The sequence below is a fragment of the Breoghania sp. genome (genome assembly GCF_030066895.1).
Classification (GTDB): domain Bacteria; phylum Pseudomonadota; class Alphaproteobacteria; order Rhizobiales; family Stappiaceae; genus Breoghania.
In genome coordinates, this window is record NZ_JASJAV010000007.1 from 114,156 (window position 1) to 169,921 (window position 55,766).

Consider the following 55,766-nt stretch of genomic DNA (forward strand, 5'->3'; position numbering starts at 1 on the left):
GCCGCCATCTCCGAAGTCGCGCACAGTGGGCGAATAGTAGCTGCCGTCGTTTTGCACAACGAGGTTCTTCAGGCGGTTGAAATCGCCGCCGAAAGTATCGTCGTTCACGCCCAGCGAACGATCGCCGCCACGTCCGTGGATGAAGATCACCGAGAAGGCGTTGCCGCGTTTAAGGCCGACCCGCGTGAAGGCGACACGGTGATCGCCGAGGCTCAGGGTTTCATCGGCCTGCTGGCTCGTTACACGCAGGGAAACGTAGTTCCGCCGCACTCGCTTTCCGGGACAAGATCGCGCCCGTAGAGATCGCGTTGCTTGTTGTAATCGATGACGATCAGCGCACCGTCATCTGACACATCGAGGATCGGTTGATCGGAAAAAAGATTGTTCTTGAAGATCTTGAGCGGAAAATCAAGCGCCTGGGCGGGAACGAGGAAAAGGCACAGGAGCGCAGACAGGGCCGCAAACGCGACCGTCGGCGCAACCCGCGGCAACGCTCCGAATGGAAGGGATGTGTAACGCATCATGCTCACTGGTTCTGGGGGTGCCACAGGCGACTCCGCGCCGCTCTGGCGCACCAACGATGCGATTGCAACAACGCCCAGTCTCTTCCGTTGCGCTGTCCCCCGGCGGGTTTCCGGCGGAGGACACGACTACGAGAGAAGCGATATCAGGAGGTTACCGATGTTCAGTGGCGGTGCCCGGCATGGCTGTATTCGCGGGCATCGTGTACCATGACCTCCACCTCGATTTCGAGGGTCTCGGCCTTCTCGAAGGTGAGCGTCAATGTCATACTCCGCACCCTCGGCCAACAGGTGGTTCAGACCGTCTAGACGCAGCGCCACCCTGGCGGGGTCGAGCTTGAATTCGTGCTCGGCGGGGATCTCTATCGCACCGACCTTCACGTCCTTCAACGTCCCCTCGCCCGTCATCTTCATGCCGACGATGTGAACGGAAGCCGCGATTTCCGTGCTGGCGGAAAGAAGACGATCCGTGCCGCCGGAATTCTCGATATCCATGAAGACGAAGGTATGCCCGGCCTCGAAGGCATGTGCGTGATGATGGTCGTGGTCATGGTCCTCGCCGTGGTGTTCGGCGGCATGGGCCGGCAGGGCGGCGGCGAGAACAAGCGCGGTGGCCAGCGCAAGGCGGCGGACGGGGGGAAAATCGGGGCATAGCTCGGCTCACGGAAACGCACTCCACAGGACAGAACTGAAGCGCGCTGAGATAAGCACGGCCATGCAACAGGATTGTTACGTCAGCGCATCAAATGCCGATTTGCCTCAGGCAAATGTCGATGGGCCCCGTATCGACAGGGAATTCGACGCGGCCTGTGGGAATGCGCCCGGCATGGAGAGCGCATTTCCCGCAAGCCGAAGCCGTTATTTCGTTTCTACCGACAGGCCGTCATTCCCGACCTCGACTTCGATGCAAGAGGTTTTCTGACGTTCCTGATAGTAGAAATATCCGAAACTTCCCGCGACGACGGCAAATATGGCGACGAGTGCGGCAAGTGCGTTACGGGTCATCGAGTTTGTTCCCTCGATCTGTTGCGCAGCTCCAAGTGGAACTTCGAACCTTTGTCCATGCAATAAACGCCGCAACCGCGTCTGCGTTCCGTTCTCCTTGCGTGTGACTTCAAGCAAGCATGTTTGAACGCCGTCTTTTGCCGCAAATGAAAAGCGCGCCCGGGCCTTTGCCCGGACGCGCCGCATCGATCTGCCTTGAACAGATTCCGATCAGATATGGATCGGCTTATCGTAGGTGGCCATGGCCGCTTCGCGCACGGCTTCCGACTGTGTCGGATGCGCGTGGCAGGTGCGTGCGAGGTCTTCCGAGGAGCCGCCGAATTCCATCAGGACGGCAAGCTCGTGGATCATCTCGCCGGCACCGGCGCCGATGATGTGGGCGCCGAGCACTCGGTCAGTCTCCGCATCGGCCAGCACCTTCACGAAGCCGTCCGTGTGGCCCATGGCGCGGGCACGGCCGTTGGCGGTGAAGGGGAACTTGCCAGCCTTGTACTTGATGCCGGCGTCCTTCAGTTCCTCTTCCGTCTTACCGACGGAGGCGACCTCCGGCATGGTGTAGACTACGCCCGGAATGACGTCGTAATTCATGTGGCCCGCCTGACCGGCGAGGATTTCGGCAAGTGCGGCGCCCTCGTCCTCGCCCTTGTGGGCGAGCATCGGGCCGGCGATCACGTCGCCGATAGCGTAGATGCCGTCGACATTGGTCTTGAAGTGACCGTCGGTCTTGACGCGCTTGCGCTCGTCGAGCTCCACACCGACCGTCTCCAGGCCGAGGCTTTCGGTGTAGGGGCAGCGACCGATGGCAACCAGCACCACGTCGGCCTCGAGCGTCTCGGCTTCAGCTTCGCCAGAGGAGGGCTCCACCGTGACCTTCAGGCCCTTGCCCTTCTTCTCCACGCCCGTAACCTTGGAGCCGAGCTTGAAGGAGAAGCCCTGCTTCTTGAGGATGCGCTGGAAGTTCTTGGCGACATACCCGTCCATGCCCGGCAGGATGCGGTCGAGGAATTCGACCACGGTCACCTCTGCGCCCAGACGACGCCAGACGGAGCCTAGTTCGAGCCCGATCACGCCCGCGCCGACGACGATCATCTTGCCCGGCACCTTGTCGAGCGACAGCGCACCGGTGGAGGAGACGATCTGCTTCTCGTCGATCTCGATGCCGGGAAGCGGGTCAACGTCGGAGCCGGTAGCGATGACGATGTTCTTCGCCTCGACCGTCTGGCTCTTGCCGTCTTCGCCCGTCACCTCGACCTTGCCCGGCGCCGCAATCTTGCCGGTGCCCTGGAAGGCGTCGATCTTGTTCTGCTTGAAGAGGAACGAGACGCCACCCGTATTGGCCTCGATGACCTGATCCTTGTGCTTCATCATCGCGGCCAGATCGAGCTTGGGCTTGCCGACCTTGATGCCGAAGCCCTCGAAGCTGTGGCCCGCTTCCTCGTACAGTTCGGAGGTATGAAGGAGCGCCTTGGACGGGATGCACCCGACATTGAGGCAGGTACCGCCATAAGTTGCGCGCTTTTCGACGACGGCGACCTTGAAGCCAAGCTGGGCTGCCTTGACAGCGCAGACATAACCGCCGGGGCCGGAGCCGATAATGCAGAGATCGTAGGACATCAGAGCCTCTTTACACGTTGATTCCTTGCCCACTGCGCGACATGCGGCCGGGCCGTTTGAATTTCTAGATCGCCCGCCCGCCGGACACGTCCACCACCGAACCGGTGGTGTAGGAGGTCGCGTCGGAGGCAAGCCAGAGCAGAGGATTGCGCGGGCAACTTTTCTTCAGCCGTCCCCGCGCGGGCCATTGGCAGACTTGCGCTGATCCGCGCCACCCTGTCGGGATCGCCGCCGCTGGCGTGAATTTCCGTATCGATGATGCCGGGCCTGACGGCGTTGACGCGGATCCGCTCCCCGGCAACCTCCTTGGCCAGCGCCATCGTGAAAGTGTCGATCGCCCCCTTGGCGGCGGCATAGTCGATATATTGCCGCGGGCGATCCTATCCACGCGGAGGCGGATGAAACGCTGACGATCGTGCCGCAGCGCCTCGTCGACCACGCCCGCATTGTTGACGAGCACGTCGAGCTGCCCGAAGCGAAGGTCCAACTCCTCGTACATGGCGAGAATGGGGTTCTCGTCTGAGATGTCGGCACGCACCGCATAGGCCTGGCCGCCATCGGCGACGATATCGCTCACGACCATTTCCGCGGCCCCGGCATCGAAGATGTAATTCACCGCGACACGGTAACCGCATTCACCCGCCAGACGCGCGGTGGCGGCGCCGATCCCGCGCGAGCCGCCAGTCACCAGCATGACGGGCGCGCTCAACGGATGGCTCCGTCTGCTGTCGAGATCCGGTCGTTGGACGCCGTGGCGTTCATGGATATCCGTTTCCTGCTTTGCCCGTTCGCGCTCAGCGATGCGGAACGAGGCGTTCCGATGCGCGGCCGCGGTCCCATGTGCCGCTCAGCGTGCCGTCATCGTTGACGATATAGATCACCGGATCGGCCAGTCCCCAATCGACGGTGAGCACGTTGCCGTTCAACCGGCCCGTGCCGCGATAGATTTGCCCGGCGATATCCCAGCGAAAGTGCGCGATATCGCCCGCCACCTCGATGCGTACACGCCCCGTATAGCGCGAGTCGTCTGAATTGCGTCCCTCCGCCCTGTAGGGGCCGGCAAGACGCGCCAGTCCGATGGAAGATTCGGGGCTCTGGCGGAGAGACCGAAGGCCCGCCCATCAGCGCCCCGGCATCCTGAGCGAACGCTACAGGCGCGCCCGGCGCAAGGAACATCACCGCGCAAACCGCGACACAGGCAGCCCGCCCTTGCGGACTTGAAAAGTTTCCGACCATCGCATCTTCCCGTCTCTCTCTAACGACTGCTCAGAGCGAGCTTCACGCCGAAACCGGCGAAGGTGAGCACAACCGTGCGGCGCATCCAGGTCACCACGGACTCGCGCTTCAGCACCGTCTCACCGGACAGGGCGGCAAAGGCCCCGTAGACGGCGAAGACGACGAAGGTCATCGCCATGAAGACCCCGCCCATCGCCAGCATCTGCACCGTTGCCGACTGCGATCCGTGCGAAACGAATTGCGGCAGAAAGGCAAGGAAAAAGACGGAGAGCTTGGGATTGAGGACGTTGATCAGGCAGGCGGTGCGCGCGATCGCGAAAAGCGACCGGCGCTCAGGATGCTGCCGGCCAGCGGCGAGCGAACCGGAGTCCTTCAACGTCTGCCATGCGAGATAGAGGAGGTAGGCCGCGCCCGCGTATTTCAGCACCTGAAAAGTGAGCGCTCCGGCATGCATCAGCGCCGACAGGCCGAGGACAGCCGCCAGGATCGACGGCACGATGCCGAAGGTGCAGCCAAGGGCGGCGGCAAGCGCGGCTGCGCGTCCGCGCGAAAGGCCGGTCGTGACCGTGTAAACGACGCCGGGGCCCGGAGCGAGCACGACGACGAGCGCTGTGATCAGGAATTCCGGACCCATGGCCCCAGTCCCCCTGCCCCTTGCCCGACGGCCGCCCCGATGACAGGGCGGCCCGGCAAAGGGTTGCTAGAGGTCCAGCACGAGACGCTGGACGTCTTCGAGGCTTTCCTTAACGCGCACCAGGAAGGTCACAGCCTCCTTGCCGTCGACCACGCGGTGATCATAGGAAAGCGCCAGATACATCATCGGACGGGCGACGATCTGCCCGTTCACGACCATCGACCGCTCCTGGATCTTGTGCATGCCGAGAATGCCCGACTGCGGCGCATTCAGGATCGGCGAGGACATCAGAGATCCGTAGACGCCGCCATTGGAGATCGTGAAGGTGCCGCCCTGCATCTCGTCGATGCCGAGCTTGCCGTCACGCGCCTTGCGGCCGAATTCGCCGATCTTCTTCTCGATCTCGGCGATCGACATCTGATCCGCGTCGCGCACCACCGGGACCACGAGGCCCTTGTCGGTGCCGACCGCCACGCCGATGTGGCAGAAGTTCTTGTAGATGAGGTCGGTGTCGTCGATCTCGGCGTTGACCGCCGGGACGTCCTTCAGAGCGTGGCAGACAGCCTTGGTGAAGAAGCCCATGAAGCCGAGTTTGACGCCGTGCTTCTTCTCGAAGAGCTCCTTGTAGGTTTTGCGCAGCTCCATGATCGGGCCCATGTCCACCTCGTTGTAGGTGGTGAGCATGGCGGCCGTGTTCTGCGCATCCTTCAGGCGGCGGGCGATGATCTGGCGCAGCTTGGTCATGCGCACGCGCTCTTCGCGCACCTCGTCCTCGGCCGCGACGGGGCCGCGCGCGGCGACAGGTGCGGCAGCAGACGGCGCGGTGTTCGCCATGGCGGCGAGCACGTCGCCCTTCAGGACCTGACCGCGCTTGCCGCTGCCTGCGACCTGATCGGCGGACATGCCTTTCTCGGCCATCATCTTCTGAGCGGACGGGGCCGGCGGCATGTCGGAGCCGGCGCTTGCGGCCGGCGCTGCTGCTGGGGCGGCGGGAGCCGGAGCCGGGGAGGACTTTTCTTCCTTGGCCTCGGCGGGCTTGGCGGCCGCGCCCGATGCGCCTTCGGCGAGCGATCCGAGCAGGGCGCTGACCTCCACGGTCTCACCCTCCTGCACGAGGATGCTCTCCAGTGCACCGGCGGCCGGTGCGGGGACCTCGATCGTCACCTTGTCGGTTTCCAGCTCGACGAGCGGCTCGTCGACGGCGACGGCGTCCCCCGGCTTCTTGAACCACTGTGCGATGGTGGCTTCGGTCACGGATTCGCCCAAGGTGGGCACGCGGATTTCCGTTGCCATTGTGTTTCGTCTCTTCGATTGGCAGGCCAGCTGCGGTTACAACATCTCTATGCGGATATCGGCGGACGCACGCGGCGCCCGCCGGAAAATCAGGATTCGGCGTAGGCCTCGTCCAGGAAGGTGCGAAGCTGCGCCTGATGCTTGGACATGAGGCCCGTGGCGGTCGCGGCAGTGGCCGGACGGCCGACGTAACGCGGACGGGCGCACTGCGCACCGATCTGGGTCAAGGCCCATTCGATATAGGGCTGAACGTGTGTCCAGGCCCCCATATTCTTGGGCTCTTCCTGACACCAGATCATGTCGGCGTTCTTGAAGCGGGTCAGCTCGTGCACCAGCGCCTTGGTCGGGAACGGATAGAGCTGTTCGACGCGCAGCAGGTAGACGTCGTTGATGCCGCGCTTCTCGCGCTCTTCCAGGAGGTCGTAGTAGACCTTGCCCGAACACATCACGACGCAGCGGATCTTCTCGTCCGCCGCCAGCTCGGTCGAGCTGCCCGCCGGAGATTCCGCATCGTCCCACAGGATCCGGTGGAAGGAGGAATCGTCCGCCATCTCCGACAGCTTGGAGACGCAGCGCTTGTGGCGCAGCAGCGATTTCGGCGTCATCAGGATGAGTGGCTTGCGGAAGTCGCGCTTCATCTGCCGACGCAGGATGTGAAAGTAATTGGCAGGCGTCGAGCAGTAGGAGACCTGCATGTTGTCTTCCGCGCAAAGCTGGAGATAGCGCTCCAGACGGGCGGAGGAGTGCTCCGGCCCCTGGCCCTCATAGCCGTGCGGCAGCAGGCAAACGAGGCCCGACATGCGCAGCCACTTGCGCTCGCACGACGACAGGAACTGATCGAAGATCACCTGCGCGCCGTTGGCGAAGTCGCCGAACTGGGCCTCCCAGAGCGTCAGCGCGTTGGGCTCGGCCAGCGTGTAGCCGTATTCGAACCCCAGCACCGCCTCTTCCGACAGCATGGAGTTGATGACCTCGTAGCGCTCCTGGTTCTCGCCCACATTGGCGAGCGGGATGTAGCGGTCCTCGTTCTCCTGATCGTAGAGCACCGAATGGCGCTGCGAGAACGTTCCGCGCTCCACGTCCTGACCGGAGAGGCGCACCTTGTGGCCTTCACACAAAAGCGACCCGAAGGCCAGCGCTTCCGCCGTCGCCCAGTCGATGTTCTCGCCCGTCTCGATCATCTTGGCGCGGTTCGACAGGAACCGGCGGATGGTGCGGTGGGCATTGAAATCCTTCGGGATCGTGGAAAGCCGGTTGCCGATCTTGCGCAGACCGTCGAGCGCAACGCCGGTCTGACCGCGACGCGGATCGTCGCTGTCGGCAGCCTGCTTGAGACCGGACCACTTGCCGTCCAGCCAATCGGCCTTGTTCGGCTTGTAGGCCTGTCCCGCCTCGAACTCTTCCTCGTTGCGGTGACGCCATTCGGCCCTGAGTGCCTCGACCTCGTCCTTGGTGACGGTGCCCTCGGCGATCAGCTTGTCGGCATAGATCTGCAGCGTGGTCGGATGCTGGCGGATCTCGCGATACATGATCGGCTGCGTAAAGGCAGGCTCGTCGCCCTCGTTGTGCCCGAACCGACGGTAGCAGAACATGTCGATAACGACGGGCTTGCCGAAGGCTTGTCGGAACTCGGTCGCGATCTTGGCGGCATAGACCACCGCTTCCGGATCATCGCCGTTCACATGGAAGATCGGCGCTTCGATCATCTTGGCGACGTCAGAGGGGTACGGCGAAGAGCGCGAGAAGCGCGGGTTCGTCGTGAAGCCGATCTGGTTGTTGATGATGAAGTGAATCGAGCCGCCGGTGCGGTGACCGCGCAGCGCCGACAGACCGAAGCATTCCGCCACAACGCCCTGACCGGCAAAGGCCGCATCGCCGTGCAGCAGCAGCGGCAGAACCTTGGAGCGGTCGACGTCGACCGTCTCCACCCAGTGCCCGCCCTTCATGGAATGCTGGTCCTGCTTGGCGCGGGCCTTGCCCAGCACCACCGGATTGACGATTTCCAGATGCGAGGGGTTGGCGGTCAGCGACAGGTGGACGTTGTTGCCGTCGAATTCGCGGTCGAACGAGGCGCCGAGGTGATACTTCACGTCGCCGGAGCCTTCCACGTCGTCGGGAGCGTAGGAGCCGCCCTTGAACTCGTGGAAGATGGCGCGAAGCGGCTTGCCCATGACTTGCGAGAGCACGTTCAGACGGCCACGGTGGGCCATGCCAAAGACGATTTCCTGCAGGCCAAGCTGACCGCCGCGCTTGATGATTTGCTCAAGGGCAGGCAGCAGCGCCTCGCCGCCGTCCAGACCGAAGCGTTTGGTGCCGGTGTATTTCACATCGAGGAACTTCTCGAAGCCCTCGGCCTCCACCAGCTTGTTGAGGATGGCCTTCTTGCCTTCCTGGGTGAAGCTAATCTGCTTGTCCGGGCCTTCGATGCGCTCCTGGATCCAGGCCTTCTCGGCCGGATCGGAAATGTGCATGAACTCCACCGCCAGCGTGGAGCAGTAGGTGCGCTTGAGGATCTCCAACATCTCGCGGATGGTGGCGAATTCCAGCCCCAGCACGTGATCGATGAAGATCGGATGATCCCAGTCGGCATCCGTGAAGCCGTAGGTAGCCGGATGCAGCTCGACGTGATCCTTCGGCGGCTCCAGTTTCAGCGGATCGAGATCGGCGTGCAGATGGCCGCGCATGCGGTAGGCGCGGATCATCATCAGCGCGCGGACTGAATCCCGTGTGGCCTGCTGGACCTGCGCCTCGGACATCGGCGCGCCCTTGGCTTCCGCCTTGCCCTTGATCTTTTCCGCGATCTTCGGCTCCAGCGCGCCCCAATTGCCGTCAAGTGCGGCAACCAGCTCGCCGTTTGCCGTTATCGGCCAGTCGGGCCGTTTCCAGCTCGCTCCGCGCGCTTCCTTGACGACGTCCGAAGGCGCATCCTTCAGATTGGCGAAGAAATCCCGCCATACCTCGTCCAGGAAGCCCGGATCTTCCTGATAACGCGCGTAAAGATCTTCGATGTAGGCTGCGTTGGCGCCATATAGGAACGACGTCAGTGCGAAAGCTTCGTTCGCGTCCTGCCGTGCCATAATGTCTGTCAGCGAAGGGTCTTGACCTTCGCCCCACTCGTGACGGCACGACCACCGGGCCGTGCCTTGTGCCCATTTTGAGGACGCCAGGGGCGCCCCCGATGATCGATGAAGACGGCCGCTGTCGGCCGCCCCGGTCTCGTCAAATTGCGTCACCATGCCGCAAGGGCATAAGAACCGAAAGACCTTGCTAAACCTGTAACGCGCTTAGGTGCAAGATCTTAAGCATTCATGCGGGGCGGCGGCGGGACTGCCGCCGACACCTTTTCAGGTTCAGCTCTTCAGGACCTGGACCAGCGTCTCGCCCAGCTTGGCGGGGGAGGGAGAGATCTTGATCCCGGCGGCTTCCATCGCCGCGATCTTGTCCTCGGCTCCGCCCTTGCCGCCGGAGATGACGGCGCCGGCATGGCCCATGGTCCGGCCCGGAGGAGCGGTGCGACCGGCGATGAAACCGGCCATCGGCTTGGAACGGCCCTTCTTCGCCTCGTCGGCAATGAACTGGGCGGCGTCCTCCTCGGCCGAGCCGCCGATCTCGCCGATCATGATGATCGACTCGGTCGCGTCGCCTGCCAGGAACATTTCCAGCATGTCGATAAACTCGGTGCCCTTGACCGGGTCACCGCCGATGCCGACGGCCGTCGTCTGGCCAAGCCCGGCATTCGTGGTCTGGAACACCGCTTCGTAGGTCAGCGTGCCGGATCGAGAGACGATACCGACCGAACCCTTCTTGAAGATGGAGCCCGGCATAATGCCGATCGTGCATTCTTCCGGCGTCAGCACGCCCGGGCAGTTAGGACCGATCAGGCGCGAGTTGGACTTGTCGAGCTTGGCCTTGACCTTGACCATATCCATCACCGGAATACCTTCGGTGATGCAGACGATGAGCGGCACTTCCGCCTCAATCGCCTCGATGATCGCGACACCGGCCCCAACGGACGGGACGTAGATGACGGAGGCGTCGGCCCCGGTCGCGTCCTTGGCGTCGGCAACGGAGGCGTAGATCGGCAGCTCGGCCGCGCCGTCGAGACCGGACGTCCAGGTCTCACCGCCCTTCTTGGGGTGCACGCCGGCGACCATCTTCGTGCCGTAGTAGGCAAGCGCCTGCTCGGTGTGGAAGGTACCGGTCTTGCCGGTCAGGCCCTGAACGATGACCTTGGTGTCTTTGTTGACGAGAATGGACATGAAATTCTAGTCCTCTTTGGGAGGCTTATGGTGAAGAGTTACCGGTAACCAATGTGGTTTTTGTAATGTCTATCCTTGGTCGCGATTGGGAAGTTAATTGCGCTGCCATCAGCCAGATAAGTGAGTTGAGAGGTGGGATACAAGTAGAGCTTTCTATCTTGTAGAAATTGAGTTACCGCAATAGCTAGATACCCAGATATACCCGACCATAAGATCACAGTATCGTATACTGGATAAATTAAGCTGCACTCTCCTCTTTCGTCCTCAAATAGACTTCCAATTTCCACAAATGACAGATGCCCGCGACTAACGACCGTTCTCTCAATCGTTTCTTTAATCGCGGACACAGTCATCATTTACCCCTTCACGGCCTTTACGATCTTCTGCGCGGCGTCATCGAGATCATCGGCGGCGATCACGTTGAAACCGCTCTCGTTGATGATCTTCTTGCCCAAATCGACGTTCGTGCCCTCAAGGCGCACAACGAGGGGAACCTGCAGGCCGACTTCCTTGACGGCCGCGACCACGCCTTCCGCGATCACGTCGCAGCGCATGATGCCGCCGAAGATGTTAACCAGGATGCCCTTCACGTTCGAGTCGGTGGTGATGATCTTGAAGGCCGCCATGACCTTCTCCTTGGAAGCGCCGCCGCCGACATCGAGGAAGTTCGCCGGCTCGGCGCCGTAGAGTTTGATGATGTCCATGGTGGCCATGGCGAGGCCCGCGCCGTTCACCATGCAGCCGATGTCGCCGTCGAGCGCGACGTAGGCGAGATCGAACTTGGAAGCTTCGATCTCCTTCTCGTCCTCTTCCGACTTGTCGCGCAGCGCCATCACGTCGTCGTGGCGGAAGAACGCGTTGCCGTCGAAGGAGACCTTGGCGTCGAGAACGCGCAGGTGACCGTCGGTCATGACGATCAGCGGGTTGATCTCCAGAAGGCTCATGTCCTTCTCGGTGAAGGCCTTGTAGAGGATCGGGAACAGCTTCATGCCGTCCTCACGCGCCGGGCTCTTCAGTTCGAGCGCGTCGCAGAGCTTGGCAGCGGCTTCCTCGGTGACGCCCGCGTCCGGATCGATCGGCAGGGGCAGGATCTTCTCAGGCGTGGAGGCCGCAACCTCTTCGATGTCCATGCCGCCTTCGTTGGAGGCGACGAATGCCACCCGGCCGACCGTGCGGTCCACGAGAATGGAAAGGTAAAGCTCGCTGTCAATGTCGGCGCCGTCCTCGATGTAGAGGCGGTTGACGACCTTGCCCGCGGGGCCGGTCTGCTTGGTCACCAGCGTGGAGCCGAGCATTTCCCCGGCATTGGCGACAACGTCTTCGACAGACTTGGCCAGGCGAACGCCGCCCTTGGCGTCGGCATCCAGTTCCTTGAACTTGCCCTTGCCGCGTCCGCCGGCGTGGATCTGCGATTTGACCACATAGAGCGGGCCCGGCAGCTGCTTGGCAGCGGCTTCGGCCTCGTCAGCAGAGAAAATCGGGACACCAGAGGCTACGGGGGCGCCGTATTCTTTCAGCAGCGCCTTGGCCTGGTACTCGTGGATGTTCATGGTGACTCCCTCGAGAAACATCTCGTTTCAAAATAGGCGAGCAGGTCAACGGCATTGCTCCTGGAGACCGGCACACCTTCGACAAGGAGCAGCAATCCGGACATATTTCCTCCCGATTCCCCCCTTCAAACAACAAAGGGGGAGCCCAATGGGCTCCCTTTTTTCAATCACGCAAGCGCAGGTTGAATCTTCTTGCACGCTTGAACGAGACCGTCGACGGCGGCGACCGACTTGTCGAAGTTCGCCTTCTCGTCGGAGTTGAGGTCGATCTCGATGATGCGCTCGATACCGCCCGCGCCGATCACGGTCGGGACACCGACATAGGTGTCGCTCAGGCCGTATTGGCCGTCCAGGTGCGCCGCGCAGGACAGAACGCGCTTCTTGTCCTTCAGGTAGCTCTCGGCCATGGAGATGGCGGAAGCGGCCGGGGCATAGAAGGCGGAACCGGTCTTGAGCAGGGAGACGATCTCCGCGCCACCGTCACGGGTGCGCTGAACGATCTTGTTCAGACGCTCCTTGGTGCACCAGCCCATCTTGACCAAACCCGGCAGCGGGATGCCGGCGACAGTTGAATAGCGGGTCAGCGGCACCATGGTGTCGCCGTGGCCGCCCAGCACGAAGGCCGTGACGTCTTCAACGGAGACGTCGAACTCGTCGGCGAGGAAATAACGGAAGCGGGAGCTGTCGAGCACGCCGGCCATGCCGACGACCTTGTTGGCGGGCAGGCCGGAGAACTTCTGCAGTGCCCAAACCATCGCGTCGAGCGGATTGGTGATGCAGATGACGAAAGCGTCAGGGCAGTACTTCTTGAGGCCCGCGCCCACCTGCTCCATGACCTTCAGGTTGATTTCCAGCAGATCGTCGCGGCTCATGCCCGGCTTGCGGGGAACGCCGGCGGTGACGATCACCACGTCGGAGCCTTCCAGCGCTTCATAGGTGTTGGTGCCAACCAGCTTTGCATTGAAGCCGTCGACAGGAGAGGATTCCGCCAGATCCAGGGCCTTGCCCTGCGGAACGCCTTTGGCAATGTCGAACAGGACGACGTCACCAAGTTCCTTGAGGCCTGCGAGATGAGCGAGCGTGCCACCGATCTGGCCCGACCCTACGAGTGCGATCTTGTTCCGCGCCATGCTGTTAGTTTACCTTTACGTAAACGTCAGAAAAGGTCATAGGTCATATGGTCGCGGGTTCGATACTCCCTTTGCCAGCTGGGCGCAACCGTCCGAACCCGTCTTCTGCGACTGTTAAGTGATAAAAAGTGCGTAGGGGAGGCGTGGAACCGCCGCAGAGGATCCCACGCATCTCCCTCTATTCCGCTACGTCCGCCAGATAGGCTTCGGAGCGCATCTCCGTCAGTCGGAAAATTGTACGATCAAATTCGAACTTCTTCGTACCACTGGTCGCTTGGTACAGATTGTCTAGCTCCGCTTCGGCCGAAACGATGAGTTTTATGCGCTGGTCGTACAATTCATCGATCAGATTGATGAAGCGCTTGGCTTCATTGCGCTTGTGCGCCTGAAGTACCGGCACGTACTCCAACACAATCGTGTGATAGGCATGCGCGATGCGCAGATAATCGGCCGCAGATAGGGCCGTTCGCACAGATCGGCGAAGGTGAAGCGGGCAACGCCGCATGCCGTTAACGGAACCTCGATCCAACGCCCCTTGACCTCGAGCCGGTCGACCCGGCCCTTGGTGCCCTGGGTAAGCGCATGCCAGATGCGCTCGATTTCCTTGTCCGCCACCTCGCCCAGCGGCGTGATGTAGACCGGGGCGCCGGCCAGTTTCTCCAGCCGGTAGTCGGTCGAAGAATCGAGGTTGAATACCTCCACCCGCTGCTTGAGCATCTTGATGAAGGGCATGAAATGCCCGCGGTTCAGGCCTTCCTTGTAGAGGTCGTCCGGATCGACGTTGGAGGTGGCGACCACCACAACACCGGCGTCGAAGAGCTTTTCGAACAGGCGGCCCAGCAGCACCGCATCGGCGATGTCGGTCACGGAGAACTCGTCGAAGCACAGAAGCCGCGTCTCTTCGGCAATCTCCGCGGCGACCGGAGCGACGGGGTCGCTGCCCTTCATCGTGCCCGCCTTGATCTTCTGGCACACGGCATGAATGCGCTCATGCGCATCGCTCATGAATTCGTGGAAATGGGCGCGACGCTTGCGCTTGACCACGGCGCGCTCGAAGAACAGATCCATCAGCATGGTCTTGCCGCAACCGACGGAACCCCAGACATAGAGCCCCTTCAGCGGCTCCTTGGGCTGCTTCTTGCCGAACAGCCAGCCGAGCGGGGAATGTTTGCTGGCGAGCCTACGCTCCGCCAGCGCCTCGTTCAGCGCATCCAGGCGGTCGATAATAGCACGTTGTGCCGGGTCGGAGGCCAGTTCCCCGGCGGCGACCATCGCCTCGTAACGTTCGCGTACGTTCGGCGTCAGCGATTGGGAAGCAGACATGGGCAGATTTCCATGCTCTCAGAGATCGGGACAGAAGGGTGTTTGCGCGCGCGGATCCGCACAGCCGAAGGAAGGACGAAAGGTCGCACGGCAGGCCCCTGCGATACAGTCTGTGTCCAGGCTTGACAAGCGCGCGAAAGCCCGAACCAGTTCCCGGATTACGCGGAGTAGGCCTAATCGTCTGACGACGCTGCGGCAGCTTTCGCGCTCATGAAGGCATCATCGATCGGAACCTGCAAGCCGATGGCCAACCGGTTTGTTTCGCTCGCCATGGCAACGACGGACTGCAGCTCCATCAGTTGCGCTTCGCTCATGCCCTTGGAGCGCGCTGCGGCCGTGTGCGAGCGGATGCAGTATTTACAATTGTTGGCGATGGAAACGGCGACATAGATCAGCTCCTTGGTGAGCGGATCGAGGCTGCCGGGCCCCATCACCTCCCGCAGACTCTCCCAGGTGCGTTTCAGCGCAGCCGGATTTGTTCGCCAGAACCCGCCGGAAATTGTTGATGAAATCCGTTTGCCGCACGTCACGGATCTCATTGATCACGGCGCGGGCTTCGGGCTTGATGTCGTCGTCGCCAAGAACAGGCACGAGGCACATCCCGCATCGAGGCGCGCGAATCAATCAATTCGCAAACGTCGGATTACGGCTCGGCGCGGCCATTTTCCCGGAACCATCAGTTTTCGGAAGAAAACGAAACGACAGGTTGCAATCCGCGCAACCCACGGATGCCGCGACGAGAGGCTCGTGCAACCTATGCGGCAATTTTGCAACAAATGCTTGAAATTAGTTTTTATTCGAAAAACAACCTTGCAGGCGGTGCGAAGGAGCGCAAACAAGAGCTTGAAGGATTTGAATTGGGCGTAAATTTGACGGCAAGGCCCGTTTTTTTGCGCCGCGATCTACAACTAAAAAGTGCAGACTTTCCGGGGCTGTTTTCGATGCATTCAATGCGTGTTCCTGCGTTTTCTCCCGCGCGTGCCAAAAGCACGTCACTCTGCCGCCTCCTTGTGGCCGGCGCATCCGCGGTCGTCTTGTCCCTCGGCCTGAGCAGCGCCGCACTCGCGGACGATCTCGACACGACGGACACATGGGATGGGTCGTCATCGATATCGTCCTGGGGAGACGCCGGCAGCGCGACTTACAGCCAGACCATCACCGTGGACAGCGACACCACGATCTATGGTTTCAGCTTTGAACTGGCGCTGATCGGCGGCAGCACGGTTCAATATCAGGCCTACGTGTACGAATGGGATTCGTCGACCAACACTGTCGTCGGCAACGTGCTCTACGTGTCCGACGTCCAGACCGCGCCCGATAGCAGCAGCTTTACGACCGTCACGGTCAATACCGGCTCCACCACGCTTTCTGCCGGCAAGACATATGTCATTTTTCTCACCACATCAATCGTCAGCGATCAGTCGGGCGGTTATTACATCTGGGGGATGTCCGATGACAGCTATACGGATGGCGTTTTCGTCTACCTCAACAACGGCGTTTCCGGATCACCGGCGCTGGCCGGGACCGACGGCATGCCGTTGCTGCCATGCGGCTGATGACCGGCTTCCTGTCCCCATGCTGACGCCATCGCTGCCCTCGCGCAAGATGCCCAAGGTCAAGCCGCTCGGCGACGGCGAAGCGGCACTCGCAACGCATGACGAGAGCACCGGCGCAACCGGCGAAAAGACGGCGCAGACCTGAAACCCGTCGTGGTCTGGGGAGTTGCCTACAGCGCCTACAACAAGACCGACTATCGCTCTTCAAACCTCCGATACGCAGGCGCGCGCCTACGGCGTCATCACCGGTGTCGACAAGTGGCTCTCACCCGAGACATCGATCGGCCTGTCGCTCGGGCTCGGCCGCATGTCCTGGAACGTCGAGGATGGCAACGGCACCGGCGAGGGCCGGGTCTTCCAGCTCGGCGCCTACGGTCACCATCGCTCCGGCCCCCTCTATCTTTATCTTTCCGCAGGCGTTGCCGGAGCCTACCAGGACCTGTCGACCGACCGGACCTATAGCACGGCATCACTGAAGGGCCATCTCAATGGCTACAATGTCGGCGCGCGCATTGAGGCGGACCTGCTGCTCCCCGCGGACAGGACGATCTTCATGCCTTATGGCGCGGTTCAGACGCAGTGGCTGCACACGCCCGCCTATACCGAAGGTGGACCGGCCCTGCTGGCGATGTCCTTTGACGAAGGCGACACCATAGCCTCGCGCACCGAGCTGGGGCTTTGGGTCAACCAAATCTTCACGCTGGATTCAGGCAAGCCTTTCGCCCTTTTCGGTCGTGTCGGCTGGGCTCACAACTTCAATGACAGCCTGAACATCGACGCCGCCATGATCTCCGCCGGCACGGCATTCGAACTGAACGACGGCTGGTCGGTGGCCGGCAAGCTCGAAGGGGAACTGGGCGGCAGCTCGCAGACCTATCAGGCATCGGGCCGCATCGCCTATCGCTGGTAGGAAAGGTCCACGCGCTGCAAGGCTCGGGCAAACACCCGCGCGCCTTCAGCTTGCGAGCAGAACGGATTCCAGTCCCGCCTGACGGTTGCCGACATCCGCGGCCCAGGCAACAAGCCAGCGCTCACCGTCATCGCCGAGATCCGCCTTGTGGCCGCGCCCGTCCACCAGAATCCAGGCCTGGCCCGGCGTCGCCGCATCGACCACCACATGCTCGGCAAGCGTCAGGGCATCGGCCACATCGCGGGCGCGACAGGTGTCGCCCGCCTCGCTCCCGCCCGCTTCAACCGCCCGCAGGAAACTGTCGAGATCGCGGGTAATTACAACCAGTACGCGATGCTCCTCGCCGGAGAAAATGTGAAACCGGCACAGAGCCGGAACCCGGCCTGCTTCGGGCAGGTGCCAGCCGTTGCCGTTGCGCCGTCCCGTTCCGACCTCGCTCCAGTCGATCCGTGCGGAGAGATTGAGCGGCTTGCGGCTGCTCTCGAGCGCCTTGCGCAAGGGAGCCGGCAGTCCGCCGACCATAGCTGCGGCGGACACCATTCCGGTCTTTGCCTGTGCGGCCGCGCGCGAGACGGCAGATCCCAGCCGAACGCGCTGAAAAGTGACATAGCGCCGGGAGATATCGACCTGACGCACGCGCCAGCCCGCGGTCAGCCACGCCTCCTGATGCACCAGCAACCCGCCGGAATTCGCCCACCAGGTCCGATGGGTCGTCGCGCTCGCAGGAAGGGGCGAACCGAGGACGCCCTCGATTTCATCGAAACTCGCCGTCCACTCGAAATCTGCCAATCCGGCAAGGTGCTGCTTCAATGGATCATATTTCGCCATAGCAATATTCTCGCCCCAAATGTCGCTATGGTTACATTTCCTTACACGCTGGTCCAGCCAGATTTAAACTACGGGTAGCAGGAAATTATGTTGCGATATCAATAAATTACCGCAGCGTAAAATATGACTTTTTCTTTCAAATATTCGCATGAAACAAAAAATCCGCGCGCAGGGATGCGACGCGAATCGAGGAAAACCGGAAGGTTCGGGCCGTTTTCAGCTCTCACCCGGTTCCTGCACGGGGATGGAAAGCCCCGCGCGGATCGACAAGAACAGGGCCGTTCCGCGATCGATCAGCGGGAGACGGAAATGGGCTGCCCCGTGCTAGTGCGCCCGTCGTAGCGCTCGGGCGCGCTCTTGTAGAGGGTCGCGATCTGCGTGCCGTTGGCATCCTTGAGAAGGATCTGCGCACCGTTCAGATCCCAGACGGCAATGGCGCCCAGAGGAGCTCCGCCGCAGCCCTGGGTATTGGCACGGTAGCCACCGCTCCAAGTCGTGAGCGTCATGAACAGCTTGCAGGAATTGCCGGCCGAAGCGATCGTCCAACCGCCGAGAAGCTCGGTCCGGCCGATTTCCGGAGCGGCGGGCGGCGGCGCGGACCGGGCACCGTCGGCGGGATTGCCGGCCGCCATATCGGTATTGGCGGGCGGCTGGGCATTCGGATTGTTCGGATCGTAATAGGGGCGTCCGTCCTCGCCAATCGGACGACCATCCGGACCGAGCGTTCCGCCGGGCGTGTAGGGACCGGAACCGTAACGTCCCGCAGGATCCTGATTCGGAGCGATTACGAGCGGCTGGAGATCGCCGCCCTGCGCCACGGGCTGGCGCGGCGCACTGATGTCCGGACCACGCGATCCGCCATAGTCGAAACGAGTACAGGCGGCGATCAAGGTTCCGAGACACAGCACTGCAGCGATGGATGCCGCTTTATTCATTCCGATTCGTTCCTTGATCTGTTTCGGCCAATCTAGTCGCCCGACGTCTCCGCGTGAACCGGGAAAGCACGTCCGACCGATACGCGCACGAAAGCCCACGATCGACAGCATGCGCCAAAGTGCAGCACGATTTGTGCTCGTCGTCGCACTTCAATACGGACGAAATATGATTTCCCCGAACCGCTACATCTCTTGCGGCGGCCTTTTACTGCAGGAACGACACCGTGGGTATTATCGATCACGTCGGATTTCCGCTTTCCGACTACCAAGCCTCCCGCGCTTTCTACGGAACCATCCTTGAACCGCTCGACATTCGGCCGATCATGGAAGTCACGCCGGAGGAGACGGGCAAGGACGCCCATTGCGGCTTCGGGATCGAGAAGCCGGAATTCTGGATCGGTACCGGCACGCCGTTGAGCGGCGTTCTCCATGTCGCCTTTACCGCGCCTGACCGAAAAACGGTGGATGAAGTCCATGCCCGTGCGATGGCGGCGGGAGCGCGGGACAACGGAGCGCCGGGCCTGCGGCCGCACTATCACAGCGCCTATTACGCGGCCTTCATGCTGGATCCAGACGGGCACAATATCGATGTCGTGTCACAAGCCTGCCGCATAGTCGGCACGCATGGGGCATAACCGTCACACGCTTGTCGGAAAAGATCTCTATCCGGCTGTCCGGGAACGGAGGACGATTCGTCTAACGGCGTGAGGTAAGGCCCGTGTGCAACGTGCTTTCCGTGTGTTCTGACAATGCGATTCTCGGTCCGATGGCCGAGGCCTGCCTGAAAAGATCTGCGCACGACGGGAGTTTGCGCGCATTTTCAGCCGCCGTGCATCCAGCTTCCCGGCTCAACCCTGCCTTGGAGCAGCTGTTGCGCGGGCGCGGTCACGCAAACGATGCCCTGCAACCGAAATCCTGGGAGGTCTTCGCGCTTCCCCATGCCCCGGCTCCCGATCTGCTGATCGGATTGGGCGTGTGTCTGCCGAGCGCGGAGCCCGACTGGACCGCACAGCCGGAGCGGTGGCACTGGCATCTCGATATCGGCAGCCCTCGCGCCGCCTCCCCCGATATTCCCGCCCTCTACCAGGCCATCGAAACGGCGGTGGGCGATTTTCTGCTCGGGCGCGACGACGTCCATCTGCCGCGCGCAGGTTGAGTGCGGCACGGCTGATCGCACTTCATCTGTGGCCATTCGGCCACCTCACCGTCGAAAAACGCTATTTCGCGTTCCTTCCGTGCGTTTCACGAAACGAAAACCTGCAAATCAGATTTTCGTTCACCTGACGACTGGCATACTGTCCGCACTGTTCAGGCGAAGGTTCGAGGAACAATGCGGAAGACGTTCAAGAGTACACTTCTCGGGTTTGGCGTGGCCCCGGCGTTTGCTGCCCCGGTTCTGGCACAGGGAACGACTTCCGGCCCGGCACCGGGAACCGATATCGTCCTCGAACTGGGTGCGGACGGACGCGTCTCACCGGAATATCCAGGCGCCGACAGCTACATTCTTTCGCCCATGCCCATCGTCAAGCTGCACTTTCTGGTGCTGCCGATCTTCGGCACGGTAACCGATTCCTCCCAGAAATCGGCGGGAATCAGTTTCTATCCGGCCTTCAACTACGTGGGCGGCCGCAATGCCGACGACCATGCCGAGCTGAGCGGCCTCAGGGACGTGAACTGGGCGGCGGCGTGCGCTACACGACCCAGTGGCTGGAAGCCCATGCGGAAATCCGCCACGGCTTCAACGGTCATCACGGGATCGTCGACGAGGTCGGTGTCGATGCGATCGCCCATCCGAGCGACCGGCTGACGGTGAAGTTCGGCCCGCATCTCGCCTTTGTCGATTCCGACTAAATGTCGACCTATTTCGGCGTCTCCAGCAGCGAGGCGGCGGCCTCGGGTGGCGTGCTCACCACCCATGATGCGGGCGGCGGCATTCGCGATGTCGAGCTTGCGCTCGGCGCCGACTACATGATGAGCGACAAGGTCACGCTCTACGCGGATGCGGAATATCGCCGGTTTTGCTGGGCGATGCGGCCGACAGCCCGATCGTCAAGCGCACCGGCAGCGCCAACCAGTTCACCGCAAGCCTCGGCCTGACCTACCGCTTCTCCTGGAACGTCGACGGCAAGTAAGACCGTCGACGCCTGTCACGATCTCCTAAGCATGGGGCCCGTTCAGCCGATTTCGTCTGAACGCGAGACTGCACTTTAGTGACCGGCGATGCCCTTGTAGGCGCTATCGCCCCAAACAGATGGCACCCGCGCATCCCGGCCGCAGCCCTTGCGGTAGCCCTTGTAGGCGTCGGCGCGGGTGACATAGCCGAAACGACTCAAGGTGCGCTCCTGGCTCTTGTAGTAGTTCTGGTGATAATTCTCGGTCGGCCAGAAGGTCGCCGAACCTTCGATCGGCGTCACCATTGTTTCGCCCAGTTCGCCCTCATCCTTCGCCTTCACCTTCTTCGCGGCCGCCTGCTGCGCATCATCGAGCACATAGATCGCGGTGTAATAGGCGTGGCCGCGATCGCAGAACTGGCCGCCCGCATCCGTCACATCGACCGAATGCAGGAAGATGTCGACGAGCTTCTCGTAGCTCACCACGGCCGGGTCGAAGGTGACCTTCACCACCTCGCGGTGACCGCCGGAAGTGTAGTCGTCATAGGTGGGGTTCTTCGTCGTACCGCCCGCATAGCCGGAGACGGTATCGGAGACACCGGCCACATGGTCCATGTCTGATTCCACGCACCAGAAGCAGCCGCCGGCAAACAGCGCGGTTTCGGCATGGACGGACGGGGCGGACAAGACGGGAGCGGGCAAGGCCGAGAGACAGAGCCGCGATCAAGGCGAGGAAGCACATGGGTTTCCTCCGTGTCGAACGTTGTTCCCCGACATAGAGCGCACCGAGCGAGGCGTCACGTCACGTCCACGTGCATCGCGCGAAGGTGATGGGCGTGTGAGGGGAGAATGCGGGGCGCGGAACATGTGGCCCATCCTTCGAGACGCACTCTGACGAGCGTTCCTCAGGATGACCTTATCGTGTTGTTATTTGGTGAGAAACCGTCAACACACACACAACGTCATCCTGAGGAGGGCCTAAAGGCCCATCTCGAAGGATGGGCCACACATTCCGGCACCCCCTAAACGAAAGAGGCCGCCCCGAGGGACGGCCTTCCCGATCCTGATGATGCTCGGTGTGCCTATGATCGGGCTTCTTGCGTCGAGGTCGTCAGGCCCGACCAGTCGATGTTGCGGGTTGCGAACATTACGGTTGCCAGCACCAGGAAGGCGACAATGGAACCAGCCAGCAGGGCGTAATCCTGATCGTTGAGGATCAGGTAGATCACCCCATAGATGATCGTCAGCGCGGCGCCGGTGATCGCTCCCGCCTTTGTACTGTGGGCGAGCGTTGCGATGTAGCTCGACACAAGTACGGCAGTTGCGGCGAAGACGGAGAAATAGGCGAGCGCGAAGCCCACCTGTTCGGTAAAGGCCAGCAGCAGGACGAAGAAGATCACCAACGCGAAACCGACCAGCAGATATTGCATCCAGTGCAGCCCCCAGCCCGAACGGAGCTCCAGCACGAACACCGCCATGAAGGTGAGACCGAAAAAGGCGATGGAGTATTTCAGCGAGCGCGCCACGGTCTGATAGATGTCGAGCGGATCGACGAAGGCGGTTTCCAGCGAAGGCGACAGCGAGAGCACGGCCCCCAGTTCCGCCCTGCCGACGCCGCGCGCCAGGAACGGGATCGACCAGTCGGCGGTGAAGCCATCCTCGCGGATCTCGTGCCGGTCGGGCAGGAAATTGCCCGAAAAGCTGGGGTGTGGCCAGTTCGACGTCATGGCGAGGGTCGTCGACTGACCGACCGGGGCGAAGGCGATCCGGCGCGATCCGTTGAGCGCGATGTGCGAGCTAAATTCGAAACCGTTGCGCCAATCCTCCCGGCTGAGCGGCAGATGGATGCCGCTCCGACCTGAACGGCTCCCCTCGGTGATAAACGCCGCACCGTTGAGACCGGGCTCGAAATTACGAGCATCACCGCCGACGGAGATGGAGACATCTTTCTTGATCGCGCGCACGTCCGCAATACCGAAGAAGAGAAAGGCCTCGTCCGGTTTCAGGACCATCTCGTCACCACCCGCAAGATTTGCTATATCGATCTCGACTGGAGCGAAGCGGCCGGTCAGGTCGATGGACGACCGATAGACCGGCAGAGTGAAGATCGAGCGATGGCACTCCTCCACGGCCGTATCTGCTTTGACGGCCAGCTTTTCCGGGAACAGGTAGATGAACTTGCGCCGGATGCCGGGAAGAAGTTTGGCCTCCCCGCGGCTCGACGTATCGCCGATCTTTTCCAGGACAGGCACGGCGATGATCGGACCGACGACGGACTGATCACGCCCCCAGGCGGTGGCGATCTCACTTGCGACGACGCGCGCGCTGCGCACGATCCTCCACCAGCATCCAGACCAACATGGCGAGCACCAGCAGGGCAAATACCATAACGCCGATGACGACGGCCTTGGTCGCAGGAAGCCGCATGACGGAAGAAGAGCCGGGCGCCCGCGGCCACGGTAGGTTCGTTTCGCTCATTCCCATACTCCGCAAATGACTTAACCGCATGGATGCCGCTGAGGTAACCGGCTCTGCCCGGCGAAAATACGGAGGGATTTTGATCGATTCAGGCGCAGATGGGGTGGGAAAACGGCAAAAGCCGCTGCGTCAAACAAAAGGCCGCCTCAAGGGACGGCCTTTCGAAATTCCAATGAGATCGGGGCGCCTACATCCGGCGCTCAACCATCATCTTCTTGATTTCGGCGATCGCCTTGGCCGGGTTCAGCCCCTTGGGGCAGGCCTGCGAGCAGTTCATGATGGTGTGGCAGCGATAGAGCCGGAACGGATCTTCCAGCGCATCCAGACGCTCGCCGGTTGCCTCGTCGCGGCTGTCGGTCAGCCAGCGGTAGGCCTGCAGCAGGACCGCGGGCCCAAGGTAACGGTCGCCGTTCCACCAGTAGCTCGGGCACGACGTCGAGCAGCAGGCGCACAGGATACATTCGTACAGGCCGTCGAGCTTGGCGCGATCCTCGTGGGACTGCAGCCATTCAGCCTCCGGCGTCGGCGAGGTCGTCTTCAGCCAGGGCTCGATGAAACGGTGCTGGGCGTAGAAGCGGTTCATGTCCGGCACGAGATCTTTCACCACCGGCATGTGCGGCAGCGGGTAGATCTTGATGGCCCCCTTCACCTCGTCCATGCCCTTGGTGCAGGCCAGGGTGTTGGTGCCGTCGATGTTCATCGCGCAGGAACCGCAAACGCCCTCGCGGCAGGAACGGCGGAAGGTCAGCGTCGAATCGATCTTGTTCTTGATGTAGATCAGTCCGTCGAGGACCATAGGCCCGCAATCATCCGTATCGACGTAATAGGTGTCGAGAGCCGGGTTTTCCTCGTCATCCGGGCTCCAGCGGTAGATCTTGTACTCGCGTACGTTGGTCGCACCGGCGGGCTTGTCCCAGACCTTACCCTTCTTGACCGTCGAATTGCGGGGAAGCGTCAACTGAACCATTTCTTTGCTCCGCTTGAACCGGGGGTCATCATCTCGGCGATATCAGGTTGCATCGCCATTGAGGTCGACCAGCAGGACATTCTCATCCGTCTCGCCTTCGACCACAAAGCCATGTGCCGTCAGGGTCTCGCGCGGGTCCCACTTTCAGGCCGCGCTGCAGTTCGTTTCCATCAACACCGCGCGCGGCCATTGCGCCCGCGGCGTCGCCTCCAGATAGGGCCATCAGGACACGGTCCTCGAAGCCCTCCACATCAATCTTCATCACGTCCGGCCGGACGATGCCCGCCTCGTGCAACACATCGGCAAGCGGGCGGACCGGAACCTCCGTCGCGGTCCAGATGCCGGCCTGGCCGTCGGCGAATTCGCCCGCGAACGTCACAAACCCGCAATCGGTCCCCGAGAACCACAAGGTCAATTGACCCGGCTCCTCGCCTACCGCGGTGTGCGCCACGTCGATGGCGCCGAGGCCGTTACCGGTACTGGCACCATCACCCGCGCCGTTCGCCGCGATGTTGAATGTCAGCTTCTCCGCCGTGGCGAGTGCCACCTCTATCGCCAGAACGCGTGCGCCGCGGCGCGCGGCAAACAACGCATAGGTGCCGACATTGGCCCCGATATCGACAAACACCGTGCCGGGCCGCAAAAGCCCGCCGAACAGCACGTGCTCGCTTTGCTCGGGCAAGCGCGCATGCGCCAGGATCTTGCGATCGTCGTAGTTCTCGCCCGGATAAAGGCGGAACTTCAGTCCGTCGACCTCCGCATCGAACGGACCGGGAAACATCCGAGAGATGAACCCGCCCGCCGTACGGCGCAGTTTCGCGCGAAAGCCGCCGCCGTCGATCAGCCGCCAGGCCAGCCGCTCCACGCCGCCTGCGGGATAGGTCCCGAAAGGGTGAGAGCGTGTCGATCTGAGCGGCCACGCGCGCCCCCTGGGGCGTCACCTTTCACCGACCCTCAGTAGACGCGCACCTTGGGCGCGATCTTCTTCGGGTCGATACCGCCGTCCTCGAACTTGGTCAGCGGCTCGGTCACGACCGGACGATAGCCGATCTTGACATCGCCCGCCTCGTTCACCCAGGCGATCGAGTGCTTGCGCCAGTGCTCGTCGTCGCGACCGTCGAAGGGGCCGTCCTTGTAGTCCTCGCGGGCATGCGCGCCACGCGATTCTTTGCGGACCTCGGCGGAGTAGACGGTCGTGATGGCGTTGGCCATCAGGTTGTCGAGCTCCAGCGTTTCCACCAGATCGGAATTCCAGATCATCGAGCGGTCGGAGACCTTGACGTCCGGCAGTTCCTTCCACAGCGCGGAGATGCGCTGGCACCCCTGCTCCAGGCTCTCCTGGGTGCGGAACACCGAGGCGTCCTCCTGCATGGCGCGCTGCATCTTCTCGCGAAGCTCCGCCGTCGGCTGGCTGCCGTTGGCGTGGCGCACCCGGTCGAAGCGATCCATGATCTTTTCGATCTGGGCCTCGCTTGCGGTCGGCACAGGCGCGTTCCGGTCGATCGTCTGACCGGCGCGGATTGCGGCCGCACGGCCGAAGACCACCAGGTCGGTCAGCGAGTTGGACCCCAGACGGTTCGCGCCGTGCACGGAGGCACAGGCCGCCTCGCCCACGGCCATCAGGCCGGGAACGACGTTGTCGGAACCGGAACCCTTGCCGCGCTGCACTTCGCCCCAGTAGTTCGTGGGGACGCCGCCCATGTTGTAGTGGACAGTCGGCAGCACCGGGATCGGCTCCTTGGTGAGATCGACGCCCGCGAAGATGCGCGCCGATTCGGAGATGCCGGGAAGCCGCTCATGCAGCAGATCGGAATCGAGATGATCAAGGTGGAGGTAGATGTGGTCCTTCTTCGGACCGACACCGCGCCCCTCGCGGATCTCGATGGTCATGCAGCGCGAGACGACGTCACGCGAGGCCAGATCCTTGGCGGACGGCGCATAGCGCTCCATGAAGCGCTCGCCCTCGGAGTTGGTCAGATATCCGCTTTCGCCGCGCGCGCCCTCGGTGACCAGGCAGCCTGCGCCGTAGATGCCGGTCGGGTGGAACTGAACGAACTCCATGTCCTGAAGCGGCAGCCCCGCACGGGCCACCATGCCACCACCGTCGCCGGTACAGGTATGGGCGGAGGTGCAGGAGAAGTAGCTGCGGCCGTAACCGCCGGTCGCCAGAACCATCGTCTTAGCGTTGAAGCGGTGGATGGTGCCGGTATCGAGGTCCCAGGCCACGACGCCCTGGCAGACGCCGTCATCGGACATGATCAGGTCGATCGCGAAATACTCGATGTAGAATTCCGCGTTGCTCTTCAGCGATTGACCGTAGAGCGTGTGCAGGATGGCGTGACCGGTACGGTCGGCCACCGCACAGGTGCGCTGCACCGGGGGACCGTCACCGAAGTTCTGCATGTGGCCGCCGAAGGGCCGCTGGTAGATCTTGCCTTCCTCGTTGCGCGAGAAGGGCACGCCGTAGTGCTCAAGCTCATAGATGGCGGCGGGCGCCTCGCGGGCGAGATACTCTATGGCGTCGGTGTCGCCGAGCCAGTCGGAGCCCTTCACCGTGTCGTACATGTGCCACTGCCAGCTGTCCGGCGTCATGTTGACGAGAGAGGCGGCGATGCCGCCCTGGGCGGCAACCGTGTGCGATCGGGTCGGGAAGACCTTGGAGATGCAAGCCGTCTTCAGACCCTGCTCGGCCATGCCGAGAGTTGCGCGAAGCCCTGCGCCACCGGCACCGACGATGACCACGTCGTGATGGTGATCGACATAGGTATAGGCACGGCCACCCGTTGCAGGTGTGCTCGATTGAGTAGCGGACATGGGCTCAGACCCCGAAGCTGATCTTGAGAATCGCAAAGACCGAGGCAAGAGCGACGATCGTGCAGAAGAAAATGTTGGCCATCAGGCAGATGGTCTTGACCAGTTCGCCCGAGACGTAGTCCTCGAGGATGATCTGCATGCCGAGCTTCATGTGATAGACCACCGAAAGGATGGCCAGGATCAGGAAGATGGCAACGACCGGCGAACCGATCACAGCAACGGCGGTGGCATGATCGGCGCCCTGCATCGCAATCAGCAGAACGACGAAAAAGATCGTGAGCGGGACATTGGCGATCCCGGTCAGGCGCTGGTGCCAGAAATGTCCGGTGCCTTCGCGGGCGGAACCGAGCCCGCGGACCTGGCTGAGGGGCGTGCGCATGCTCATAAGCTGGATCCTTGTCTATCAAGCGATGGCGAGGGCGATGATCCACACCACGACGGTGAGAGCGATCGAGCCGGCTGCGTTGACGAAAGCGATCTTGTCTAGGGTTCCCTTTTCCATGCCGCGACCGGTATCCCATAGGAAATGGCACAGGCCACCAAGGAGATGGAACATCAGGGCCCAGGTGAAACCGGACAGGACCAGATAGCCGAGAATCGAGCCGAACAGGCCGGCGACGAAATCGTAATAAGCGGGGCCGGTGACGATCGAAACGAGCCACCAAGCGACCAAAAGCATGCCGATATAAAGTCCGACACCCGTGATCCGCTGAAGGATCGACGTGACCATCGTCAGAATCGGCTTATAAATCTGGAGATGAGGCGATAGCGGCCGAGCGGCCTTGACGTCGGATTGCGACATACAGAGATCCTTTCCTTTTACGTAAGCGTAAGAAAATACAGAATTATTTCGCTGGTCGTTCGAGCCCTATCGTACGCGCACGTCAAAGGCTGCATTCATCTTGAGGATAACATAAAGCGAAATTGCGTTCATCAAAAGCGAAGTCCGACCTTACCCAGGGGCCGTGCGAACAGATGCTCAGGCACACGGAACCCCAGCAATTCCACGAAGAAGAGCAGGTAACCGTTCGTCGCCCATCCGCCCCGTCTTGGCGCGTAGCAGCTTACCTCAGCGGAATGCCGGACGCTTTGCATGCGCGATGCAGACGCTTTGCATGCGCGATGCACTTGTGCAGATGAACCATCAGAACCGTACCGAAAATCGGCGCCAGAAGGTTGACGATGGGAATCACCAGAACCGCGGCGATGATCAGACCTGCGACGAAAACCTCCTCCCCATGCGCCTTGCCCAGGCGTTTGGCGTCGGCGGGCGCCAGAAAGCGCATGGCGGCGAATTCGAAGAACTCGCGGCCGATCAGGTAGCCGTTGACTAGGAAGAAGGCGACGACGTTGACGCCGGGAATCAGCAGCAGGAAGAGCGCCACGATGTTGCCGAGGATGACGACACCCAGAAAATTCACCGACAGGATGATGGAGGGAATGAGCGGCATGGTGCGCCCCGTCGGATCCGTGGGGTAGTCGGCCGCCTCCACCTTTTCCGCGATCTCGTCCTGATAGAGCGCGACGAACACCGTGGCGACGGAGGCGATCAGAAAACCCAGCCCGATGAAGGCGCCGATGCCGGTGACAACGCTGAGCGCGGTATCGGCCCAGGCATAGGCGGAAAGGTCGATTAGATAGGTCACGCACCATTCGATCGCGATCCAGAGGACGGCGAGAAGCGCGAGCGTGATGCCGAGGGACTTCCACAGGATCGTGCGAAAGGGCCGCGAGAGGACTTGCGCAACACTGCGCACGGCAAGGGAGAGCATGCGAAACCTGTCATCCGTGATCGATGGGAGATGACATAGCCGCCGGAAGGCGCGCGTACAAGCGCGGCTGCAGAACCCGGCCCTTCAGGAACAAAGAGCTATCGCGTCAACCAAGGACGCCGGACGAAACGAAACCGTGCCCGACGTCTTTTCCGGGCACGGTGCGAAAAAGGGCTCAGTTCTGCGCGTATTCGCGATAGTTCGATTGCAGGATTAACTCGTAAGGCACCCAGTCGAACTACTGCGCATATTGGCCGGTTGCCATGAGATAGGCATCCTCCACGGCGCGTTCGGCCTGCTTGTTGGCATCTGAAACAGAGAAACCTCCAGAGTTCCCGCCTCGATTTCCGCCAGAGCCGCGGGCGTGCCGTCGGTTCCGCCGATCACCACGTCGTCGAGCGACACGCGGGCCTTCTTGTAGGCGTTGATGGCACCGATCGCCATTTCATCGTTGTTGCAGGCAATGATGTCCGGCCGCGCGCCCTTGGCCAGAAGACCGGACATGATCGCTTCCGCCTCTGCCCGGTCCCGGTTGGCCATCGGTTCGTGGATGACCTCGATCCCCGGCTTTTCTGCCAAGATCTCCTTCACGCCCTCGGTACGCGCCTTGGCTGCGGGATGGTCCGCACCACCGTGCAACAGCACCATCTTGCCCTGGCCGTTGACCAGAGACGCGAGCATGCGCATCTGGACGCAACCGGCCACGAGTTCGTTGGAGGTCACGATCGCCACCTTGCCGGGAAATTTGAGCTGGGGCGGCGTCCGGTTGACATAGACGAGCGGCACTCCCGCGTCGGCGGCAAGCTGATTGACTTCTTCCGTCATGTCGGAATCGGCCGGATGGAAGATGATGGTGTTCACACCCGACTTGATGAATTCCTTGATCTTCTCGATCTGCTTGGCCGGATCTCCGTCGGCCATGGTCAACTTGTAGCTCATGTCGGACTTCGAATTGGCGTGCTCGACCAGGGCGTCGTGCAACAGCGTCAGGAACCCCTGGTTCAGCTTCGCCATCGCAATGCCGATTTTCACTTCCGCGCTCGCGGCCGCGGGTACCATCATCCCTAGGACGACGAACAGGGCGAGGAAACGTCTCATCATGCCTTGTCTCCGGCTTTCGATGCGCACCATCATCAGGCCGCGCATACCGTATTCAGGAACTTGTGCATCTCCGAACGGAGCGTTTCCGCCTGCTCGGCCAGTTCGTTCGCCGCGTAGTTGACCTGCGAGGCGGCGGAAGCGGATTCCTGGACCGCCTCGCCCGCATGCGCGGCCTCGATCGTGGCGTTGAGGGCCAGAAGGTTAGTCTGCGTGGCGATCTCGTCGATCAGGCCGATGATCGCCCCGATCTTTTCCGCATCCGTGCGCAGGCCCGTCATGCGGATATTGGTATGACGCGCTTCATCCACCGCGCGCGAGGCGACGCTCGTGGAGTGCTGCACCTGCTGACCGATCTCTCCGGCGGAGCCGGACAGGATCTCGATCGCGCTCGCCACGGTCTCCACGTTGTGCGCCGCCTTTTCCGCCGCCGTCGCCACGACGGAGCATTGCGAATTGGTCTCTTCAGAAGCTGCGGTCAGCGTGCCGACCGTCGCCTGCAACTCGATCGCGGCGGAGGCAACCATTTCGACGACCTCGCCAACGGCCGACTCGAATTGATCGGCGAGGGCGTGCATCTCGCGGCTCCTCTTTTCGTCGTTCTTCTTCTGCAGCTCTTCCTGTTCGGAGCGCAGTTTCTCCGCTTCGATCAGGCCGTCCTTGAAGACCAGAATGACGGCAGCCATGGAACCGATCTCGTCACAGCGTTCCGTACCCGGCACGTCCGTATCCATCTTGTTGTCGGCCAGGTCCCGCATCGCACGGGTGATCCGCATGATCAGCTGCGACACGCTGCAAATGTTCAGGATGGCGACGAGCAGGCCGAGCAGCACGATGACGCCCAACGCGATCACCATGCTGGTGCGCGAGGTCACGCTGATATTCGTCGCGGCTTCAGAGGTGCTGGCGGCGCGCGCTTCCCGGTAATCCAGAACCGACTTGGTCGCGTCGTAGAACACCTTCGCGTCCCGGCGCAGATCCTTTTGAAGAACCTCTTCCGCCAGAGATCGCTGACCGACCTTGTCCAAGGCGGTCACCTCTTCCGCCACCGCCAGGAAGTGCTGCCAGGCATGGTTGAGTTCCGTGGCCATCCGCTGCTCTTCTTCGCCTTTGATATCTTGGGCGAATCCGGTCCAGGCCTGCGAGAAAGCGACACGCACCGTGTCCGGTTCCGAGGCAATGGTGGGATCGTTGGCGCCTGCATAGTGGTGCAGGATTTCGAATGCATTCAGCTGCTGGCTGAGGCGCGCCATGTTGCCAAGCATGGAAACACCCTTGAATTCCTCGGCCAGATTGGAGGTCATCTGGCTGACTCCGGCCAGTCGCTGCAGCGCAAAGACCCCCCAAACCCCACGACAAAAACAATTATAAGCCCATATATGATAAACAAAATCAACAGTATTGAAATATTATTCATCCGATTTTACAATTAACGAACTGACAGAATTCCACCTATATTATATATTTTTATATACAATAGTATTTTTAATACATGATAAGATGTATCTATACATATTTTTATTATAAAAATTGTTGAATTAAGAATTAAATATCAGAAAAAACGTAGTTTTAATTGATTTTCGCGCATCCCTTACAACGCGAACGACTTCATGCGAAGGTTGAAACTCCCCTTCAGCGCGCGGTTAGGCGAGAAGCGAAAAATCGCCACAATAAATCGCTGGAAATCTGCGCGCTTGTCGGTCATATTCCGCGCGCGTCCAGGACCGGAACGGTTCCGACGACAAAGCTGTGGCGAGCCGGAACGCGCCTTGGCCCTCTTTCGAGAAGTCCGGCGCCAATTCCCTGGCCAGAAACATACTGCCAGACCGTGCTGGACGACATCCCGGCACTGGCCAGAGGCTTCGCCAAAGAACAAAGCTGCCGAGAGACGCAGAGACGGGCGGACCGAACAGGTCGCGCCGGGCTCGCGTCCGGGACGACAAATGGAAGCGCGCATGGCGATGATCGCCCGGCCGCCTCCCGACAGACAAAGAAGGACCTTGTCGATGTCGATCACGCCTGAGCGCAAGCAGGAACTGATCAAGGAATACGCGACGAAGGAAGGTGATACCGGATCCGCCGAGGTCCAGGTCGCCGTTCTGACCGAGCGGATCACCAACTTGACCGAGCACTTCAAGACCCACGGCAAGGACAACCATTCCCGCCGCGGCCTTCTGGAGATGGTCAGCCAGCGCCGTCACCTGCTCGGCTACGTGAAGGGCAAGGACGAGGCACGCTACCAGAGCCTGATCAAACGGCTCGGTCTGCGCCGCTAGTTGCGCAATAAGACGAGGCAGCGGGCCCGGGGCCCGCTGCGTTCGTATCGGGCCCTTGAATTTTCGGGCGAGAGACCTTGAGAGGGATCGTCGCCTGGCCCAGAGGCCCGCAGGACCATGGGGCGAGATCGCCGGATGCTTTTCACTCACGTTTCATGCGTGCGAAAAGCTTCTTGCCGTCTTGCCCGTGGCTCGTCTGAAGAAACGGAGTGGGACGCCCGTCAACGGCTCAAGCCCCGCACCGGACTTAAAAACCCGGCCGGTAACTGCGATCCGCGATGTTTTCGCGGCGCACCGGTCGCATTCAGGGACGCTCCCCAACCGGACGCCTCCTGGGAAGGACAAACCATATGTTTGATATCCGACGTGAAGAAATAGAGTGGGGCGGACGACCGCTGATCCTGGAAACGGGCAAGGTCGCCCGCCAGGCCGACAACGCCGTGATGGCCACCTATGGCGAGAGCAAGGTGCTGGCCACCATCGTCTCCGCCAAGCAGCCCAAGCCCGGCTTCGATTTCTTCCCGCTGACCGTGAACTACCAGGAAAAGGCGTTCGCGGCCGGCAAGATCCCCGGCGGCTTCTTCAAGCGCGAGGGTCGTCCTTCGGAAAACGAGACGCTGGTTTCGCGCCTGATCGACCGCCCGATCCGCCCGCTCTTCGCTGAGGGCTACAAGAACGACACGCAGGTCATCATCACCGTTCTCTCCCATGACCTGGAGAACAACCCTGACATCCTCGCGATGGTCGCGGCGTCGGCAGCGCTGACGCTATCGGGCGTTCCCTTCATGGGCCCGATCGGCGGCACGCGCGTCGGCTACAAGGACGGCAAGTACATCCTGAACCCGCTGGTCGACGACATGGCCGACAGCGAGCTCGACCTGGTCGTCGCCGGTACGGGCGATGCGGTGCTTATGGTGGAATCGGAAGCCAAGGAGCTTCCCGAGGACGTCATGCTCGGCGCCATCATGTTCGGCCACAAGTCCTTCCAGCCGGTGATCGACGCGATCATCCGTCTGGCGGAAAAGGCCGCCAAGGAGCCGCGCGAACACGTCGTGCCCTCCCATGACGAGCTGTTCGCCAAGGTCAAGGGCATCGCCGAGGTCGACCTCGCCGCCTCTTTCCTGATCGCCGACAAGATCGAGCGTCAGGACAAGGTCGGTGAGGCCAAGGACAAGGTCATGGCCGCGCTGATCGTCGAGGGTGACGAGAACGCGCCGTACAAGAACGTCGTCGCGGACCTGTTCAAGAAGCTCGAGGCGCAGATCGTGCGCGACCGCATCCTCAACGAGGGTGCCCGCATCGACGGTCGCGACCTGAAGACGGTGCGTCCGATCACCTCGGAAGTCGGCATCCTGCCGCGCGCCCACGGTTCCGCGCTGTTCACCCGCGGTGAGACGCAGGGCCTCGTGGTTACCACGCTCGGCACGGGCGACGACGAGCAGTTCGTCGACGCGCTGACCGGCACCTACAAAGAACGCTTCATGCTGCACTACAACTTCCCGCCCTACTCCGTGGGCGAGACGGGCCGCATGGGCTCCCCGGGACGCCGCGAGATCGGCCACGGCAAGCTGGCATGGCGCGCCATTCATCCGATGCTTCCCGCGCACTACGACTTCCCCTACACGCTGCGCGTGGTCTCCGAGATCACCGAGTCCAACGGTTCGTCCTCCATGGCGACCGTGTGCGGCACCTCGCTGTCGCTGATGGACGCGGGCGTTCCGCTGACCCGTCCGGTGGCGGGTATCGCCATGGGCCTGGTGCTGGAAGGCGACAAGTTCGCGGTTCTCTCCGACATCCTCGGTGACGAGGATCACCTCGGCGACATGGACTTCAAGGTGGCCGGCACGTCGGAAGGCGTCACCGCGCTGCAGATGGACATCAAGATCGCCGGCATCACCGAGGAGATCATGAAGATCGCCCTCAGTCAGGCCAAGGAAGGCCGGATGCACATTCTGGGCGAGATGGGCAAGGCGCTGGGCGAAGCCCGCTCCGAGCTCGGCGAGTTCGCTCCGCGCATTGAGGTGATCAACATCCCGGTCGACAAGATCCGTGAAGTGATCGGCTCCGGCGGCAAGGTCATCCGCGAGATCGTGGAAAAGACCGGCGCCAAGATCGATATCTCCGACGACGGCACTATAAAGGTCGCCTCTTCCGACGGCAAGGCGATCACGGCGGCGGTCAACTGGATCAACTCCATCGCGGCCGAGCCGGAAGTGGGCATGCTCTACGATGGCACCGTGGTGAAGACGGTCGATTTCGGCGCCTTTGTCAACTTCTTTGGCGCCAAGGACGGTCTGGTCCACATCTCCCAGCTCGCCCCGCACAAGGTTGCCAAGACGACCGACGTCGTCAAGGAAGGCGATAAGGTCAAAGTCAAGCTGATGGGCTTCGACGACCGCGGCAAGGTCCGCCTGTCGATGAAGGTCGTCGACCAGGAGACCGGCGAGGAGATCAAGCAGGGCGAGTAATTGTCCCGCTGATTTCACGAGGCTTTCGAAAGGCCGGAGCGGCAACGCTCCGGCCTTTTTCGTGTTCGGGAAGGGCAGGAAAGAAGAGGACCGGAGGCGCTTCAGCGCCCCTGATGTCTGGATTCCGGATCAGCGCTCGGCTCCGCCTCACTTGTCCAGAATGAGGGTGGCTGGGCTGAGTTGTAAATACAGGCCAGCACCGATGCTGGCCTTAACGCCGCGGCGGGACCATTGCCGGGGCTTTCTGAGGGGCCAGGAGCGGCATGCACATCACCCGCGCGTGCTTACAACTCGCCCCTTGCACGTCATTCCGAGCGGTCTGCGCCGCAGGCGCATAGCAGACCCAGAATCCAGCGCAACACGTTGCGGCGATACCGCGCCGTTCCCCTTCGCAGATCCCCGCACCGACCTTAGTTGAGCGGTACGGACAGTTTCATCTGACCGGATACGGCGTTGTAGTCCTGAGCCCCGATACCGTCATAGCTGCCGTTGGCCTCCACACGGACGCCGGAGGGCATGCACACGTTGACGCCGAGTTCCGCCTTAGCCGCGCAGTTCCACCCCGGCCGAGGACGTGGCGGTCGTCATCCCGTAAGTGTCGCGCTTGAAATTCCAGATCCCGGTAACCTTGGCCGAGCGAGATCGTCAGGCCGGATGCGCTGAGATAGGTGTAGGTAATCTCCGGACCGAAATCGAGCTGGCCGACCCCGACCGTCTGCTCGGGGATGAAGACGTGGAGCGAGTCCGTGTAGCTCTACTGCGTCTCTTCCATGTAGGCGACGTTGGCGGAGGGGCGGAAGTTCCAGCTCCGGTAGCGCCAGTCCCCGATCACCCCGGCCCTGACCAGCCAGCGCGTCGTGGTGAAATCGTCCGTGTAGGTGTTGAACGGGCTGATTTCGTTGGCCGACATGCCTCAGGCGGCGCGGGTATCGAAATAGAGATTGTTGGTCAGCCGCACCGTGGCGTAGGGCCCCGCCATCCAGCCGACGCCGTTGGCATTGGCGTTCAGGGTCGTGAAATCCTGATCCAGATAATCGAGCTGCACCAGGGCACCGACGAGGATTCGATCGCTCAGCAGATAATCCGCACCCGCGTGGAAGATGGCGAAGACGCCATCGCTGTCAGTGCCGCCGGCATTGTCCTCAAACCACGTGAACGAACCGCGAAACCAGACGTCCCACAGCGTCTCTTCCGACGGCAATCCGCTCGGGTTTGTTGGCGAACACGCCGGAGGTCGCCAGAAGCGCCTGCTTGGCCCTGTCCTGCGCGGCATAGGCGGAGCGAATTTGCGATACGGAGCTTTCGAAAACCATCGCCACGGTACTCACGCCCGCCTGTGTGGCCGTGACGTCGAAGGGGGTGCCCGTGCCGCTGTCCCCCCGCCGCCGAAGCGGTTGCGAAGCCGATCGATGCGCCGGTTCTGCCCCGGTTCGTTCGACAGCATCATGTCGACGCGCTTTCGCAGGAAGCGGTTGATCACCTCCGTCGTGCGCTCGCGTGAATTGACCGCCCCGAAGGTACAGGCGATGGACTCACTTCCTTCCAGGGTGATGCTCGCGGAGCCGGAGGAGACGCTGACCGTGGAGTTGGTCGTGCCGCCCATCTTTACGCAGGCGATGCTCATCAGGCCGAAACCGTCCCGGACGTCCGGCTTCGGGCAGTGAGAGCGTATAGCTGCCGGAAGTCAGCGAAATGGCGCCGGAGGTGCCGACGCCGCCGCTGGTTACAACGACCAGCCCGTCAAGCAACGGGGCGGTCGAGGAGAAGGTAAAGGTGCCGTCTCCGCTGAACTCACCGCCACCGTGACGGAACCTGCTGCTGGACTTGCAACATGTCGCTTGCCGCGGCAACCGTGGTCGCGACCGAGTTGACCGTCACGTCGAGCGCCGCGGTGGTGAACACCACCTTGCTCGTCGACGCCCCGCTTGGAATGCTGATATTCACGGCGAAGGAGCAAGTGTCGCCCGGCCCCAGCGACCCGCCCGACATGGTCAGGCTCGTACCGTCGGAAACGGTCGCGCCGCAGGAAATGAACCCGTCGACCGGCATGGTGAAGCCCAGGCCCGAGGCAGTTGCCACGGAATCCGGGTTTTCGATGGTGAACGCGGCCGTTGCCGTGCCGCCGGGTGCTACGGGGTTGTTGGTGAACTGCATCGTGAAGTTCAGGTTGGCGCCGGGATTGGTGATCTCCAGCGTGTCGGAAGCGGCCGGCGCAATCTGCGTGGTCGTCTCAAACAGGGCGCCGGACGTGCTGTTGTACGAGCCCGGAGGCGCCATGGAGGGAACCAGCAGATCGACGTGAACTGACAGGTTTCGGACGCACTGAGGCTGCCGCCTGTGAGCTGCAGCGCACTTGTGCCGCTGAGTGCAGACCCTCCTCCGCACGGATTGCTGGGCAGAGAGCCGGTTATCGCAAAACCGGAAAGCGCGGCATCGTATCGTCCGTAAAGCGGATGTCAGTAAGTGCACTGGCGCCGGCTGGGTTGAGGATCGTGTAGGTGACCGAAACAGTACCGCCGGGAGCCACCGGATCGCCGGAAAAGCTCTTCTGCAAGGGTGACGTTGGTGGGCGAGACCGTCAGTTCGTCGCTGGCTGCGGCAACGGTGTCGATATTGCCGCCGATATCCACGGACACACCGTGCTGGTGGTATTGGTGTGAATACCCGCCGGGGCGTCGGAGGGAATGGAAACGAAGACTGAGAAGGTACAGGTCACCCTGCCGGGCAGGTTCGACACGGTGCCGGTAATGTTGGTCGTGCCCGTCACCGACCAGGTGGCGCCTCCGGTACAGCTTCCCGAATCGGCTGTCGCGCTGGCGGAAAAGCCCATCGCGGTGAGATCGTCGGTAAACGTCGCATTGTCGATCGCCACCGAATTGATCGAGTTGTCGAGCGTGAACTCCAGGGTCACCGTCCCGCCGGTCTCCACCGGATCGTCGGTGAAGCTCGTGGAGAAGATGATGTTTTCGTAAGGCGACAAGACCGTCAGCGTGTCGTTAATTCCGGCTGCCGTCGTCAGCGTGTTTCCATCCACCGAGGACTAGATCGCGGAAGAGGTGCTGCCGTAGACATAGGCATCGGCGCTTGAGGGAACGGTGAACACGGCGGAGAAGGTGCACGACCCGCCCGCAAGGATGTTGCCACCGCTCAGGGTCAGCGTTCCGGTACTGCCACTGCTCAGCGTCAGGGTGGAGCCGGAACCGCACGGATCGCTCCTACGAGCGTGGCATCGATCCTACGAGCGTCAAGCCCGGTGAAGGCAGGCCCATCCCGTTCAGATTGTCGGTGAAAGCGATGGAGGTGGCATCATCGCCCGTATTCGGGTTGGTCAGCGTGTATTCGAGCGTCACATCGGCCCCGGCCGTCACCGGATCGTCGGTGAAGCTCTTCGTGCCGGTCACCACCACCACGTCATTTACCTCGAGCGTATCGCTCGCCGCGCTGGAAGTCGCGGTAACCGTGCCGCCTCCCGTATCGCCGCTGACATAGGACGTTGTGTTCGGATAGGAGCCGGTCGCGGCCCCTCCGGGAACCTGCACGGAGACCGTGAAGGTGCACGAGTCGCCTGCCGCAAGCGTGCCGCCGGCAGGCGAGATCGTGCTCGTGCCGGAAAGCGTCAATCTGGTTCCGAAGACATTGGTGGTAGGCAGGCCCGTCGCCACCGCACCGCTCAGCATGCTGTCGAGATCGTCAGTGAAGGCAAGGGAGCTGATGGCCGTCGCTTCGTCGTCATTGCGAAGGGTGAATTCCAGCGTCACCGTGCCGCCGGGAAGAACCGGATCATCGGTGAAGATCTTGACGAGATTCACGTCGAGCGCCGGGGCGGACACCACGAGCGTATTGGTGGCGGGAGCGCCGGTGCCGCTGTCGCTCGTCACATCGCTCGACGTGGAGACGAAGCTCCCGGCAGGTTGATTACCGGGCATCGTAAGCGTCAACGTGATCGTGCACAAGCCGCTGGCCACGAGATTGCCTACGCTCAACAGCAACGACGGCGTTCCGCTGACCTCCTGCGTAAAGACGAACGGCCCCGAACCGCAGAGGTTCGAACCTGTACCCGAGGTCACCGACGCTTCGGCCATGTCGGCCAGGTTGTCGGAGAACACGATGCTGCTCAGCACGGTCGTGCTGCTCGGATTGATGATCACGTATTCCAGGGTGACGCTATCCCCGGCCGAGATCGAATCGTCGGTGAAGGACTTCGTCATCACCGGCGGCGTCGAGACAACGTTGAAGGAGGTGCTTGCCGGATCGCCGGTGACCGGGGAGCCGCCGACATCGCCGCTCAGCGAGCTTGAGGTACTGGTGACGGTTCCACCCTAAGCAGACGAAGGAACGTCGAGCGTCACCGTGAAGGTACAGGAGCTGCGCGCATCGAGCGAGGCGCCGGAAAGCGTTAGCACCGTGGACCCCGTCAGTTATGCGCCGGATCCGCAGAACCCGTCGGCGGGCAGGGAAGATACCGTCAGGCCGCTCAGGGCGCCGTCGAGATTATCGGTGAAGGTGATCGACGTCGCGCCGGTGCCCGTATCCGTGTTGGTCAGATCGATCGAGCTGCCCGGCGCCGCCAAGGTCCTGTTGAACTGCTTGACGAGCGTCAGGTCGCCGGTCGGCCCGGTCACGGTCAGGGTGTCCGTCGCCGTGCCCGACGTGCCTTGCGAGGAGGTCAGGTTGGCGGAGTTCACATAGGTGCCGGCACTGGTATTGGTGATGTCAACCGTAACCGTGCACGACCCGGCCGCGGTGGAGAAACCGCCGGCAAGTTGGACCGTCTGCGACCCGGACGTCGCGGTTGCCGTTGCCCCGGTACAGTCTGTTGTCAAGCTGCTCGGAGACGCGACCTCGAGGCCGGAGGGCAGCGTGTTCGTGAAGGCCACGCTCGTGACGATCGTAGCCGTGGGATTGGTAATCGTATAGGTGAGCGTCGAGGCGGCACCTATACCGACGGAACTCGGCGAAAACGCCATGTCGAATTCCAGTCGGGTGGAATCTCCACGGTCAAGCTCGCGGAGGCGGTTCCGGCGCTGCCCGCGCTGGTGCTGAGAGCGCCCGACAAATTGTTGTACGAGCCGGCCAAGGCCGCGGTCACGCTGACGGAAACCGTACAGCTGTCATTCCCGCCCACACTCGCGCCATTTGCCGAACCGTCGCCTTTGAAGGTGAACGAGTCGGTGGAATTCACCGTGACGACAGCGGTCGAACAGGTGGTTTCGGTCTGGGGGAACATCCGCAACCGTCATGCCGGCCAGCAGCGTGTTGGAGAAGGTCATCCAAGTGACCGACGTGCTCGTTCCGTTGGTAATCGTGAAGGTGAGAACGGATTCGAATCCGGCAGCGATCGTGCTAGGTGAGAACGCGGCGGAGAACGTCGGCTGGGCACACACCGTCTGAGCTGTCGTCAGCATCGCTCCGAGCAGCAATGCGATGACGGCAAAAAACTTCCTGGCCCCGGTCATTCGAAGTCCTTCCGATAATTTCCGCAAGTCGGATGGTCGGACGTGATCCTGCGTTCCGAATTCTCACACCGCAGTTCTACGGAACCTCTTCCAATGCGCATTCGAGGCAAGTTCGCGTCGTAACTTGGTTGTTCTCTTATTATATTCAGTATTCTGAACATATCCACAGACACTTCTGATCAAGTGAGAGTCTGGCGGGAAGGACGTTACGTCAAGTATAGATATGAAAGAGGGTGAGACTATTCAGGACTGGGGTGCGTTTCTGCCACAATCCCGCCGTGTTTCGCGCCGGACCGACAACCGGCCGACGGACGGGGGCATGCGGTCACGCTGACGTGGATGCGCGAAGGCGCGCCGGGCGGAACAGGGTTCCGCCGCACTGCGAGACACAGGCCGAAACAAAGAAAAGCCCCGCCGGAGAACCGACGGGGCTTTGATACTTGGTGCGTCCTGGATCCGATCGTGGGATCGGGCAGGCCTCGGATTTGCGACCTAGAGGGACGCGAGAGCGGCCTGGATGTTCTTCAGATCGTCGAGCTTGGTGGAGGCGGCGATGCGCTGATCGTCGTCCTTTGCGTCGGCAAAGTCTTCTTTCGCGTGGTGGATCTGTTCGGCGATGTCCTCGGCCTTGATATCGGCGACGTCAGTCGCCTTTTCGGCGAGGATCGTCAGGCCCTTGGAATTCACGTCGGCGAAACCGCCGATGATGTAGAGCTTCCTCTCGTGACCGTCTGCATGCTCAACCGTGACGACACCCGGACGGATGGTCGACATGGCGGCGGCGTGGCTCTTGTAGACGCCGAAATCGCCGTCCGTGCCCGGCACGACCACTCCACTCACCGCTTCGGAAAGCAACAGACGTTCCGGCGAAACGAGCTCGAACTGAAACAGTTCCGCCATGACAGGCCTCGTTCGTTCCTGAAAACCCGCCGGAGCAGTCATCCGCTCCGGCGCTCAAATCGATTGCCGATCTGTGGATCAGGCAGCCTCGACGGCGAGCTTCTGCGCCTTCTCGACCGCTTCCTCGATCAAGCCGATCATGTAGAAGGCGGCCTCGGGAAGGTGGTCGTACTCGCCGGAGCAAAGGCCCTTGAAGCCCTTGATCGTGTCGTTGAGGTCGACGAGCTTGCCGGGCGAACCGGTGAAGACCTCGGCCACGAAGAAGGGCTGCGACAGAAAGCGTTCGATCTTGCGGGCGCGGGCCACCGTCAGCTTGTCCTCTTCCGACAGCTCGTCCATGCCCAGGATGGCTATAATGTCCTGAAGCGCCTTGTAGCGCTGGAGGATCTCCTGCACCTGACGGGCAACAGCGTAGTGCTCCTCGCCGATGATGCGCGGGTCGAGCATGCGCGAGGTGGAGTCCAGCGGATCCACGGCCGGGTAGATGCCCTTTTCCGCGATAGAGCGCGACAGAACCGTCGTGGCGTCCAGGTGGGCGAAGGTCGAGGCCGGGGCCGGGTCGGTCAGGTCATCGGCGGGCACGTAGACGGCCTGCACTGACGTGATCGAGCCCTTCTTGGTGGTGGTGATGCGCTCCTGCATGGCGCCCATGTCGGTCGCCAGTGTCGGCTGATAGCCCACCGCCGAAGGAATACGGCCCAGAAGCGCCGACACCTCAGAACCGGCCTGGGTGAAGCGGAAGATGTTGTCCACGAAGAACAGCACGTCCTGGCCCTGGTCGCGGAAGTGTTCGGCCACCGTCAGACCCGACAAGGCGACGCGGGCGCGCGCTCCCGGGGGCTCGTTCATCTGACCGTAGACGAGTGCGGCCTTGGATCCTTCCCCGCCGCCTTCCTTGTTCACGCCGGATTCGATCATTTCCCAGTAAAGGTCGTTGCCTTCACGGGTACGCTCGCCGACGCCGGCGAACACGGAGTAACCGCCGTGCGCCTTCGCGACGTTGTTGATCAGCTCCATGATCAGAACGGTCTTGCCCACGCCGGCGCCGCCGAACAGGCCGATCTTGCCGCCCTTGGCGTAAGGCGCCAGCAGGTCGACGACCTTGATGCCGGTGACCAGGATTTCCGCTTCCGTCGACTGATCGACATAAGCGGGGGCCGGCTGGTGAATGCCGCGCCGGGTCTCCGCCTTGATCTCGCCGGCTTCGTCCACGGGCTCGCCGATCACGTTCATGATACGGCCGAGCGTGCCTTCGCCCACGGGAATCGAAATCGAATCTCCGGTGTCCCTCACCTCCTGGCCGCGCACCAGACCTTCGGTGCCGTCCATGGCGATGGTGCGAACCGTGTTCTCACCAAGGTGCTGAGCAACCTCGAGCACCAGGCGATTGCCCTGGCTATCCGTCTCCAGAGCGTTCAAGATTTCCGGCAGGTGGTCTTCGAAGCGGACGTCGACGACGGCGCCGATGACCTGGGTGACTTTTCCGACCTTTTTGTCAGCCATCACGAGTTCCTCGTCTCAAATCCGGTCAGAGCAACCCGCCCCCGAAAGGCATCCCCGAAAGGCGGGCAATTGCTCGTTTCCACTGTGCTAGAGCATCGGTGCCACGTTCACATGAACACGCGATACCCTAAAGCGCTTCCGCGCCCGCAATAATTTCGATCAGCTCGGTGGTGATCTGAGCCTGACGCTGGCGGTTGTAGCTCATCGTCAGCTTGTCGATCACCTCGCCGGCATTACGCGTCGCGTTGTCCATCGCGGACATGCGCGCGCCCTGTTCGGAAGCCACGTTCTCAAGCAGCGCATGGAAGATCTGAACCGAGACGTTGCGCGGCAGAAGATCGCGCAGGATCTCCGGCTCGCCCGGCTCGTATTCATAGATCTCGTTGGCGTGAACGCCCGCTTCGTCCGCTTCCGGCACCGAAGCCGGAATGATTTTCTGTTCGGTCGGGATCTGCGAGATCACCGACTTAAACTGCGCATAGAAGAGGGTGCAGACGTCGAACTCGCCCTTGTCGAACAGGGAGAGCAAGCGCTTGCCGATGTCATCGGCATTGCTGAAGTCGATGGACTTGACGTCCCGCAGCTCGATCGTGTCGATCACCAGTTTGCCATAGTCGCGGTGAAGGATGTCGTAGCCCTTCTTGCCGACGCAGAGGATCTTGACATCCTTACCCTCGGCCTGAAGGCGACGCACCCGCTCCTTGGCGAGCTTCACGATGGAGTTGTTGAAGCCGCCGCAAAGGCCGCGATCCGCCGTGGCCACCACGAGCAGATGGACATCGTCCTTGCCCGTGCCGGTCATCAGCGTCGGCGCGTCCTGGCGCCCTTCGAAGGCGCTCGCCAGATCGGCCAGAACGGCACCCATGCGCTCCGCGTAGGGCTGTGCGGCTTCCGCCGCCTCCTGAGCACGACGCAGCTTCGCCGCGGCCACCATCTGCATGGCCTTGGTGATCTTTTGCGTCGCCTTGACGGAGGCGATGCGGTTTCTAAGATCCTTGAGTGACGCCATAAGCACTCCCGCTCCCGATCCGTGCGGTTATTACGCTGCGAAAGTCTTGGCGAAGTGCTCGACGGCCGACTTCAGCTTGCCGGTCAGTTCGTCGTTCAACGCCTTCTTTTCCCAGATCTCGTCAAGCAGGCTGGCCTGCTCGCCACGCATGTAGGTGAGAAGGCCCTGCTCGAAGGCGCCGACCTTGTCCACCGGCAGCTTGTCGAGATAGCCGTTCACGCCGGCATAGATCACGGCAACCTGTTCCTGCGTCTTCAGCGGCGAGAACTGCGGCTGCTTCAGAAGCTCGGTCAGACGGGCACCACGGTTCAGCAGGCACTGGGTAGTGGCGTCCAGATCGGAGCCGAACTGCGCAAACGCCGCCATTTCGCGGTACTGCGCCAGCTCGCCCTTAATCGGACCGGCCACCTGCTTCATCTCTTTGACCTGGGCCGAAGAGCCCACGCGCGACACCGACAGACCGACGTTCACCGCCGGGCGGATGCCCTGGAAGAACAGATCCGTCTCGAGGAAGATCTGGCCGTCGGTGATGGAGATGACGTTGGTCGGGATGTAGGCCGACACGTCGTTCGCCTGGGTCTCGATGACGGGAAGCGCGGTCAGCGAACCGGAGCCGTGTTTCTCGTTGAGCTTCGCCGAACGCTCCAGCAGACGGGAGTGCAGGTAGAAGACGTCGCCCGGGAACGCTTCACGTCCCGGCGGACGACGGAGCAGCAGGGCCATCTGACGGTAGGCCACGGCCTGCTTGGTCAGATCGTCATAGCCGATCACCGCGTGCATGCCGTTGTCGCGGAAGAACTCGCCCATCGCGCAACCGGCGAACGGTGCCAGATACTGCATCGGGGCAGGATCGGACGCCGTGGCGGCGACGACGATGGAATATTCCAGAGCGCCGTGATCTTCCAGCGTCTTCACGAACTGGGCGAACGTGGAACGCTTCTGACCGACCGCGACGTAGATGCAGTAGAGCTTCTGGTGCTCATCGTCGGACTGGTTCAGCGGCTTCTGGTTGAGGAAGGTGTCGAGGATGATCGCGGTCTTGCCGGTCTGGCGGTCACCGATGATCAGCTCGCGCTGACCGCGACCGACCGGGATGAGCGCATCGACGGCCTTCAGACCGGTCGACATCGGCTCATGCACCGACTTGCGCGGCAGAATGCCCGGCGCCTTCACGTCCACGCGGCGGCGCTCGTCCGATTCGATCGGGCCCTTGCCGTCGATCGGGCTGCCGAGACCGTCGACAACGCGGCCGAGAAGGCCCTTGCCGACCGGAACGTCCACGATGGCGCCCGTGCGCTTGACCGTGTCACCTTCCTTAATCGTCCGGTCGTTACCGAAGATAACGACACCGACATTATCCGCCTCAAGGTTCAGCGCCATGCCCCGGATACCGCCCGGGAACTCGACCATCTCGCCGGCCTGCACATTGTCCAGACCGTAGACGCGGGCAATGCCGTCACCGACGGACAGCACCTGGCCAACCTCGGAAACTTCGGCTTCTTGACCGAAATTCTTGATCTGCTCCTTGAGGATGGCGGAGATTTCCGCGGCCCGAATATCCATCAGCCGACCTCTTTCATCGCAATTTTGAGAGAATTCAAGCGGGTCCGCAGGGATGTATCAATCATCCGGCTGCCGACCTTAACGATAAGACCGCCGATCAGAGAAGGATCGACGGTTGCATTGATCTTCACGTTCTTGCCCACCGCCTTCTTCAAGACGGCCTTGAGGGCATCGACATTCGCATCGCTAAGCTCGGCGGCGGAAACGACACTGGCCGTCACCTCGCCGCGAGAGGCGGCTGCGAGCTCATGGAAACCGCGAAACATGTCGGGAAGCGTGAACAGGCGGCCATTCGATGCCACCAGTTTGACGAAATTGGCGGTCAAACCACCAATACCGGCCTTCTCCAGAACCGCGCCCATGGCGCCGATCTGCTCTTCGGCGGAAAATGACGGGCTCTCGACGAGCCGCATCAAATCTTCGCTTTCGCCGAGAAGCTTCTCTACAGCGGCGATGTCGGCCTCCGTCGCTTTCACCGCCTTCTGCTCTTCGGCAAGGTCGAAAAGAGCGGAGGCGTACCGCTTCGCAACACCTGAGACGAGGGAGTGGTTGTCTGTCACCGTGTCCGTGCTCTGCTGACGCACGTCAAATGCCCACCCAGACGCATTCCCTGGGTAGGGATCTGAATTTAAAGGAATATTTCTGGCACCACGCCCCCTGTCCGAGCCCGCACCGCCAAAGTCGGGCTTCGCATAACATAGTGATGACGGGTGCGCAACATTACCGGTGCCATGGAATAGGGAGAATCACGCCATTCCTCGACCAAAGACGTAGATATCCCCGCAAGACTTCTCCCTGGGGCAGAGCGACGACAAGCTGCTCCCCTTGCGTTGCCGGGGTCCCTCCGCCTGCCTGAAATTTCCCATCACATGAAACTTTGGGGGTCGACATCGACCTGCACACGAATCTGGCCGCGCGGCTTCGGGGCCGCCTCAAGCCAGGCGCGCAGCCAGGCCTGCATGTCGAAACCGCGCACCGTCTGGACGAGAAAACGCTGGCGATGACGGCCGCGCACCAGCGCCAGCGGGGCATCCGCGGGGCCCAGAACCATGACGTGCCGATCGACCAATGTGGCGGCCACGCGCGCGAGCACGCGAGCATATCCTTCCGCCTCGCCGCGTTCGGGCGCAGACACGATAATCGCTGCCAAACGGCCGAAAGGCGGCAGTCCGGCGGAGCGGCGCGCGGCGATTTCCTCCTGATAGAACTGATTGTGATCGCCGGATAAAAGCGCCTGCAGCACTGGGTTTTCCGGTGCATACGTCTGCAGGAAAGCGAGGCCGCCGCCGCCGATACGGCCCGCACGGCCGGTCACCTGCGCCAGAAGCTGGAAAGTCTTTTCCGCCGCCCTCGGGTCGCCGTTGGCCAGCCCTAGATCCGCATCGACCACGCCGACGAGCCGCATCAGCGGGAAATTGTGGCCCTTGGCGACGAGCTGGGTGCCGATGACGATATCGACCTCGCCGTCCTCCACCATCTTCAGTTCCTGGCGCATGCGTTCGGGCGTGGTGAAACTGTCGGAGGAGAGAACCAAACTTCGCGCTTCGGGAAAAAGTTCGTTCACCTCCTCCGCGATCCGCTCCACGCCCGGCCCGCACGCCACCAGCGAATCGGCTGCACCGCAGGACAGGCAGACGTCCGGGCGTCGTTCCTCGTGGCTGCAATGGTGGCAGACGAGCTTGCCTCGAAAACGGTGTTCGACCAGCCAGGCGGAGCAATTGGGACACTGGAACCGGTGGCCGCAATGGCGGCACAACGTCAGCGGGGCATAGCCGCGCCGGTTCAGGAACAGCAGGCTCTGGGCCTTGTCTTCCAGCGCTTCGTTCATGGCGGTGATGAGTTTCGGCGCCAGCCAGTGTCCGTGCTCGGGCCCCTCGTTGCGCATGTCGACGGCGGTCAGCGTCGGCATTTCCGCGCCCGACGCGCGCTCTTCCAGCACGATGCGCTGATAGCGTCCGGCCTCTGCATTCACCCGGCTTTCGACGGACGGCGTAGCGGAGGACAGGATGACCGGAAAATGCGAGAGATGGCCGCGCACCACCGCCATGTCGCGGGCCGAATAGGGCACGCGATCATCCTGCTTGAAGGCTGAATCGTGCTCTTCGTCGACCACGATCAGGCCGAGATCGCGATAGGGCAGAAACAGGGCGGAGCGCGCGCCGACGACCACCTTGGCCTCGCCGAAGGCGATGTCACGCCAGGTCCGCGCGCGTTTTTTGGCCGAAAGTTCGGAATGCCATTCGACCGGCCGCCCGCCGAATCGGGCCTCGAATCGGTCGAGAAACTGGTTGGTGAGCGCGATTTCCGGCAAGAGCACCACAGCCTGACGACCCTTGCGCAACACTTTCGCCACCACCTCGAAATAGACCTCGGTCTTGCCTGAGCCGGTGACGCCGTCGATCAGGGTGACGGAAAATCCGTCCTTGGCGGAGGCTCGGATTTCCTCCACCGCGCGGGCCTGGGCCGGGGTGAAGGTCGGGCCCGACTTTTCCGGATCGAGCTGCGGCAGGCGGGGCCTTGGAAGGGTGACGCTTGCCAGCGTTCCGTGTTCGATCAACCCGTCGACGACGCCGGGACTGACACCGACCTCTCCCGCAAGCGCCGACTTGGTCCAGCCGGTCGGAGTCTCCTGCAAAATATCCAGCACGTGGGCCCGAGCGGGTGTCATGCGCGCGGGCGGATCTCCGGCAAGCGCCACGCCCTTGACCGGCGGTTCCGGCTCCAGCGCATCGCGCACGCGCAGAACCATGCGCAGCACCATGCCGGGCGCCGCCAACGTCCAATTGGCCACCCATTCCACGAATCGGCGCAAATCCTCGGAAATCGGCGGCACGTCGAAGACGCGCTCGATATTGCGCAGGCGCTTGGAATCGATGGAGGTATCGGCCTCGCCGTCCCAGACGGCGCCGATGACCTTGCGCGGACCGACCGGGACCTCGACAATCGAGCCCGGACGCACGTCGACCCCGTTGGGCACGCGGTAGGACCACGCGCCTTCCACGGCCACGGGCACGAGGACCGGGACGATTCGTTCTGGTGGTTCTGGTTCGAAGAGCACGGCATTCAGCGTTTCGAGGTCACAAGTTAGCCGAATCGGGATGCGATTTGCATCCGACTACGTTAAAGCAAGCACGAAAGACCGTCAGGCGACCTTCACCCCGGTTAGCCCAACAGGAGCCCCCGCGCCCATGAAATTCTTCGTCGACACAGCCGACATTGCCGAAATCCGTGAACTGGCCGAGATCAGCCTCTTGGACGGCGTCACCACCAATTCCTCGCTTATCCTGAAGTCCGGACGGCCGTTCAAGGAGACAATCGCGGAAATCTGCGAAGTGGTCGACGGCCCGGTCTCCGCCGAAGTCACCACCACCGAAGCGGATGCGATGATCGAGAAAGGCCGACTGCTCGCCAAGATCGCCGACAATGTGGCGATCAAGCTGCCGCTGACGCTGGACGGCCTCAAGGCCTGCCGCGTTCTGACGGACGAAGGGCCACATGGTCGACGTCACGCTCTGCTTCTCCGCCAACCAGGCGCTGCTCGCGGCCAAGGCGGGGGCGACCTTCGTGTCTCCCTTCATCGGCCGTCTCGATGACCTCGGCGTCGACGGCATGAAGCTGATCCGCGAGATCCGCACCATCTACGACAATTACGAGATGCTCGACACCGAGATCCTCGCCGCCTCGATCCGCAGCGTCGATCACGTCAAGCAGGCCGCCCTCATCGGCGCCGACGTGGCAACGATCCCGCCCGCCGTTCTCAAGAGCCTCGTCAAGCACGCACTTACCGACAAGGGCCTGGAACAGTTCCTGGCCGACTGGGGCAAGACCATTCTGTAAGATCGGTTCGATCCGCACGTTTTCAAAAGCCGTTGGCGCTCCCGGGTGCCAGCAACTTTTTGATGCGCGACGGAAAGTGAAGCGGCGGCTTCAGGGCGTGTGGCCCATCCTTCGAGACGGCCCTGCGGGCCTCCTCAGGATGACGTTATCGTGGGGTTGGTTCGCTGAAATCCCAGCAACACCCACAACGTCATCCTGAGGAGGTCGCGCAAGCGACCGTCTCGAAGGATGAGCCGCAAGCTCCGCCCCCTCCCCCATCACACCCCGCTCAGACCTCTCTGCTCACCTCCAGTTCCAGCAGGGCCTCGATGAACCGCGCGGTGAGATCCGCAAAGCGCATCCGGTCCTCCTCGCTCCACTTCGCCAGCAGGTGCTCCAGCCGTTCAAGCCGCACGTCACGCATGGCCGCGCATTGCGCAATGCCGTGCTCGGTCGCCTCGAACAGCGCGCTGCGCCCGTCGGCGGGATTGGCGCGACGGCGTGCGTAGCCGTTCTTCTCCACTGCCGCGATCTGACGGGTCACCGTGGAATGGTCGAGGACAAGTTCGCTCGCCAGCTCGCCACTGGTGCGCGGGCCGTCAAGCAATCTCAGCATCAGCAGATAATGCGCCCGCTCCATCGGATAGTCCCGCCGGCGGTAGATGCCGTCCAGCATGCGCACCAGCAGCGCCAGATCCGGCTCCAGACGGAGGATCGCAGGCGAAACTGCGTCGTCACGGCTGGACAGTTCAGGGGCGTTCGGATCAGGGACGGTCGGGTCGGTGGGAGAGCTCATGCGGTCGTCCATTTCATTTTTATTTGTATAGTACAACTTGATTGTGCGCGAACATCGGGTAAGTTCCGCGTCTCCACCAATTCTCCTATTCCGGATCTGCCCAGATATCTTCCCCCGCCCATCGCGATGCGGAGACGGCCTCCGCCGCGCCGTCGTCAACCGCCAGTTTCTTCGCCCAGCCCAAGGCTGTCTGGGCAACGACGTTTGCCTGTGTCGTCGGCTTCATTTCGATCGGTCTCGTCGACCCGATCCTGACCTCCATCGCCACCGGCCTCAACGCCTCCGCCAACCAGGTCTCGCTGCTGTTCACCAGCTACTTCCTCGTCACTTCGGTGGTGATGCTGGTGACGGGTTGGGTTTCCAGCCGGCTCGGCAGCCGCCTGACGCTGATCCTCGGCGCGGCGCTGATCGTCGTCTTCGTAGGGCTTGCGGGCACATCGAATTCGGTGCTCGAACTCGTCAACTTCCGCGCCGGCTGGGGCCTCGGCAACGCTTTCTTCGTGGTCACGGCGCTTTCGGTCATCGTTGCGGTGGCGCGTGGGGGAACGGGCTCGGCCGTGCTGCTCTACGAGGCAGCCATCGACCTCGGCCTTTCCGTCGGACCGCTGATCGGGGCGGCACTCGGCGCCCATTCATGGCGCTGGCCGTTCTTCGGCACCGCGACGCTGATGGCGATCGGCCTCATAGCCATCCTGATGTTCCTGCCCGACCAGCCGAAACCCGCAAGGAAGGTCTCGCTTACCGCGCCTGTCCGCGCGCTTGCGCATCCGGGGCTGTTCACGGTCTCGCTCTCCGGTTTCTTCTACTATTACGCCTTCTTCACGGTGCTGGCCTTCGCCCCCTTCGTGCTGAACATGTCGGCCCATGCGGTCGGGCTGATCTTCTTCGGCTGGGGACTGCTGTTCGCGGTCTTCTCCGTCCTCGTCGCGCCACGCGTGGAGGCCCGTTTTGGGCTCCTGCCGGTGATCTACACCGCGCTCGCCATCCTTGCCGTGCTGCTCGTCGTGATGGGCGTGTCCGCGCCGGGCGTCGTCGCCGTCTGCGTTGTCATCTCCGGCGCGGTGATAGGGCTGATCAACACCTATTTCACCGAGCTTGCGCTGGAGGTTTCCGATGTGCCCCGCCCGGTGGCATCGGCCGGATACAACTTCCTGCGCTGCTTCGCCGGCGTCATCGCTCCCTTCCTAGCGCCGACGATCGCGGAGCATGTCGGCGTCACCGCCACCTTCGCCGTGGCGGCCATCGCCGCTCTCATCGCACCGGCGATCATCCTTGTGCGGCGGCGCACGATCATCGCCGAGCAGGCGGCGGAGCCGGGCGAGATCCGTCCCGCGACAACGGTGCTGGCCGCCATCGACGGCACGTCCGCCGATCTTCCCGTGATCGCCCGCGCCATCGAGATCGCGCGCCCGCTGTATGCGGAAATCCTCGCTATCCACGTGCGCATGAGCGAGGTCTTCGCAGAAGGCGGCGCGGAGATCGAAGCCGCAGCAGACGCCGAGCGCGCCGTCGCGGCCGCCCTGAAACGCATCGCGCAGGCCGGGCTCACCGGGCGCGGCAGATCCTGAAGGCGGCGGCCGGTGCCGCTCCCCGCCAGGTTTCGGCGCAAGCCTGCCACCATGGCGTGCGCTATCTCGTTCTGGGCGCCCCGCATACGGGCGGTATCGGTGATATGGTCCACGGCTCCTTCACCGTCGCGATGGCGAGCGAGGCGGGATCAGGACCGGAACTGGTGATCGTGCAGGGCGAGACGGATGGGCGGGACAGGCAGGCCGCCCCCGGTTCGGCGGTCCCCGTTCCCTCGGCCTGAAGCAGGCGGTAACGAGAGCCGGCTTGTGATGCGCGTGGAGCTTTGCGACCCTTGTTCGACATTGAGTCGCATCGAGATCGCGCATCACCATGAACCAGATTGAAGCCCCCCTCGTTATCGCCGAACCGGCGCTCATGCGCCTGGTAGCGCAGTGGCTCGACCATCTGGGCTCGGAGCGGCGGCTCGCCGACAAGACGCTGACCGCTTATGAGCGCGATGTCAGCCAGTTCCTCTCCTTTCTGACTCTGCATCTGGGCGGTGCGCCCGGTCCGGATGCGATCGCGCGTCTCACGCCCGCCGATATCCGCGCCTTCTTTGCCCGCCGTCGGATGGACGGGGCGGGTGCGCGCACGCTGGCGCGCGGTCTGGCGGGCTTGCGCTCCTTCCTGAGCTATCTGGAAAAGCAGGGCCTCGCCAATGCGGCGACGATCCGGGCAGTGCGCGCCCCGCGCCAGCCCAAGACGCTGCCCAAACCGCTGACGGCGGACGAGGCCGCACGCGTGGTCGATCCGGGACAGGCCCTTGAGGAGGAGCCGTGGATCGCGGCACGCGATGCCGCCGTGCTCACCCTGCTCTACGGTTGCGGTCTGCGTATTTCGGAAGCTCTCGGCCTGACCAGGGCGGAGGCGCCGACCCACGAGACTCGAACGCTCAGGATCGTCGGCAAGGGCGGCAAGGAACGGATCGTGCCGGTTCTGCCGGTCGTGGGCGAGGCGGTGGAGCACTATCTGGAGATCTGCCCCTTTGCGATCGACGCCGACGGCGCGCTTTTTCGCGGCGCGCGCGGAGGGCCGTTGAACGCACGGATGATCCAGCTCGCCATGCAGCGCCTGCGTGGGGCGCTCGGGCTGCCGGACACGGCGACACCGCACGCCCTGCGCCATTCCTTCGCCACGCATCTTCTGGCGGGCGGAGGGGATCTCAGGACCATTCAGGAACTGCTCGGCCATGCCAGCCTGTCGACCACCCAGGTCTATACCGGGGTCGATACGGAGCGCCTGGTCGCGATCTATCGCAAGGCGCATCCGCGCGCCTGAAGCCAGTATCACGGACACGAGGTCCTTTTGACGTCGTAAGGTTTGCGTAAACCCCGGTAATTTAAACTAGTGGTAATCGCCGCCGTTGAGGCGGCATGCCAAGGGAGAAGACCCTCATGTTCGGGACTTCGCTAACTAAGCCGGCTAGCCTGTTTACGGCAGCGACGCTCACCTTGGCCGGCTCGATCTCGACTGCTTGGCTGATGTGGCCGGAACCGACGGAAGCCGAAGCCATCGCTTGTTTCATCGAAGAGACGGGCACCTGGGTCAATCCGCATGCCCGGACAAGGGATGTCAGCCGTATCCAGGTCGAATCCCAATGCAAGGGCAGCAGGTTTGGTTCACCGGGTGCGCGTGTTCACCAAATGCGCCCCGCGGGATTGCACCTGGGGCTGGGGCTGGACGGAAGGCTCCAAGCGTGGCAACGGCCATTTCGTCGCCACTTTCTCCACCTTCTCCGCCTATCGGCATGTCGACATGTTGGTGCAGGGAGACCGTACGCGCGTCTCGGTGACCTACGACTTCCACAACGACCGCAAGCCGAACGTGCTCGCGACCTACGGACTGCGCCGCGACGACGAGGGCGCGGCGCTCATCCGACGGCAGCAAGTGCGAGAACACATTGGCGTGAGCCTCTTTCGCGCGCGGATGACGTTGCGTTATCTGCTATCATGTGACAATTCGTCCCAGAGACCGGAGAATCTCATGTTTCGCACCGCGACGCTCGCGACCCTGACTGCCGCTTTCGCCCTTTCGACCTCTCTCGCCGTCGCCTGCCCCTATTCCAAGATCCAGCAGACGACCGAGGCCCCGAAGCCGAACATGTCGACGGCGGCGGATGCCACTGTCGGCGCATCGATCGCCACCCATGACGGCACGGTCAAGTCGTCTGCCGAGGACGACAAGGCCCCCCCCCCCAGAACTCCGGCTGCATTGCGCCCCGGCACGACATTTCGGGCGTGAGGTGGATATCTCACGTCCCGGTCATCGTTTTCTATCTCACCTCGACGGCGCGGGGATAATCGTCGGGATCACCCCCGCGTGCTGTCATCCGAATTGCTGATCGCCTGAACGATCGGGGCGTTATTTCACGCCCGGCGTGCCGTCGAACTTCTTCTCGAGACTGTCCCAGCAATCGATGTAATTGTCCTGCAAGGGCGCCTCGTTGGCGGCAAAGCCCGTCAGGTGCTGGGGAAAGCGCGTCTCGAACATGAAGCTCATGGTCTCGTCGAGCTTTTCCGGGCCGAGATCGGCGTTGGAAGCGCCCTCAAAAGCGTCCCGGTCGGGGCCGTGCGGCAGCATCATGTTGTGAAGCGACATGCCGCTGGGCACGAAGCCCTGCGGCTTGGCATCGTAGACGCCGTAGATGTTGCCCATCAGCTCGCTCATGATGTTCTTGTGATACCAGGGCGGGCGGAAGGAATGTTCCGCCACCATCCAACGCTCGCGGAAGGGCACGAAATCGATATTGGCCGTGCCCGGCTGACCGGAGGGCGCGGTGAGCACGGTGAAGATCGAGGGATCGAGGTGATCGAACAGAATCGCGCCGACGAGCGAATAGGTCCTCATATCGCACTTGCAGGGCGCGTAATTGCCGTGCCAGGCGACCACGTCGAGCGGCGAATGGCCGATCTGCGTCGCATGGAAGGCGCCGCACCATTTCACCACCACCGTGCTTTCGACCTCCCGGTCCTCAAAGGCGGCAACGGGGGTCTTGAAGTCGCGCGGATTGGCCATACAGTTGGCGCCGCTGAGACCTCGGCCGGGCAGATCGAATTTCTGGCCGTAATTCTCGCAGACGAAACCGCGCGCCGGACCTTCCAGCACCTCCACCCGATAGATAAGCCCGCGCGGCAGGATGGCGATTTCCTTCGGCTCCAGATCGATCACGCCGAGTTCCGTGGCAAAGGCAGGCGGCCGGACTGGGGCACCACCAGCAGCTCTGAATCGGCGGAGAAGAAGTACTCGTCCTCCATGGAGCGGGTGACGAGGTAGATGTGCGCGGCCATGCCGACCTGGGTGTTGACGTCACCGGCTGTCGTCATGGTGCGCATGCCGGTGATCCAGGTCAGCGGGGCATCCGACATCGGCACCGGATCCCAGCGATACTGGCCGAGGCTGATCACGTCCGAATCGACATTCGGTGCGCTCTGCCAGTAGGGCACGTCGATCTTCTTAAACCGGCCGGTATGCTTGACGGAGGGACGGATGCGATAGCACTAGGTCCGCTCGTTCTGGCCGCGCGGGGCGGTGAACGCCGTACCAGAAAGCTGCTCGGCGTAGAGGCCGTAATTGCGTTTCTGCGGGCTGTTCTGGCCCTGGGGCAGTGCACTGGGTAGAGCCTCGGTCTCGAAATCGTTGCCGAAGCCCGGCATGTAGGCGGCATGCGGACCCTGGGTCGCTTGCGGCGTCGCCCTGGCAACGGTGTGGAGTTCGTTCATGGCCCTGGCCTCCCTCGACCTTCGTGAAACGTCACTTTCAGAGCATCGCCTGTAACGCCCTGTCCTTCCGTTACGAAATGTCCTATTAGTTGTAAATGTAACTAGCAAGATGGACGAATCAATGAAGCCACGACTGTAGCCTTGCTCCTCGGGAGCACCGGAGGAAGAGGCGGATTTCGATTTGAAGAGTTTCCTGCCCTACCTGCTCAACCAGGCGGGGATGTCGTTCCAGCACATCTACAAGGCGCGTTACGGCATGCTTCGGACGGAATGGCGGGTTATATGTTCCATCTCGGCCGTTACGGCCCGATGACGGCCAAAGCCATGGGCGCGCACGCGCATGCACAAGACCAAGATCAGCCGCGCTGTCGGCGCCCTTGAGGCGCGCCGCTATCTCACCCGCACCGAGCTTGAAAACGACCACCGTCTGGAGCGGCTGGAACTGACGGCTGCGGACCGCAAAGCCTACGAGGATCTCTCCGCCCATGCCCGTGAACATGATGCGGACCTGATGGCGCTTTCTCGCCGCAGGAACAGGACGTTCTGCGGCGGTGTTTGCGACAGCTTGCGGGGTTTTGAGGAAAAGAGCACCGGGAAGGGCGCATGCGAAACAAGGGGCCCATCCTTGAAGACGGCGCGTAGCGCCTCCTCAGGATG

59 protein-coding genes and 5 pseudogenes (1 of these 64 only partly in view) are annotated in these 55,766 nt (G+C 62.3%); 17 read left to right on the plus strand and 47 right to left on the minus strand.

The features are described from left to right. Positions 1 to 270, minus strand: the beginning of a protein-coding gene (locus QNJ43_RS09715; RefSeq protein WP_300469482.1) for a hypothetical protein. The gene continues 399 nt to the left of window position 1, outside the view; 270 of the gene's 669 nt are visible here — the first part of the coding sequence; it begins with the start codon at positions 268 to 270; the stop codon falls past the left edge of the window. Beyond that, complete coding sequence (locus tag QNJ43_RS09720) at positions 240 to 491, minus strand: hypothetical protein (protein ID WP_300469484.1); 252 nt, start codon at positions 489 to 491, stop codon at positions 240 to 242. The genes QNJ43_RS09715 and QNJ43_RS09720 overlap by 31 nt, the downstream gene beginning before the upstream one ends. Positions 492 to 866: 375 nt before the next feature. Here QNJ43_RS09720 and QNJ43_RS09725 point away from each other — a divergent pair, with 375 nt between their 5' ends. Further along, positions 867 to 1,175 carry a hypothetical protein gene (locus QNJ43_RS09725; protein ID WP_300469486.1) on the plus strand — a complete coding sequence of 103 codons (309 nt, stop codon included), beginning with the start codon at positions 867 to 869 and terminating at the stop codon, positions 1,173 to 1,175. A gap of 204 nt (positions 1,176 to 1,379) precedes the next feature. Here QNJ43_RS09725 and QNJ43_RS09730 read toward each other — a convergent pair whose 3' ends face one another. From QNJ43_RS09730 to QNJ43_RS09785, 13 genes and pseudogenes are all read right to left on the minus strand, one after another. Then, positions 1,380 to 1,526, minus strand: a complete 147-nt coding sequence (locus QNJ43_RS09730) for a hypothetical protein (RefSeq protein ID WP_300469488.1) — start codon at positions 1,524 to 1,526, stop codon at positions 1,380 to 1,382. A 210-nt stretch (positions 1,527 to 1,736) separates the two neighbouring features. Continuing rightward, positions 1,737 to 3,140: a dihydrolipoyl dehydrogenase gene (lpdA, locus tag QNJ43_RS09735; protein ID WP_300469491.1), complete on the minus strand. Its 1,404-nt coding sequence runs from the start codon at positions 3,138 to 3,140 to the stop codon at positions 1,737 to 1,739. Then, the gene (locus QNJ43_RS26955) at positions 3,140 to 3,460 is read right to left on the minus strand and encodes an SDR family oxidoreductase (protein WP_346432922.1); all 321 of its coding nucleotides are present in this window, start codon (positions 3,458 to 3,460) and stop codon (positions 3,140 to 3,142) included. Before QNJ43_RS26955 ends, lpdA begins: the two co-directional genes overlap by 1 nt. 113 nt (positions 3,461 to 3,573) lie before the next feature. Beyond that, positions 3,574 to 3,834 (minus strand): annotated as a pseudogene (locus QNJ43_RS26960) (SDR family NAD(P)-dependent oxidoreductase); the annotation flags it as partial. A 100-nt stretch (positions 3,835 to 3,934) separates the two neighbouring features. Beyond that, positions 3,935 to 4,132 carry a hypothetical protein gene (locus tag QNJ43_RS09745; RefSeq protein ID WP_300469493.1) on the minus strand — a complete coding sequence of 66 codons (198 nt, stop codon included), beginning with the start codon at positions 4,130 to 4,132 and terminating at the stop codon, positions 3,935 to 3,937. A 263-nt stretch (positions 4,133 to 4,395) separates the two neighbouring features. After that, positions 4,396 to 5,010, minus strand: coding sequence for a LysE family translocator (locus QNJ43_RS09750; RefSeq protein ID WP_300469495.1), 615 nt, complete (start codon positions 5,008 to 5,010; stop codon positions 4,396 to 4,398). 66 nt (positions 5,011 to 5,076) lie between these two features. Beyond that, complete coding sequence (gene odhB / locus QNJ43_RS09755; RefSeq protein ID WP_300469497.1) at positions 5,077 to 6,303, minus strand: 2-oxoglutarate dehydrogenase complex dihydrolipoyllysine-residue succinyltransferase; 1,227 nt, start codon at positions 6,301 to 6,303, stop codon at positions 5,077 to 5,079. Positions 6,304 to 6,392: 89 nt separating this feature from the next. Continuing rightward, positions 6,393 to 9,380 (minus strand): 2-oxoglutarate dehydrogenase E1 component, encoded by a 2,988-nt coding sequence (locus QNJ43_RS09760; protein ID WP_300469500.1) that lies wholly within the window; start codon positions 9,378 to 9,380, stop codon positions 6,393 to 6,395. A 273-nt stretch (positions 9,381 to 9,653) separates the two neighbouring features. Then, a complete protein-coding gene (sucD, locus tag QNJ43_RS09765) occupies positions 9,654 to 10,562 on the minus strand; it encodes a succinate--CoA ligase subunit alpha (protein ID WP_300469502.1) in 909 nt (302 codons plus the stop codon). A 356-nt stretch (positions 10,563 to 10,918) separates the two neighbouring features. Beyond that, positions 10,919 to 12,112 carry an ADP-forming succinate--CoA ligase subunit beta gene (gene sucC / locus QNJ43_RS09770; protein WP_300469504.1) on the minus strand — a complete coding sequence of 398 codons (1,194 nt, stop codon included), beginning with the start codon at positions 12,110 to 12,112 and terminating at the stop codon, positions 10,919 to 10,921. Positions 12,113 to 12,279: 167 nt separating this feature from the next. After that, positions 12,280 to 13,242, minus strand: a complete 963-nt coding sequence (gene mdh, locus QNJ43_RS09775) for a malate dehydrogenase (RefSeq protein ID WP_300469506.1) — start codon at positions 13,240 to 13,242, stop codon at positions 12,280 to 12,282. A 178-nt stretch (positions 13,243 to 13,420) separates the two neighbouring features. Beyond that, a pseudogene (gene zapE / locus QNJ43_RS09780) lies at positions 13,421 to 14,565 on the minus strand (cell division protein ZapE). Between the two features lie 173 nt (positions 14,566 to 14,738). Then, a pseudogene (locus QNJ43_RS09785) lies at positions 14,739 to 15,165 on the minus strand (carboxymuconolactone decarboxylase family protein). Positions 15,166 to 15,293: 128 nt separating this feature from the next. Here QNJ43_RS09785 and QNJ43_RS09790 point away from each other — a divergent pair. Genes QNJ43_RS09790 through QNJ43_RS09800 form a run of 3 tightly spaced genes read left to right on the plus strand, consistent with a single transcriptional unit; the run spans position 15,294 to position 17,031 of the window. Continuing rightward, entirely contained in the window at positions 15,294 to 16,121 is an 828-nt protein-coding gene (locus QNJ43_RS09790; protein ID WP_300469508.1) for a hypothetical protein, read from the plus strand. Between the two features lie 19 nt (positions 16,122 to 16,140). Further along, positions 16,141 to 16,266 (plus strand): hypothetical protein, encoded by a 126-nt coding sequence (locus QNJ43_RS09795; RefSeq protein ID WP_300469511.1) that lies wholly within the window; start codon positions 16,141 to 16,143, stop codon positions 16,264 to 16,266. Between the two features lie 21 nt (positions 16,267 to 16,287). Further along, the gene (locus QNJ43_RS09800) at positions 16,288 to 17,031 is read left to right on the plus strand and encodes an autotransporter outer membrane beta-barrel domain-containing protein (protein ID WP_300469513.1); all 744 of its coding nucleotides are present in this window, start codon (positions 16,288 to 16,290) and stop codon (positions 17,029 to 17,031) included. Positions 17,032 to 17,076: 45 nt separating this feature from the next. Here QNJ43_RS09800 and QNJ43_RS09805 read toward each other — a convergent pair whose 3' ends face one another. Together QNJ43_RS09805 and QNJ43_RS09810 are read right to left on the minus strand one after the other, a co-directional pair. Then, positions 17,077 to 17,859 carry a hypothetical protein gene (locus tag QNJ43_RS09805; protein WP_300469516.1) on the minus strand — a complete coding sequence of 261 codons (783 nt, stop codon included), beginning with the start codon at positions 17,857 to 17,859 and terminating at the stop codon, positions 17,077 to 17,079. 293 nt (positions 17,860 to 18,152) lie between these two features. After that, the gene (locus QNJ43_RS09810) at positions 18,153 to 18,794 is read right to left on the minus strand and encodes a protease inhibitor Inh/omp19 family protein (RefSeq protein ID WP_300469518.1); all 642 of its coding nucleotides are present in this window, start codon (positions 18,792 to 18,794) and stop codon (positions 18,153 to 18,155) included. 230 nt (positions 18,795 to 19,024) lie between these two features. On the opposite strand from QNJ43_RS09810, the gene QNJ43_RS09815 reads away from it, so the two are divergent. The 4 genes from QNJ43_RS09815 (at position 19,025) to QNJ43_RS09830 (ending at position 20,891) form a co-directional block, all read left to right on the plus strand. Then, positions 19,025 to 19,429 carry a VOC family protein gene (locus QNJ43_RS09815; protein ID WP_300469609.1) on the plus strand — a complete coding sequence of 135 codons (405 nt, stop codon included), beginning with the start codon at positions 19,025 to 19,027 and terminating at the stop codon, positions 19,427 to 19,429. A gap of 83 nt (positions 19,430 to 19,512) precedes the next feature. Then, entirely contained in the window at positions 19,513 to 19,950 is a 438-nt protein-coding gene (locus tag QNJ43_RS09820) for a hypothetical protein (RefSeq protein WP_300469520.1), read from the plus strand. 530 nt (positions 19,951 to 20,480) lie between these two features. Next, on the plus strand, positions 20,481 to 20,645 hold the full coding sequence (locus QNJ43_RS09825) for a hypothetical protein (RefSeq protein ID WP_300469522.1): 165 nt from the start codon (positions 20,481 to 20,483) through the stop codon (positions 20,643 to 20,645). Continuing rightward, a complete protein-coding gene (locus QNJ43_RS09830; protein WP_300469524.1) occupies positions 20,646 to 20,891 on the plus strand; it encodes a MipA/OmpV family protein in 246 nt (81 codons plus the stop codon). 110 nt (positions 20,892 to 21,001) lie between these two features. Here QNJ43_RS09830 and msrA read toward each other — a convergent pair whose 3' ends face one another. From msrA to QNJ43_RS09890, 12 genes are all read right to left on the minus strand, one after another. Next, positions 21,002 to 21,592 (minus strand): peptide-methionine (S)-S-oxide reductase MsrA, encoded by a 591-nt coding sequence (gene msrA, locus QNJ43_RS09835; RefSeq protein WP_300469526.1) that lies wholly within the window; start codon positions 21,590 to 21,592, stop codon positions 21,002 to 21,004. 395 nt (positions 21,593 to 21,987) lie between these two features. Then, positions 21,988 to 23,238: a cell envelope integrity protein CreD gene (gene creD / locus QNJ43_RS09840; RefSeq protein ID WP_300469528.1), complete on the minus strand. Its 1,251-nt coding sequence runs from the start codon at positions 23,236 to 23,238 to the stop codon at positions 21,988 to 21,990. Further along, the gene (locus tag QNJ43_RS09845) at positions 23,210 to 23,383 is read right to left on the minus strand and encodes a hypothetical protein (RefSeq protein ID WP_300469530.1); all 174 of its coding nucleotides are present in this window, start codon (positions 23,381 to 23,383) and stop codon (positions 23,210 to 23,212) included. Before QNJ43_RS09845 ends, creD begins: the two co-directional genes overlap by 29 nt. Before the next feature lie 187 nt (positions 23,384 to 23,570). After that, positions 23,571 to 24,350 (minus strand): succinate dehydrogenase iron-sulfur subunit, encoded by a 780-nt coding sequence (locus tag QNJ43_RS09850; protein ID WP_300469532.1) that lies wholly within the window; start codon positions 24,348 to 24,350, stop codon positions 23,571 to 23,573. An 82-nt stretch (positions 24,351 to 24,432) separates the two neighbouring features. Continuing rightward, positions 24,433 to 25,215 (minus strand): FkbM family methyltransferase, encoded by a 783-nt coding sequence (locus QNJ43_RS09855; RefSeq protein WP_300469534.1) that lies wholly within the window; start codon positions 25,213 to 25,215, stop codon positions 24,433 to 24,435. 89 nt (positions 25,216 to 25,304) lie between these two features. Continuing rightward, a complete protein-coding gene (gene sdhA / locus QNJ43_RS09860) occupies positions 25,305 to 27,164 on the minus strand; it encodes a succinate dehydrogenase flavoprotein subunit (RefSeq protein WP_300469536.1) in 1,860 nt (619 codons plus the stop codon). A 4-nt stretch (positions 27,165 to 27,168) separates the two neighbouring features. Then, on the minus strand, positions 27,169 to 27,549 hold the full coding sequence (sdhD, locus tag QNJ43_RS09865) for a succinate dehydrogenase, hydrophobic membrane anchor protein (protein ID WP_346432918.1): 381 nt from the start codon (positions 27,547 to 27,549) through the stop codon (positions 27,169 to 27,171). Between the two features lie 18 nt (positions 27,550 to 27,567). Beyond that, positions 27,568 to 27,966 carry a succinate dehydrogenase, cytochrome b556 subunit gene (sdhC, locus tag QNJ43_RS09870; RefSeq protein ID WP_300469538.1) on the minus strand — a complete coding sequence of 133 codons (399 nt, stop codon included), beginning with the start codon at positions 27,964 to 27,966 and terminating at the stop codon, positions 27,568 to 27,570. Between the two features lie 262 nt (positions 27,967 to 28,228). Then, entirely contained in the window at positions 28,229 to 28,936 is a 708-nt protein-coding gene (locus QNJ43_RS09875) for a sulfate transporter family protein (protein WP_300469541.1), read from the minus strand. A 213-nt stretch (positions 28,937 to 29,149) separates the two neighbouring features. Continuing rightward, positions 29,150 to 30,082, minus strand: a complete 933-nt coding sequence (locus QNJ43_RS09880) for a substrate-binding domain-containing protein (protein WP_300469544.1) — start codon at positions 30,080 to 30,082, stop codon at positions 29,150 to 29,152. Then, a complete protein-coding gene (locus QNJ43_RS09885) occupies positions 30,070 to 31,338 on the minus strand; it encodes a methyl-accepting chemotaxis protein (RefSeq protein ID WP_346432919.1) in 1,269 nt (422 codons plus the stop codon). Before QNJ43_RS09885 ends, QNJ43_RS09880 begins: the two co-directional genes overlap by 13 nt. A gap of 287 nt (positions 31,339 to 31,625) precedes the next feature. Continuing rightward, positions 31,626 to 32,051, minus strand: coding sequence for a hypothetical protein (locus QNJ43_RS09890; RefSeq protein WP_300469546.1), 426 nt, complete (start codon positions 32,049 to 32,051; stop codon positions 31,626 to 31,628). On the opposite strand from QNJ43_RS09890, the gene rpsO reads away from it, so the two are divergent. Beyond that, on the plus strand, positions 32,041 to 32,310 hold the full coding sequence (gene rpsO / locus QNJ43_RS09895; protein ID WP_300469549.1) for a 30S ribosomal protein S15: 270 nt from the start codon (positions 32,041 to 32,043) through the stop codon (positions 32,308 to 32,310). The two genes, QNJ43_RS09890 and rpsO, sit on opposite strands and share 11 nt — an antisense overlap. A gap of 350 nt (positions 32,311 to 32,660) precedes the next feature. Next, positions 32,661 to 34,778 carry a polyribonucleotide nucleotidyltransferase gene (gene pnp / locus QNJ43_RS09900; protein ID WP_300469551.1) on the plus strand — a complete coding sequence of 706 codons (2,118 nt, stop codon included), beginning with the start codon at positions 32,661 to 32,663 and terminating at the stop codon, positions 34,776 to 34,778. 754 nt (positions 34,779 to 35,532) lie between these two features. Here the strand turns inward: pnp and QNJ43_RS09905 are convergent. The 7 genes from QNJ43_RS09905 to QNJ43_RS09935 form a co-directional block, all read right to left on the minus strand. Beyond that, complete coding sequence (locus QNJ43_RS09905; RefSeq protein ID WP_300469553.1) at positions 35,533 to 35,688, minus strand: hypothetical protein; 156 nt, start codon at positions 35,686 to 35,688, stop codon at positions 35,533 to 35,535. A gap of 3 nt (positions 35,689 to 35,691) precedes the next feature. After that, positions 35,692 to 35,979 carry an autotransporter domain-containing protein gene (locus QNJ43_RS09910; RefSeq protein WP_300469555.1) on the minus strand — a complete coding sequence of 96 codons (288 nt, stop codon included), beginning with the start codon at positions 35,977 to 35,979 and terminating at the stop codon, positions 35,692 to 35,694. Then, positions 35,921 to 36,106: a hypothetical protein gene (locus QNJ43_RS09915; RefSeq protein ID WP_300469557.1), complete on the minus strand. Its 186-nt coding sequence runs from the start codon at positions 36,104 to 36,106 to the stop codon at positions 35,921 to 35,923. Before QNJ43_RS09915 ends, QNJ43_RS09910 begins: the two co-directional genes overlap by 59 nt. Then, positions 36,103 to 36,402 carry a hypothetical protein gene (locus QNJ43_RS09920; protein WP_300469559.1) on the minus strand — a complete coding sequence of 100 codons (300 nt, stop codon included), beginning with the start codon at positions 36,400 to 36,402 and terminating at the stop codon, positions 36,103 to 36,105. The genes QNJ43_RS09915 and QNJ43_RS09920 overlap by 4 nt, the downstream gene beginning before the upstream one ends. A gap of 167 nt (positions 36,403 to 36,569) precedes the next feature. Further along, the gene (locus tag QNJ43_RS09925) at positions 36,570 to 37,055 is read right to left on the minus strand and encodes a hypothetical protein (protein ID WP_300469561.1); all 486 of its coding nucleotides are present in this window, start codon (positions 37,053 to 37,055) and stop codon (positions 36,570 to 36,572) included. A gap of 301 nt (positions 37,056 to 37,356) precedes the next feature. Further along, a complete protein-coding gene (locus tag QNJ43_RS09930) occupies positions 37,357 to 37,812 on the minus strand; it encodes a hypothetical protein (RefSeq protein ID WP_300469564.1) in 456 nt (151 codons plus the stop codon). Between the two features lie 181 nt (positions 37,813 to 37,993). Then, entirely contained in the window at positions 37,994 to 38,899 is a 906-nt protein-coding gene (locus QNJ43_RS09935; RefSeq protein WP_300469566.1) for a hypothetical protein, read from the minus strand. Between QNJ43_RS09935 and QNJ43_RS09940 the strand changes: the two genes are divergently transcribed. Beyond that, positions 38,886 to 39,101: a hypothetical protein gene (locus tag QNJ43_RS09940; RefSeq protein WP_300469568.1), complete on the plus strand. Its 216-nt coding sequence runs from the start codon at positions 38,886 to 38,888 to the stop codon at positions 39,099 to 39,101. The two genes, QNJ43_RS09935 and QNJ43_RS09940, sit on opposite strands and share 14 nt — an antisense overlap. 95 nt (positions 39,102 to 39,196) lie before the next feature. On the opposite strand, the gene QNJ43_RS09945 is transcribed toward QNJ43_RS09940, so the two are convergent. The 8 genes from QNJ43_RS09945 to QNJ43_RS09980 form a co-directional block, all read right to left on the minus strand. Next, complete coding sequence (locus QNJ43_RS09945; RefSeq protein ID WP_300469570.1) at positions 39,197 to 39,745, minus strand: hypothetical protein; 549 nt, start codon at positions 39,743 to 39,745, stop codon at positions 39,197 to 39,199. Positions 39,746 to 39,889: 144 nt separating this feature from the next. After that, complete coding sequence (locus QNJ43_RS09950) at positions 39,890 to 40,234, minus strand: hypothetical protein (protein ID WP_300469572.1); 345 nt, start codon at positions 40,232 to 40,234, stop codon at positions 39,890 to 39,892. A 492-nt stretch (positions 40,235 to 40,726) separates the two neighbouring features. Next, on the minus strand, positions 40,727 to 41,134 hold the full coding sequence (locus QNJ43_RS09955) for a F0F1 ATP synthase subunit epsilon (RefSeq protein WP_300469574.1): 408 nt from the start codon (positions 41,132 to 41,134) through the stop codon (positions 40,727 to 40,729). A gap of 78 nt (positions 41,135 to 41,212) precedes the next feature. After that, entirely contained in the window at positions 41,213 to 42,637 is a 1,425-nt protein-coding gene (gene atpD / locus QNJ43_RS09960; RefSeq protein ID WP_300469576.1) for a F0F1 ATP synthase subunit beta, read from the minus strand. Positions 42,638 to 42,764: 127 nt separating this feature from the next. Beyond that, positions 42,765 to 43,646 carry a F0F1 ATP synthase subunit gamma gene (locus tag QNJ43_RS09965; protein ID WP_300469578.1) on the minus strand — a complete coding sequence of 294 codons (882 nt, stop codon included), beginning with the start codon at positions 43,644 to 43,646 and terminating at the stop codon, positions 42,765 to 42,767. A 30-nt stretch (positions 43,647 to 43,676) separates the two neighbouring features. Beyond that, the gene (atpA, locus tag QNJ43_RS09970; protein WP_300469579.1) at positions 43,677 to 45,209 is read right to left on the minus strand and encodes a F0F1 ATP synthase subunit alpha; all 1,533 of its coding nucleotides are present in this window, start codon (positions 45,207 to 45,209) and stop codon (positions 43,677 to 43,679) included. Continuing rightward, on the minus strand, positions 45,209 to 45,769 hold the full coding sequence (locus QNJ43_RS09975) for a F0F1 ATP synthase subunit delta (RefSeq protein WP_300469581.1): 561 nt from the start codon (positions 45,767 to 45,769) through the stop codon (positions 45,209 to 45,211). The genes atpA and QNJ43_RS09975 overlap by 1 nt, the downstream gene beginning before the upstream one ends. Before the next feature lie 305 nt (positions 45,770 to 46,074). Next, entirely contained in the window at positions 46,075 to 48,267 is a 2,193-nt protein-coding gene (locus QNJ43_RS09980) for a primosomal protein N' (protein ID WP_300469584.1), read from the minus strand. Positions 48,268 to 48,397: 130 nt separating this feature from the next. On the opposite strand from QNJ43_RS09980, the pseudogene fsa reads away from it, so the two are divergent. Beyond that, positions 48,398 to 49,046, plus strand: a pseudogene (gene fsa / locus QNJ43_RS09985) (fructose-6-phosphate aldolase). A gap of 268 nt (positions 49,047 to 49,314) precedes the next feature. Here fsa and QNJ43_RS09990 read toward each other — a convergent pair. After that, the gene (locus QNJ43_RS09990; protein ID WP_300469586.1) at positions 49,315 to 49,821 is read right to left on the minus strand and encodes a MarR family transcriptional regulator; all 507 of its coding nucleotides are present in this window, start codon (positions 49,819 to 49,821) and stop codon (positions 49,315 to 49,317) included. A gap of 85 nt (positions 49,822 to 49,906) precedes the next feature. Further along, entirely contained in the window at positions 49,907 to 50,131 is a 225-nt protein-coding gene (locus tag QNJ43_RS09995; protein WP_300469588.1) for a hypothetical protein, read from the minus strand. Here QNJ43_RS09995 and QNJ43_RS10000 point away from each other — a divergent pair. The 4 genes from QNJ43_RS10000 (at position 50,082) to QNJ43_RS10015 (ending at position 53,631) form a co-directional block, all read left to right on the plus strand. Then, positions 50,082 to 51,389 carry an MFS transporter gene (locus tag QNJ43_RS10000; protein ID WP_300469615.1) on the plus strand — a complete coding sequence of 436 codons (1,308 nt, stop codon included), beginning with the start codon at positions 50,082 to 50,084 and terminating at the stop codon, positions 51,387 to 51,389. The two genes, QNJ43_RS09995 and QNJ43_RS10000, sit on opposite strands and share 50 nt — an antisense overlap. A gap of 56 nt (positions 51,390 to 51,445) precedes the next feature. After that, entirely contained in the window at positions 51,446 to 51,631 is a 186-nt protein-coding gene (locus QNJ43_RS10005) for a hypothetical protein (protein ID WP_300469591.1), read from the plus strand. Between the two features lie 89 nt (positions 51,632 to 51,720). After that, a complete protein-coding gene (locus QNJ43_RS10010) occupies positions 51,721 to 52,668 on the plus strand; it encodes a tyrosine recombinase XerC (RefSeq protein ID WP_300469593.1) in 948 nt (315 codons plus the stop codon). Between the two features lie 354 nt (positions 52,669 to 53,022). After that, positions 53,023 to 53,631: a hypothetical protein gene (locus QNJ43_RS10015; protein ID WP_300469595.1), complete on the plus strand. Its 609-nt coding sequence runs from the start codon at positions 53,023 to 53,025 to the stop codon at positions 53,629 to 53,631. Between the two features lie 120 nt (positions 53,632 to 53,751). Here the strand turns inward: QNJ43_RS10015 and hmgA are convergent. Beyond that, positions 53,752 to 55,109 (minus strand): annotated as a pseudogene (gene hmgA, locus QNJ43_RS10020) (homogentisate 1,2-dioxygenase). A 340-nt stretch (positions 55,110 to 55,449) separates the two neighbouring features. Between hmgA and QNJ43_RS10025 the strand changes: the two are divergent. After that, positions 55,450 to 55,766, plus strand: a 317-nt coding sequence (locus tag QNJ43_RS10025; protein ID WP_300469597.1) for a MarR family winged helix-turn-helix transcriptional regulator, incomplete at its 3' end; no start/stop codon positions are given.

Excerpts from the sequence above, each read along its gene's own strand:
- QNJ43_RS09730 (WP_300469488.1), bottom strand. The coding sequence starts at position 1,526 with ATGACCCGTAACGCACTTGCCGCACTCGTCGCCATATTTGCCGTCGTC.
- lpdA (WP_300469491.1), bottom strand. The coding sequence starts at position 3,140 with ATGTCCTACGATCTCTGCATTATCGGCTCCGGCCCCGGCGGTTATGTC.
- QNJ43_RS26955 (WP_346432922.1), bottom strand. The coding sequence starts at position 3,460 with ATGGCGCTGGCCAAGGAGGTTGCCGGGGAGCGGATCCGCGTCAACGCC.
- QNJ43_RS09750 (WP_300469495.1), bottom strand. The coding sequence starts at position 5,010 with ATGGGTCCGGAATTCCTGATCACAGCGCTCGTCGTCGTGCTCGCTCCG.
- odhB (WP_300469497.1), bottom strand. The coding sequence starts at position 6,303 with ATGGCAACGGAAATCCGCGTGCCCACCTTGGGCGAATCCGTGACCGAA.
- QNJ43_RS09760 (WP_300469500.1), bottom strand. The coding sequence starts at position 9,380 with ATGGCACGGCAGGACGCGAACGAAGCTTTCGCACTGACGTCGTTCCTA.
- sucD (WP_300469502.1), bottom strand. The coding sequence starts at position 10,562 with ATGTCCATTCTCGTCAACAAAGACACCAAGGTCATCGTTCAGGGCCTG.
- sucC (WP_300469504.1), bottom strand. The coding sequence starts at position 12,112 with ATGAACATCCACGAGTACCAGGCCAAGGCGCTGCTGAAAGAATACGGC.
- mdh (WP_300469506.1), bottom strand. The coding sequence starts at position 13,242 with ATGGCGCGGAACAAGATCGCACTCGTAGGGTCGGGCCAGATCGGTGGC.
- QNJ43_RS09790 (WP_300469508.1), top strand. The coding sequence starts at position 15,294 with ATGCCGCGACGAGAGGCTCGTGCAACCTATGCGGCAATTTTGCAACAA.
- QNJ43_RS09795 (WP_300469511.1), top strand. The coding sequence starts at position 16,141 with ATGCTGACGCCATCGCTGCCCTCGCGCAAGATGCCCAAGGTCAAGCCG.
- QNJ43_RS09805 (WP_300469516.1), bottom strand. The coding sequence starts at position 17,859 with ATGGCGAAATATGATCCATTGAAGCAGCACCTTGCCGGATTGGCAGAT.
- QNJ43_RS09810 (WP_300469518.1), bottom strand. The coding sequence starts at position 18,794 with ATGAATAAAGCGGCATCCATCGCTGCAGTGCTGTGTCTCGGAACCTTG.
- QNJ43_RS09830 (WP_300469524.1), top strand. The coding sequence starts at position 20,646 with ATGTCGACCTATTTCGGCGTCTCCAGCAGCGAGGCGGCGGCCTCGGGT.
- QNJ43_RS09845 (WP_300469530.1), bottom strand. The coding sequence starts at position 23,383 with ATGAGCGAAACGAACCTACCGTGGCCGCGGGCGCCCGGCTCTTCTTCC.
- QNJ43_RS09850 (WP_300469532.1), bottom strand. The coding sequence starts at position 24,350 with ATGGTTCAGTTGACGCTTCCCCGCAATTCGACGGTCAAGAAGGGTAAG.
- sdhA (WP_300469536.1), bottom strand. The coding sequence starts at position 27,164 with ATGTCCGCTACTCAATCGAGCACACCTGCAACGGGTGGCCGTGCCTAT.
- sdhD (WP_346432918.1), bottom strand. The coding sequence starts at position 27,549 with ATGAGCATGCGCACGCCCCTCAGCCAGGTCCGCGGGCTCGGTTCCGCC.
- sdhC (WP_300469538.1), bottom strand. The coding sequence starts at position 27,966 with ATGTCGCAATCCGACGTCAAGGCCGCTCGGCCGCTATCGCCTCATCTC.
- QNJ43_RS09875 (WP_300469541.1), bottom strand. The coding sequence starts at position 28,936 with ATGCTCTCCCTTGCCGTGCGCAGTGTTGCGCAAGTCCTCTCGCGGCCC.
- QNJ43_RS09880 (WP_300469544.1), bottom strand. The coding sequence starts at position 30,082 with ATGCGCGGCCTGATGATGGTGCGCATCGAAAGCCGGAGACAAGGCATG.
- QNJ43_RS09885 (WP_346432919.1), bottom strand. The coding sequence starts at position 31,338 with ATGACCTCCAATCTGGCCGAGGAATTCAAGGGTGTTTCCATGCTTGGC.
- rpsO (WP_300469549.1), top strand. The coding sequence starts at position 32,041 with ATGTCGATCACGCCTGAGCGCAAGCAGGAACTGATCAAGGAATACGCG.
- pnp (WP_300469551.1), top strand. The coding sequence starts at position 32,661 with ATGTTTGATATCCGACGTGAAGAAATAGAGTGGGGCGGACGACCGCTG.
- QNJ43_RS09905 (WP_300469553.1), bottom strand. The coding sequence starts at position 35,688 with ATGTCGGCCAACGAAATCAGCCCGTTCAACACCTACACGGACGATTTC.
- QNJ43_RS09920 (WP_300469559.1), bottom strand. The coding sequence starts at position 36,402 with ATGAGCATCGCCTGCGTAAAGATGGGCGGCACGACCAACTCCACGGTC.
- QNJ43_RS09925 (WP_300469561.1), bottom strand. The coding sequence starts at position 37,055 with ATGGCGCCTCCGGGCTCGTACAACAGCACGTCCGGCGCCCTGTTTGAG.
- QNJ43_RS09940 (WP_300469568.1), top strand. The coding sequence starts at position 38,886 with ATGCTGCTCAGCACGGTCGTGCTGCTCGGATTGATGATCACGTATTCC.
- QNJ43_RS09945 (WP_300469570.1), bottom strand. The coding sequence starts at position 39,745 with ATGGCGTTTTCGCCGAGTTCCGTCGGTATAGGTGCCGCCTCGACGCTC.
- QNJ43_RS09950 (WP_300469572.1), bottom strand. The coding sequence starts at position 40,234 with ATGACCGGGGCCAGGAAGTTTTTTGCCGTCATCGCATTGCTGCTCGGA.
- QNJ43_RS09955 (WP_300469574.1), bottom strand. The coding sequence starts at position 41,134 with ATGGCGGAACTGTTTCAGTTCGAGCTCGTTTCGCCGGAACGTCTGTTG.
- atpD (WP_300469576.1), bottom strand. The coding sequence starts at position 42,637 with ATGGCTGACAAAAAGGTCGGAAAAGTCACCCAGGTCATCGGCGCCGTC.
- QNJ43_RS09965 (WP_300469578.1), bottom strand. The coding sequence starts at position 43,646 with ATGGCGTCACTCAAGGATCTTAGAAACCGCATCGCCTCCGTCAAGGCG.
- atpA (WP_300469579.1), bottom strand. The coding sequence starts at position 45,209 with ATGGATATTCGGGCCGCGGAAATCTCCGCCATCCTCAAGGAGCAGATC.
- QNJ43_RS09990 (WP_300469586.1), bottom strand. The coding sequence starts at position 49,821 with ATGAGCTCTCCCACCGACCCGACCGTCCCTGATCCGAACGCCCCTGAA.
- QNJ43_RS10010 (WP_300469593.1), top strand. The coding sequence starts at position 51,721 with ATGAACCAGATTGAAGCCCCCCTCGTTATCGCCGAACCGGCGCTCATG.